Source organism: Pseudomonas sp. UM16 (genome assembly GCF_050312595.1).
In the GTDB taxonomy this organism is placed as follows: domain Bacteria; phylum Pseudomonadota; class Gammaproteobacteria; order Pseudomonadales; family Pseudomonadaceae; genus Aquipseudomonas.
Genome location: NZ_JBNPJT010000008.1, coordinates 56062 through 111431, shown reverse-complemented (window position 1 = coordinate 111431; position 55370 = coordinate 56062). Strand labels below are relative to the sequence as shown.

Genomic DNA, 55370 nt, shown 5'->3' with positions numbered 1-55370 from the left:
CATGTTCGACATGCCCCTGCCACGCTTTATCGCCGTCAGCTTGCTGGCCGGTGCCGGCTGGTCGATCGCTTATCTGCTGCCAGGCTGGGCCACCGGCGCAGCGATGCGCTTACCACTGCCCGAAGGGTTCTGGCTTGATGCTGGAATGATTGCCGCAGGTTTGGCGCTATTGCTCGGTATCAGCATCAACTGCAGCTTGCGTAGCATGCGTGGCGGCACCCGCGTGATTGCCGGTCTCAGTTTGCTGGCCCTGGCCGCGCTGTTTTTGGGCTGGCCGTACTTGCATGAGTTTGACCAGGGCTTGATGACCCTGATCCAGGAGCATCGCAGCAATGTCATCGATGGCAGTGTGGTACTGATCACGCGGATGGGTGATTTTCGCACCCAGTTCTTCCTCGGTGCACTGCTGATCGGCTTGCTATTGCTGGCCCGGCAATGGCGTCCGGCGGTTTTTGCCGGCGCTACCCTGATGGGTACTGCTTTGGCCAATGGCGGCCTGAAGTGGCTGTTCGCCCGCGCCCGCCCGGAAGTGCTGACAGACCCTCTGACCACCTACAGCATGCCCAGCGGCCACAGTTCGGCAGCCTTCGCGTTTTTCCTGACCCTTGCGGTCCTGGCCGGGCGCGGCCAGCCGGTACGCATGCGCCTGACCTGGATTTTGCTCGGTTGCTTGCCCGCGCTGGCGATTGCGCTGTCGAGGGTTTACCTGGGGGTACATTGGCCCACCGACATCCTCGCTGGCGCCATGCTCGCCTGCTGCATCTGCGCCACCAGCCTGACCCTGATCCAGCACCGCCAGCCACTCACTGCCCTGCCCTTGAAAGTCTGGTGGCTGATTCTTCCGGCCTGCGTCGCCCTACTGGCGTTCTTCAGCCTGCACTCACTGCCGCACGCGCTGCTGCGCTACCAGTATTGATAACTCAGGCGAACAGCTCACCTTGCAGCCGCTCAAGCAACGCCTGAATGGCATCCAGGCGTTGCTGCGGGGAATCGATGGCCAGCAGGTCGAGTTTGTCTTCCTCGACAAAGGGCAATAAATACGCCAGTTGGTTGGCCAGCGATTGCTGGCCAAGGACTTCGCCTGGCATGTCCAGCGCGGCCACCATCGGGTGCTCACCCAGGGCCTTGAGCAACGCCAGCAAATCGTCGTCCTGATCACGCAAAGGCGTATCGGGCTGCTCCTGCAGCCACTGCACTTCAGCCAGCAACAGCTGGTCTTTCTGCACGTGGGCCTGGTTCACACGAAAGCGCCGAGTGCCCTCAACACGAATGCCTAACAGGCCGTTGTCCTGCTGCTGGAAATCGCGGATCAGCGCTTCGCAGCCGATCGATGCATAACCCTCGGGGGCCTTGCCGACTTGCTCGCCTTCCAGAATGCAGACCACACCAAAGCCGCCGCCCTGCTTCATGCAGCGGCCGATCATGTCCAGATAGCGCGCCTCGAATATCTGCAAATCAAGGTAGCAGCCTGGAAACAACACGGTATTCAGCGGAAACAGGGGTAACGTCATTACAACTCCTCAAGCAACCAGGCTAACCGCCAACGGCAGGAACACCGCCGTGGCAACCCCCATCAGGCTCATCGCCAGGGCCGCGAAAGCCCCGCACTCATCACTTTCCTGCAGGGCCACCGAAGTACCCACCGCGTGAGCCGTTACACCCAGGGCCATGCCCCGCGCTTCCGGGCTGTGAACGCCAAAGCGTGACAACAAGGCGGGGCCAAAGATCGCGCCAATCACCCCGGTGATCAGTACGAACACAGCCGCCAGCGCCGCCACGCCACCGATCTGCTCAGCCACCAACATGGCAATTGGCGAGGTGACGGACTTAGGCGCCATAGTCATCAGGATCATGTGTTCAGCGCCAAACCACCAGCCCAGCAACAGGCAGGCTCCGGTCGCCACCACCCCTCCGATTACCAGCGTAGTAAAGGTCGGCCAGAACAGCTGGCGAATCCGCCGCAGATTGAGATACAGCGGCACTGCCAAGGCCACGGTTGCCGGCCCCAGCAGGATGCTCATGATCTCGGTACTTTTGCGGTACTCGCTGTAAGTCAGGCCACAAGCGAGCAGTACGCCAATGACCACCAGCATCGACACCAACACCGGTTGGAGGAAAATCCAGCGGGTTTTCTCGTAGGCCGCCAGCACCAGCTGATAGGCACCCAGGGTAATGCCGATACCGAACAACGGATGATGGATAACCGCATCCAGCGCGCCACTCCAATCCAGGCTCATGGCTGCTCCTCGCGCCGGCTCTGGCGGGCAATCAGCTTTTGCATCAGCACCCCGACAAACACCAGCGTGACCAGCGCCGAGATCACCAGGGCGCCGACGATAGCCCAGAAGTCAGCGGCGATATCGGCGGCGTAGACCATCACCCCAACCGCTGGCGGTACCAGCAGCAACGGTAAGTAGCGCAGCAGGCTATTGGCCGCTTCGCTCAAGGGCGCGCCCACTTCACCGCGCACCATGAGAAACACCAGCAGCAGCAAAAGGCCAATGATCGGGCCAGGCAAAACCGGCACAAACAAGTGATTGATCGCCGTCCCAAGCAATTGAAACAGCACCAGCCAGGTCAAACCACGCAACAGCATAACTTTCTCCTTCGGGCCTGGCGGCCATTATAAGCACGCTAACGACCTGCCTATAACCTGATATTCGCCTGCAACATGCCAACTTGACCGCTTTGAGCAGGCGTGGTGATCTTAGGCTTTCGAGCTTGCCGTAGTCATAACAAAACCAAAGACAATCTGGAGAGTCACGATGCCCTTTGTACCTGTTGCAGAGCTTTCGCAGTACGTTGGAAAGGAACTGGGATGTTCCGAATGGCTGACCATCGACCAAGCGCGCATCAACCTGTTTGCCGAAGCCACGGGTGACTTTCAGTTCATCCATGTGGACCCGGTGAAGGCGGCACAAACGCCATTTGGCAGCACTATCGCTCATGGCTTTCTCACCCTGTCGCTGATCCCGAAATTGATGGAAGACATTCTGGTGCTGCCTGAAGGCCTGAAGATGGTGGTCAACTACGGCCTCGACAGCGTGCGCTTCATTCAACCGGTCAAGGTCGACAGCAAGGTCCGCCTCAAGGTTGAGCTGACCGCTGCCACCGAGAAAAAGCCTGGTCAATGGCTGCTGAAGATCACCGCCACCCTGGAAATCGAAGGCCAGGAAAAGCCTGCATACATTGCCGAGCCGCTGACGCTCTGCTTTGTCTGAGCCCAGCCGCGACTGAAACAGCCGCTGTGGCTGTTTCAGTCAGCACATTGTGCGGCATACTCGGGGCATCACCCGTCCGGACCCCGTCATGCGCCTACTTGTTCCTCTTGCTCTGAGCTTGCTGCTCGCCGCCTGTGGCGATGGCGAACCACTGTCCCCACCTGATGCGCGCCTGCCCGATGGCGGCCGCTTCCGGGGCGAGGTGGTCAATGGCCTGCTGCAAGGCGAGGGGCGCATCGACTACCCCAATGGCAGTTGGTACGCCGGCAATTTCCACAATGGCCAGTGGCACGGTCAGGGCGAGTGGCATGGCAGCAATGGCGAAATCTACCGCGGCCAATTCCAGCAGGGCTTGTTTCACGGCCAGGGCACTCTGAAAACCCCGGGCAGCAGCTATACCGGCAGCTTCAAGCTTGGTCGTCGCGAGGGTGAGGGCACCCTCAAAGAAAGCGGCCTGGTGTACCGCGGCCAGTTCAAGGACGACCAATACAATGGCGCCGGACAACTGGAGCTCGACGATGGCAGCCAGTATCAAGGCCTGTTTGCCCGGGGCAAACCCAATGGCGAAGGCATTCGTAGTGACGCCAGCGGCAACCAGTTCAGCGGCCACTTCGTCAACGGCCAGCTCGAAGGCAGCGGCACTTTCAACAGCGCCGAAGGCGACCAGTACATCGGCGCCTTTCACGACAATCGCCTGGAAGGCCGAGGCCGCTACGAAAGCAGCGAAGGTGATGTCTGGATTGGTCAGTTCAAGGACGGCACGCTCAATGGCAAAGGCGAGCTGATTGGCGCCGACGGCAGCCATTACAAGGGCAGCTTCAGCGACTGGCGCTTCTCTGGCACAGGCCGTCTGCAGCTAGCCGATGGCAGCCTCTACGTCGGCGGATTCGACAACGACACCTACCAAGGTCAGGGCCGCCTGACCTTGGCCGATGGCAGCAGCCAGAGTGGCTACTGGGACAAGGGCCAGCGCCTGCGCGACGAAAAAGGCCAACTGCTGCCGGACCCTCTGGAGCAGGCCCTGCTCAATCAAGGGCCGCTGCTCGAGCAGGCCTTAGCCAAGATTCCGGCGTCAACGCCGCCAATAGAGTTGTATAGTCTGGCCTTGGCCGGTGATGGCAATCAAAGCGTGTTCCTGCGTGAAGCCGATTACGTCAGCAGCCTGCTCAAGAGTCGCTTTGGTGCTGTCGGTCAGATCAAGCTGGTCAATCACCGCGACCACCTGCAGGACCGGCCCTTGGCAACCCGCGAGAACCTGACCCGGGCTGCGCGCACCCTGGCCGAACGGAGCGGCCCTGAAGACCTGGTGTTCATCTACCTGACCAGCCACGGCAGCCATGAACACGAACTGGTGCTGGACGTACCGCGCATGCAACTGGCCGATCTACCTGCCGACGCCCTCGCCAGCGCCCTCGCCCCGCTGAAAGAGCGCGACAAGGTTATTGTCATCTCGGCCTGTTATTCAGGCGGTTACATCGATGCGCTGAAAGACAACAAAACCCTGATCATGACCGCCTCACGCGCCGACCGGGTGTCTTTTGGTTGTTCTGAAGAGGCTGATTTCACTTATTTCGGCGATGCTTTGTTCGCCCAGGCGTTGAACCAGACCGATGATCTGCGCCAAGCCTTTGACATCGCCCGCGCCAGAGTAGCCGAGCGCGAAGCGGCGGAAGGTTTCGATGCCTCCGAACCGCAGATCTGGGCGCCAAGCGAAGTGCTGGCGCACTGGCAACGTTTACGTCAACAGCAGGCGCGTAAAGCGCTGCAGAGCAATGTGGGCAACCACGCAGAACATGCAAAAAGTGCCAGCAACCACTAAGCTGACTGTATCAAGGGAGAGACATCATGTACTTGACGCCTCAGCATATCTTGCTTGCCGGAGCCACCGGACTGACCGGTGAACATCTACTTGATCGGTTGCTCAACGAGCCTACCGTGAATCGAGTGCTGGCCCCTACCCGGCGCCCGCTGGCCGAACACCCGCACCTGGAAAACCCGGTGGGTGATCCGGCGGTGTTCCTGCCGCAATTGGCCGGCCGCGTCGATATTGCCTTCTGCTGCCTGGGTACCACCATCAAACAAGCCGGCTCCGAGCCTGCCTTCCGCGCCGTCGACCTGGACATGGTCGTGGCGTTTGGCAAGCGTGCCCGGGAGATGGGTGCGCGCCACCTGCTGGTGGTCAGTGCGTTGGGCGCCGACCGCAGATCGCCGGTTTTCTATAACCGGGTCAAGGGTGAGATGGAAGCAGCACTTAAGGCCCAGGATTGGCCGCAGCTGACCATTGCCCGGCCTTCTTTACTGCTGGGTGACCGGACCGAGCCTCGTCTGGCCGAACGCGTTGCTGGCCCATTGTCGAAGCTGATTCCTGGTAAATACCGCGGAATTGAAGCGTGCCAGCTGGCCCGAGCGCTATGGCGTCTGGCACTGGAGGAGCAAGAAGGGGTTCGCATTGTCGAGTCGGACGAACTACGCAGGTTGGGCAAATAGTCCCACGCTACACGTGATCGGGAATCCGCTCTCACAGTTAAAACCCGCCAGTCGCCTGAAACCCCACCCCCAGTGCGGTCAACACCGACAAGGGCAACAACAAGGTATCAAGCAAGGCGCTACCCGGCAGATCCAGCCCCGGGTAGTTCGGCGCTTCGGCGCCGAAACGGTCCATGGCACAGCAGCCGCCCTGCATCGCGTACAAATCAAGGCGCGTCCCGCTATAGACCAGTGGTGCGCCCGGCTTCGCCGCATCGAGCGTACGCACCGTAGCGCAACCGCTAACCAGCAAACCCAGCAGCGCTACACCCAGCAGTCGCTTCACTCCTCCGCGCCGAAGTGATGCTCACCCCAACGCGGCAGCATGTCCTGGGGAATATCCAACAGGTTGAGAATCCGCGCCACGACAAAGTCGATCAAGTCGTCGATGGTCTGCGGCTGATGGTAGAAGCCAGGTGCCGCCGGCAAGATCACCGCGCCCATGTTCGATAGCTTGAGCATGTTCTCAAGGTGAATAGTCGAAAATGGCGCTTCACGCGGCACCAGGATCAACTGCCGACGCTCTTTGAGGGTGACATCGGCAGCGCGCTCGATCAGGTTGTTGCAGGCACCGGTGGCAATCGCTGACAAGGTGCCCGTGGAGCACGGCACCACCACCATCGCCGCCGGCGCACCAGACCCGGACGCCACTGGCGACATCCAGTCTTCCTTGCCATACACGCGAATCTGCCCGGGGGCAGCGCCGGTGTATTCGGTCAGAAAGGTCTGCATCATCTGCGCTTTGGCCGGAAGCAGCACATCGGTCTCGGTCGACATCACCAATTGCGCCGCCTTGGAGATCAAAAAATGCACCTCGCGGTCTTCGCGCACCAGGCAGTCGAGCAGGCGCAGCCCATACTGCGCCCCCGAAGCCCCGGTCATGGCCAGAGTGATTCGTTCCGGCCCGCTCATTTCAGCGCCTCGGCCAGCTTGCCATGCAGACCGCCAAAACCACCGTTGCTCATGATCACCACCTGAGTGCCGGGCTTGGCCTGGCTCTTGACTCGTTCAATGATAGCTTCAAGGCTGTCGGCGACGATCGACGGCACCTTGCATTCGGCAGCGGTGGCGGCCAGGTCCCAACCCAGGTTCGGCGGTGCGTACCAGATCACCTGATCGGCGTCGTTGACACTCTCTGGCAAACCATCACGGTGAGCGCCCAGCTTCATCGAGTTGGAGCGTGGCTCGATCACGGCGATCAGCGGTGCATCACCGATGCGCTTGCGCAGGCCGTCGAGGGTGGTGGCAATCGCCGTCGGATGGTGAGCAAAGTCGTCATAGATAGTGACGCCCTGTACTTCAGCCACCTTCTCCATGCGCCGCTTGACGCTCTTGAACGCGCTCAATGCAGCAATACCCATGGCCGGTACCACGCCAACATGACGAGCGGCGGCCAGGGTCGCCAGGGCGTTGGCGACGTTGTGCTGACCGGTCAATTCCCAGTCGACCACACCTTGGGTTTCGCCCTCGAAGCTGACTTCGAAGCGCGAGCCGTCGGCACTGAGCAGTTTGACCTGCCACTGCCCGCCTTCGCCGGTGGTTTGCACCGGGGTCCAGCAGCCCATCGAAATCACCCGCTCCAAGGCTTGCTCGGTGGTCGGATGAATCACCAGGCCTTCGCTCGGAATGGTGCGCACCAAATGGTGGAACTGCCGCTCGATTGCCGCTAGATCAGGGAAGATGTCCGCGTGATCAAACTCAAGGTTATTGAGGATCGCGGTGCGTGGGCGGTAGTGAACGAATTTCGAGCGCTTGTCGAAGAAGGCGCTGTCATATTCATCGGCCTCGACCACAAAAAACGGCGTGCCACCCAAACGGGCCGACACCGAGAAGTTCTGCGGTACGCCACCGATCAAGAAGCCCGGGCTCATGCCGGCATGCTCCAAGACCCAGGCCAGCATACTGCTGGTGGTGGTTTTGCCGTGAGTGCCGGCCACTGCCAGCACCCAGCGCCCTTGCAGAACGTGATCCGCCAGCCATTGCGGGCCCGAAACATAAGGCAGGCCCTTGTTGAGCACATACTCAACCGCAGGGTTACCGCGCGACAGCGCGTTGCCGATTACCACCAGGTCCGGCGCCGGGTCCAGTTGGGCGGCATCGTAACCTTGGGTCAGCTCGATACCCTGGGCTTCAAGCTGGGTGCTCATGGGTGGATAGACATTGGCGTCGGAGCCGGTGACCCGATGCCCGAGTTCTTTGGCCAGCACTGCCAGAGAGCCCATGAAAGTGCCGCAAATACCAAGAATATGAATGTGCATTATCGACCTCGCAAAACGTCGAGGCAGGGTAGCCCAGGGCGCAGGAATTCGCATCCTGTGTTTCGCTCAAAGGCTACGAGCAATACCGTGTTTACGAAGTTTTCGATACAAGGTATTGCGACTGACCCCCAACTGCGCGGCGACATGGGTCATATGCCAACGATGTTGCTCCAGACTGCGGAGCAAGGCCGTGCGCTCGGCATCCTCCAACGGCAATTCACTTTTACCCTGTGGTAGCGGAGCAGTGACCACAGCACCATTACGAACGATGGAAGGCAGATCACACGGCTTGATGCAGCCGTCATCACACAGCGCCACCAAGGTGCGCAAGACGTTGCGTAACTGACGCACGTTGCCCGGCCAGGCAAATGCCAGCAGGGCTTCCCGCGCGCCTGGCTCAACACTGATCGCCTGATTTCCTGCTTCCTCAGCGAGGATGAAATCGAGCAACTGGGCTTTATCACTGCGCTCGCGCAGGGCCGGCAATTCGATTTCCAAACCATTGAGGCGGTAATAAAGGTCTTCGCGAAAGCTGCCATCGGCAACCCGCTCGAGCAGATTGCGGTGAGTCGCACTGATGATGCGCACGTTGACCGCCTGCGGCTCGCCGCCGATCGGCACCACCATGCGATCTTCCAGCACCCGCAGCAAGCGGGTTTGCAAGGCCAGGGGCATGTCACCGATCTCGTCCAGCAACAAGGTGCCGCCGTCCGCCTGTTGCAGCTTGCCGCGCATACCCTCCTTGCGTGCTCCGGTGAAGCTGCCACCGCGATAACCGAACAGCTCACTCTCGATCAGGCTTTCCGGAATGGAGGCACAGTTCAACGCAACAAAGGCCCGCTCGCGACGCTCACTGGCCTGATGCACAGCCTTGGCGAAAGCTTCCTTGCCGCTGCCGGTTTCACCATTGATCAACAGCGGTACGTCACGCTCGAACACCCGCACGGCACGCCGAAATTCATGCTGCAACTGGGGATCGAGCAGGCAGATCGCTTCCGCCTTAGCCGCCTTCGTCGCTGGCTGCGAGGCTGCTGGCGAAGGTTGCAGCGCGGCTCGCACCTGGCCACGCACACTGGCGAACAACAAACGTCCATCACGGGTGCGCAGCGGCCAGCTGGTATTGGCCTGAGCCGTGGCACGGCTGAACAGCTCATCCAGAGCGCAATCGAAGAACATCTCCAGCGGCTTGCCCAAGGCGCCGCCACGAATGGTGCCGAGCAAATTCAGCGCACTCTGGTTGACAGCAGAGATCCGCCCTTCGCCATCGAATGCCAACAAGCCTTCACTGAACAGGCCCACCGATTCGGCCTGCAGGTGAAAGCGCAGCAGCCATTGATTCTCGAAATAACGCAGGAAATAACAGCTCTCGATCATCTTCGCCGAGAGGTTGACCAGGGCCATGGTATGGAACTGACTTTGGCGTGAAACATCCGGACGCGCCGAAGAAACATCCAATACCGCCAGCAGTTCGCCATGAGGGTCAAATACCGGGCTCGCCGAGCAGGTCAGGCCGGTGTGCCGGCCGCGGAAATGTTCGTCTTGATGGATGGTCAGCGCCTGGCGCTCGACCAGACAGGTGCCAATACCGTTGGTGCCCTCGCGCGCCTCGCTCCAGTCCGCACCCAGCCACAGCCCGGCGCGTTCGAAGATACGCCGCTCGGTCGGCGCCGTGACGCAATTGAGGATCACCCCGCGGGCATCGGTCAGCAGCACCGCATGCCCGGCGCCGCACAACTGCTGGTGCAGGCTGTTCATTTCGTTGCCGGCAATCTGCAGCACCTGCTGCAGGCGCTCGCGGCTTTCCAACACGCGGCCGTGCTCAAGGACGGTCGGCGCCATGCTCTGCGCCGGGTCCAGATGATAGTCCTCAAGGCAACGCAGCCAGGAGCGAGCAATCGAAGGGTCACTGCCTGGCCCGTGCATCTGTGCCTTGCCCTGAGTGACCGTAAGTACTTGCCGAGCGTGCCGGCTGAAGTGGTTGTTCTGCACTTTTTATTGTTCTCCGCAGACGAGTCAGGCCCAGCATCCTCCACCCGCCCACGCATTGCAATGGCGGCTCGACCACTGAGTCACGGCCTGTGCCATTAACGGTACAAAGTGTCACCCGCGCTGTACCGTCGCTGCCACAGCGCACCTCGTCAAAGGCCTCCAATCCCGTGCAACCCCTTGATTTGCCAAGGCTGGGCAACAGTGGCCCAAGCCTTGCTCTATGCTTTAAATAACCTCCCAACAAACACAATAGCCAGGAGACACACCATGCGTTACGCACATCCCGGTACCGAAGGCGCCAAGGTTTCCTTCAAGAGCCGCTATGGCAACTACATTGGTGGCGAGTTCGTTGCGCCGGTCAAAGGGCAGTACTTCGAAAATACCTCCCCGGTGAACGGCCAACTGATCGCCGAGTTCCCACGTTCCACAGCCGAAGACGTCGAAAAAGCCCTGGACGCGGCCCATGCCGCCGCTGACGCCTGGGGCGCCACCCCGGCGCAGGCCCGCTCGCTGGTCCTGCTGAAGATCGCCGACCGTATCGAACAGAACCTCGAACTGCTGGCCATTACCGAAACCTGGGACAACGGTAAGGCCATCCGTGAAACCCTAAACGCCGACATTCCCCTGGCTGCCGACCACTTCCGCTACTTCGCTGGCTGCCTGCGCGCCCAGGAAGGCGGCGCCGCTGAAATCGACGGCAACACCGTGGCCTACCACCTCCACGAACCGCTGGGCGTGGTCGGGCAGATCATCCCGTGGAACTTCCCGATCCTGATGGCTGCATGGAAGCTCGCACCAGCCCTGGCTGCCGGCAACTGCGTGGTGCTCAAGCCGGCCGAGCAGACCCCGCTGGGCATTAGCGTGCTGCTGGAAATCATTGGCGACCTGCTGCCACCTGGCGTACTCAACGTGGTGCAAGGCTATGGCCGCGAAGCCGGTGAAGCCCTGGCCACCAGCAAGCGCATCGCCAAGATCGCCTTCACCGGTTCCACCCCGGTGGGCTCGCACATCATGAAATGCGCCGCCGAGAACATCATCCCGTCGACCGTGGAACTGGGCGGCAAATCGCCGAACATCTTCTTCGAAGACATCATGCAGGCCGAGCCAGCATTCATCGAGAAAGCCGCTGAAGGTCTGGTGCTGGCGTTCTTCAACCAGGGCGAAGTGTGCACCTGCCCATCACGGGCCCTGGTGCAGGAGTCGATTTACCCGGCGTTCATGCAAGAAGTGATGAAGAAGATCAAGCAGATCAAGCGCGGCGACCCGCTGGATACCGACACCATGGTCGGCGCCCAGGCCTCCGAGCAGCAGTTCGACAAGATCCTCTCCTACCTGGAAATCGCCGAGAAAGAAGGCGCCGAGCTGCTCACTGGCGGCAAGGTGGAAAAACTCGAAGGCAGCCTGTCGACCGGTTACTACATCCAGCCGACCCTGCTCAAGGGCACCAACCAGATGCGTGTGTTCCAGGAAGAGATCTTTGGCCCAGTGGTCAGCGTCACCACCTTCAAGGACGAAGCCGAAGCCCTCGCAATCGCCAACGACACCGAATTCGGCCTCGGTGCTGGCGTCTGGACCCGCGATATCAACCGCGCCTACCGCATGGGTCGCGGCATCAAGGCAGGCCGGGTATGGACCAACTGCTACCACCTGTACCCGGCCCACGCCGCGTTCGGTGGCTACAAAAAGTCCGGCGTCGGCCGTGAAACCCATAAAATGATGCTCGACCACTACCAGCAGACCAAAAACCTGCTGGTCAGCTACGACATCAACCCACTGGGCTTCTTCTAACCCGCAAACAGAGCGGTCCCCGCACGGGACCGCTCTGGCTCGCTTCCTGCAAGACCATCACCACAGGAACCGGCACTCGCCGGTGACGATAAAAAAAACAGGTGAACCCTATGCCAAGCGATCAATCCGGCAGCGTGCCGGCAGGCTCCTCTGTTGACTTCGAAAAAGTCGGCACCGACTACTTCCAACAACGTGAACTGAAAAAAGGTGCCGCAGGCTGGGTCCTGCTGGTAGGCCTGGGCGTTGCCTATGTGATTTCTGGCGACTACGCCGGCTGGAACTTCGGCCTGGCCCAAGGCGGCTGGGGTGGCATGTTCCTCGCCACCTTGCTGATGGCCACCATGTACTTGTGCATGTGCTTCTCCCTGGCAGAACTGTCGTCGATGATTCCCACCGCCGGTGGCGGCTACGGCTTTGCCCGCAGTGCCTTCGGGCCCTGGGGCGGGTTTCTGACCGGCACGGCAATCCTCATCGAATACGCCATCGCCCCGGCCGCGATTGCCGTGTTCATCGGTGCGTATTGTGAGTCGCTGTTTGGCATTGGCGGCTGGATGATCTATCTGGCCTTCTACATCATCTTTATCGGCATCCACATCTTTGGCGTCGGTGAAGCGCTGAAACTGATGTTCATCATCACCGCTGTCGCGGCAATTGCCCTGGGCGTATTCCTGGTGGCGATGGTGCCGCACTTTGATGTGAACAACCTGTTCGACATCGCCCAGACCGATGCCGCAGGCGCCAGCAGCTTCCTGCCGTTCGGCTATGTCGGGGTGTGGGCGGCGATCCCCTATGCCATCTGGTTCTTCCTCGCGGTCGAAGGCGTGCCGCTGGCCGCCGAAGAAACCAAGAACCCCAAGCGTGACCTGCCTCGCGGTCTGATTGGCGCCATGTTGGTGCTGCTGGCCTTCGCCCTGCTGATCCTCGTGGTCGGCCCTGGCGGCGCAGGCGCCGACGCACTGAAAAGCTCGGGTAACCCGCTGGTTGAAGCACTGTCCAAAGCCTATGGTGGTTCGACCTGGATGGGCGGTTTCGTCAACCTGGTGGGCCTGGCCGGCTTGATCGCCAGCTTCTTCTCGATCATCTACGCCTACTCGCGGCAGATCTTTGCCTTGTCCCGCGCAGGCTACTTGCCACGCAAACTCTCCCAGACCAACAAGAGCAAGGCGCCAGTGCTAGCGCTGGTGATCCCCGGGATTATCGGTTTTGGCCTGTCGCTGACCGGCCAGGGTGACCTGCTGATCCTGGTTGCGGTGTTCGGCGCTACGCTGTCTTATGTACTGATGATGGCCGCGCACATCACCCTGCGGATCAAACGCCCCAAAATGGAGCGTCCGTACCGTACGCCGGGCGGGATCTTTACCTCGGGGGTAGCACTGGTGCTGGCGTGTATCGCCGTAATTGCCGGTTTCCTGGTTGATCCACGGGTAGTGATTGGCGCGGCGATCATCTATGGCGTACTGATTGCCTACTTTGCGTTCTACAGCCGGCACCACCTGGTCGCCGGGACACCGGAAGAGGAATTCGCCGCGATCCAAAAGGCCGAACAGGCCCTGCACTGATCAACGCCACCTGCGCCGCAGGCCCTGCCTGCGGCGTTCTGGAGATTCTGTATGGCAAGTTTTGTACACACGGCAGGTCAGCAGACCTACCGCTTCGACAGCCTCAAAGACGTCATGGCCAAAGCCAGCCCAGCGCGCTCGGGTGACTTTCTCGCCGGCGTGGCAGCCAGCAACGATGGCGAACGCGTTGCTGCGCAGATGGCCCTGGCGGATATCCCGCTCAAGCACTTTCTCACCGAAGCCTTGATCCCTTACGAAGATGATGAAGTCACCCGACTGATCATCGACACCCACGATGCCAGCGCCTTCGCTGCGGTCAGCCACCTGACCGTGGGCGGCCTGCGCGACTGGTTACTCAGCGATCAGGCCGACGAAGCCAGCCTGCGTGCCCTGGCGCCTGGGCTGACGCCAGAGATGGCCGCCGCCGTATCGAAGATCATGCGCGTGCAGGACCTGGTGCTGGTCGCGCAAAAGATCCGCGTGGTCACCCGTTTTCGCGGCACCATGGGCCTGCGCGGACGCCTCTCGACCCGCCTGCAACCCAACCATCCGACCGATGACCCGGCCGGGATCGCCGCGAGCATTCTCGACGGCCTGCTGTATGGCAACGGCGACGCCATGATCGGCATCAACCCGGCCACCGACAGCATCGCCTCGATCTGCGCGCTGCTGGAAATGCTCGATGCCATCATTCAACGCTACGACATTCCCACCCAGGCCTGCGTACTCACCCATGTGACCACCTCCATCGAGGCGATCAACCGTGGCCTGCCGCTGGACCTGGTGTTCCAATCGATCGCTGGCACCGAAGCGGCCAACGCCAGTTTCGGCATCAACCTCAACGTCCTGAAGGAAGGCTACGATGCCGGCCTGAGCCTCAATCGCGGCACCCTCGGGCAGAACCTGATGTACTTCGAAACCGGCCAAGGCAGTGCGCTGTCGGCCAACGCCCACCACGGTGTCGACCAGCAAACCTGCGAAACCCGCGCCTATGCCGTGGCCCGGCACTTCAAGCCGTTTCTGGTCAACACCGTGGTCGGTTTCATCGGCCCGGAATACCTGTACAACGGCAAGCAGATCATCCGCGCCGGCCTTGAAGACCACTTCTGCGGCAAACTGCTCGGCGTACCGATGGGCTGCGACATTTGCTACACCAACCATGCCGAAGCCGACCAGGACGACATGGACATGCTCCTGACCCTGCTGGGCGTGGCCGGGATCAACTTCATCATGGGCATCCCCGGCTCTGACGACATCATGCTCAACTACCAGACCACCTCGTTCCACGATGCCCTCTATGCCCGCCAGACCCTGGGCCTGAAGCCGGCACCAGAATTCGAAGCCTGGCTGGCGCGCAATGGCATCTTCACTCAGGCCGATGGCCGCGTGCGCTTCGGTGACAACCTGCCTCCGGCGTTCCGCCAGGCCTTGGCGCAACTGGGATAAGCGAGGTGAGCATGGACAACACCCCACAAGACATTGCCAACCCTTGGCTGCAACTGCGCCGCCTGACCCCGGCACGCATTGCCCTGGGCCGCACCGGCACCAGCTTGCCGACCGGCGCCCAGCTGGATTTTCAGTTCGCCCACGCCCAGGCCCGGGACGCCGTGCACCTGGCCTTCGATCACCAGAGCCTGCGTAGCCAGTTACGTGAACGCCAGCGTGACAGCTTGCTGCTACACAGCGCCGCTGCCGACCGCGACAGCTACCTGCAACGCCCGGACCTGGGCCGGCGTCTGCACCCCGACTCGGCGCAACAACTGCGCGAGCACGCCCAGGCCAATCCTGGCGGCGTCGACCTGGCGATTGTCATCGCTGATGGTCTCTCAGCCCTGGCCGTACACCGCCACACCCTGCCCTTTCTGAGCCGTTTTGAAGAGCAGTCCGCCGCCGACGGCTGGTCGACTGCACCAGTAATATTGGTGGAGCAAGGTCGAGTAGCCGTGGCCGATGAAGTGGGCGAGATACTCGGGGCGAAGATGACCGTGATCCTCATCGGTGAGCGCCCGGGCCTGAGTTCACCGGACAGCCTCGGCCTGTATTTCACTTACAACCCCAAAGTCGGCCTGACCGATGCCTACCGCAATTGCATCTCCAACGTGCGCCTGGAGGGGCTCAGCTATGGCATGGCCGCCCATCGCTTGCTGTACCTGATGCGCGAGGCTTGCCGCCGGCAACTGTCCGGGGTCAACCTCAAGGACGAAGCGCAGGTGCACAGCCTTGAGTCAGACACCGATACCGCGAACAAAGGAAACTTCCTGTTAAGCAAACCTTGAACGGGCATTCAATTCGTAGATTGCACTTTCTAATTGCCTTCAGGCAGCATCTGCCGAGGCTGCCGGCGAAAAGCCGCAAACTCCCATGGACCCTGAGGCCTGCTTATGCGGATCATCAAAGCAACCCTGGAACATCTGGACCTGCTCGCCCCCCTGTTCGTCAAATACCGTGAGTTCTACGGCCAACTGCCCTACCCGGACTCCTCGCGCAAATTCCTGAAAAAGCGCCTGGAGCGCGGCGAATCGGTGATCTACCTGGCCTTGCCAGACGATGACGACAACAAGTTGATGGGTTTCTGCCAGCTTTACCCAAGCTTCTCATCGCTGTCGCTCAAACGCGTGTGGATCCTCAACGACATCTATGTGGCCGAAGATTCCCGACGCATGCTGGTTGCCGACCACCTCATGCGTGAAGCCAAGAACATGGCCAAGGAAACCAACGCCGTGCGCATGCGGGTCTCCACCAGCAGCGACAACGAAGTGGCGATGAAGACCTACGAGTCCATAGGTTTTCGTGAAGACAACGAGTTCAAGAGCTACATCCTGCCGATCAACTCGGATTGAAGCCCGACGCTGAACCTGTGGGAGCTGGCGGCAGCCTGCGATAGGCTGCGCAGCGGCCCCATTGGCCTTGACTGACTGCTGGGCTGATAGCTGAAATCCGCCGCTACAAACTGCGCAGGCACAATCTCGTCGCCGCCGTATAATGCGCCCCCTCAAAATGTGTGAAACTTTACCCACTACTCGGGTAGCGGCTGATCGCATTCGCACTGCCAGTCAATCGCATGCCCTCGACCGGGTTCAAAGAACACAGGTGCTGTACATGGATTTCAACCCGCTGGACCTTATTCTGCATCTCGACACCTACCTCGATTTGCTGGTCAACAACTATGGTCCATGGATCTACGCGATCCTGTTCCTGGTAATTTTCTGCGAGACCGGCCTGGTGGTCATGCCGTTCCTGCCGGGCGATTCGCTGCTGTTCATTGCCGGTGCGGTGGCGGCGGGTGGCGGCATGGACCCCGTGCTGCTCGGCGGTCTGTTGATGGCGGCGGCGATCCTCGGTGACAGCACCAACTACGTGATCGGGCGCACGGCGGGCGAACGCTTGTTCCGCAATCCCAACTCGAAGATTTTCCGTCGCGACTACCTGCAGCAAACCCACGACTTCTACGAGCGCCATGGCGGCAAAACCGTGACCCTGGCGCGCTTCCTGCCGATCCTGCGCACCTTTGCCCCGTTTGTCGCCGGTATTGCGAAAATGCATTACCCACGCTTTCTCGGTTTCAGCGTCGCCGGCACCGTGCTTTGGGTCGGCGGCCTGGTGACCCTTGGCTACTTCTTCGGCAACGTACCGTTCATCAAACAGAACCTGTCGCTGATGATCGTCGTGATCATCCTCCTGTCGCTGGTGCCGATGATCGTTGGCATCGTGCGCAGCCGCCTGCACCGCACCGCCAAGGTCCATTAAGCCCTGGCCATGTGGTCACTGAGCGCCTGGCGTCGGCGCCGCACCCTCGCCCGTCATCCCGTCGACCCGCAGCGCTGGCAGCGGGTCCGCGAGCGGCTGCCGATCCTCGACGGCCTGAGTGCTGACGAACACCAGCGACTCCTGGAAGCGTGCGTGCTGTTTCTCGATGAAAAGCACCTGAGCCCCTTGCCCGGGGTCGAGCTGGACGGTGAGCAACGCCTGTTCCTCGCCGCTCAGGCGCAATTGCCGTTGCTGCACCTGGGCGAGCTGAACTGGTACCAGGGTTTTCACGAGATCGTGCTCTACCCCGACGACTTCCTCAGCCCCCAGCGCCATCGCGACGCCAGCGGCGTGGAACATGAATGGAATGGTGAGCACAGTGGCGAAGCCTGGCAACAAGGCCCGGTGATCCTCGCTTGGCCGGGGGTGTTGGCCAGCGGTGGCTGGGAAGGCTACAACCTGGTGATCCACGAACTGGCGCACAAGCTCGACATGCTCAACGGTGACGCCAATGGCCTGCCGCCGCTGCACAACGACATGCGCGTCAGCGACTGGGCCCAGGCCATGCAAGAGGCCTATGACGACCTCAATCGCCAGTTGGATCGCAACCCGGACGCCGAAACCGCCATCGACCCTTATGCAGCGGAAAACCCCGCGGAGTTTTTCGCCGTCACCAGCGAATACTTCTTCAGCGCCCCGGACCTGCTCAACGAGGCTTATCCGGCGGTGTACCAGCAACTGTGCGGTTTCTACCGCCAAGACCCACTGACGCGCCTGCAGCAATTGCAGCACAACCATCCCGGCTACCAGCAGTCGCCCGAGTAACACTGCCGGACATCAGGGCGGGCGTGGCAAGCACGCTGGAATGTGCCTATAATCGCGACCAATTTTTGGCCAAACATGGGGGCACTGCCCAATGAGCTACAGCAAGATTCCGGCTGGCAAAGACCTGCCGAACGACATCTACGTCGCCATCGAGATTCCAGCCAACCACGCCCCGATCAAATACGAGATCGACAAGGACAGCGATTGCCTGTTCGTTGACCGTTTCATGGCCACCCCGATGTTCTACCCGGCCAACTACGGTTACATCCCGAACACCCTGGCTGACGACGGTGATCCGCTGGACGTGCTGGTTGTTACCCCGTACCCAGTTGCCCCAGGTTCGGTTATCCGCGCCCGTCCGGTTGGCATCCTGAACATGACCGACGACGGCGGCGGCGACGCCAAAGTCATCGCCGTACCGCACGACAAACTGTCGCAGCTGTACGTCGATGTCAAAGAGTACACCGACCTGCCAGCGCTGCTGATCCAGCAGATCGAGCACTTCTTCGCCAACTACAAGGATCTGGAGAAGGGCAAGTGGGTCAAGATCGAAGGCTGGGATGGCGCTGATGCCGCTCGCGCTGCGATCACCAAGTCGGTTGCTGCCTACAAAGGCTAAGCAAACCGCTGTCAAAAAGCCCCGCTCGTGCGGGGTTTTTTGTTTATCGGCGAAAACGACTGACTGTGGACATCAAGTCGTCTTCAATCCCAAGTTCACATCATCAACGATCGCCTTGGCGAACTCGCTCAGATAAAAAGCGGCCCAGATCATGTCGCCGTCTTCATCCACCAGCCCTGCCTGAATCAGCTTGTGTACACACCCAAGCACAGTTGAAGCCTGCTCCAGGGCATAGTCACACGGCACACCCGACGCAATACGAAACAGCCCCATGGGTGATTGCTCGCTGCGGATGAAATTCACAGCACCTACCGTCTCGCCGGTCTCCTTGTTCATGGCTTAACTCCCGTGTCCATGGCATGCAGCTTGGTCAGCGCATGTTCAACCAACGCTCTAGCCATCTCCGCCGAATGCAGCACATTCACCAGCATGCCTTGGCCGGGTTCGTTGGCATGGGCGCGGCAGAATTCGTCGGTGGTTTCCTGGATGCCGCGTAGTAGTTCGCTGGCGAAGGCTAGGGAGTCAGGGGGGATGAGGTCGCTGTGGATGGAGAAGTAGGGGGTAGTAATGAGGGAATGTGGTGGATCGGGGACAATTTTTTTCATGGCGTAACTCCTAGGATCAAACAGGAGCTACCTCCCAGTCCCTCTCACAGGATTAGGGTGGCAGCCGCACGCGGGGTGAGAGACCGGAGACCTAGGAACCCGGCCAGACTAAAGTCTGCCCGCGCACGGCTGCCATAACATCGCTGCCAATAGGTCAAAGACGGGCTCTCACACCCGGTCGCCAAAACGACGACCCGAGGAAGTTAGCCCTGATGCATCTTCCCAACAACCGGGAAAAGGCGGCAGCGTGCGTAGGATAGTTCCGAAACTCACCAAACCTGAAATTTTTCGCCTGATTGCTGTTCGGCCAGCAAATGAAAAATCCTACTTCGCTTAGGAAAATTTCTGTAAACCCAGGCCATTTTGAGCCTTGAAAATGAACACCCCGTTTATGGCCACGACCGCTCAAGCCCGCTAGACTCGGGCCTTATGAATACGTCCGGTGATCGTCTCAAAACCCTTCTGCTCGAGTGCAACTTGTCGCCTTCGGATTTTGCCGCCCAGCGTCAAGTTACCCCGCAGCACGTCAATAACTGGTTCAAGCGCGGCGTGCCCTTGGCCCGTCTCGATGAAATTGCCGAGCTGCTGTGCGTGTGCAGCAAATGGCTGCGTACAGGCGAAGGCCCCAAACACCCCACCCCCTTACCGCGCTTGAACGCGGCACCACGCATACCGGGTACAGAACCGGCGGACCCAAGCTTGCTGGCTGCCCACACCCACGAAGATATCCAGTTGCCGTTCTACAGCATGCAATCGCGGCAACTAAAACCCATCGACAACCGCTACCTGCGCCTGCCTGCATACGCCCTTGACGCCCTCGGCGTAGACCCAGGCCTAGCCCTGTGCCTGAGCATGCCCGCAAGCAACATGAGCCCCTTGCTGCCGCGCGGCACCACCTTGGCCATCGACACCGGCCTTACGCGCATTGTCGAAGGTGAACTCTATGCTTTGCTGCACAACGGCCGCTTGCGCATCCACAGCCTCAGCCAGCGTGCCAATGGCACCTTGCGCTTGCACAGCCATGACAGCGACCAGCACCCGACTGAAACCTACAGCCCGGCGCAGCTTAAAAACCAGAAGCTGAGCGTGTTGGGTTGGGTGTTCTGGTGGGGACATTTGCGGAACAGCCGCCCGTATTGAGCGGTTGTGGGTGAATTTTTGCTGGGCATCTGCTGTGAGAGCCAGTATGCTACGCCGCACATTTCGCCCCGGCTGCTTAGCACGCCAGCGGGCCTGGCGCGGCAACACATTGCCTGTCTGCCACCTCCCGGCCCCAGCGCCGGAGCAACGATTTTAAGGCGGTTGCGGCTTACCATAAATTAGCCAAGACCGTCCCCTAGGAGCCGGCCACAAGCCGGCTTTTTAATGCCTGCCCCCCCCTGGTCTTTAGCGCTCCTCGCTCCCGCCCGCATCCCCACTACCAGCCTTCTGATCCCCTCAAATACCTTCCGCCTGGCCGCCTGGGTAATGCCTGTGACATCCAGGCAGTACAAGGGGTTAAACCAGGCTATTCTCCTACTTGCGGCCACAAGTGATGGCACAATAGAATCATTTCGATAGCCCTCGAACCGTACTGATGTATGAGCTCTTCTCTAAGGTCGTTGTTAGCACGGAAGAATTGGAAGGCTGAAGACTGATCCTCTAATGCATAGGTCAAGGAGACCGGCATGACAGACATCAAGGATAAAAAACTTCTCTACCATCTGACCTCTCTCGAAAATTTGAGCAGTATTCTCAGGGACGGCCTCAAGCCACGCTCCCAACTCGAGGGGTTCGCAGACGTTGCCGACGCCGAGATCCTGCGCAAGCGACAAGCTCTAGGACTTGAGCATTACGTGCCCTTCCATTGGTTCGCAGCTAATCCGTTTGACGGACGAGTCCAACTCCACAGACCCGATGCCACATTCGTCCTGATCTCGGTCTATCGAACGTTTGCGAGTCAAAACGGATGGAAAGTTATTCCCCACCATCCCTTGGCGAACGATGCAATCCAACTGCTGGATTACAACGAAGGTTTCGAAGCCATCGAATGGGATGTCATGAGCGAGCGCAATTATCAGGATCCCCACTGCAAAAGCGTATGCATGGCAAAATGCCTCTCTCCTAAGGTCGTACTTCCAAACAGTTTTTCAAGGATTTATGTCGCTAACGATGCGGTCGAGCAGGTTTGTGCGGCTAAAATTCGCGAGGCTGGTGTTAATGTGCTCACCGGCGTGAATCCTGGAATGTTTCTATAAATGATCTACACCAGACTGAATCCAGAGAAGGCTCTGATTTGGCGTATCGTCCACCGCGATAACCTGCCTTGGACTCTGGACAACGGTCTGCATTGCGCAAGTTCCGACGTGCAGGCGCCGCAGTACGTGAACATTGGCAACGCTGACTTGATCGACAAGCGCCGATCTCGGCATGTGCCAATCGCCCCCGGGGGGGTACTGGCCGACTACGTACCCTTCTATTTCACCCCCTTCTCTGTGATGATGAAGAACATTCATTCTGGTTGGAGTGTTCAGCAACGTAGCAATGACGAGATCGTGATTCTGGTCTCCAGCCTGCACCGCGTTGAACAGCTGGGCCTGCCGTTTGTCTACACAAACGCACATGCCTACCCAGATTGGACAGACTACTACAGCGACCTGGCGAATCTCGACCAGATCGACTGGTCTATCATTCAACGACGCGATTTCAAGCGCGAACCTGACGACCCTCGGAAGATGGAGCGTTATCAGGCCGAAGCGCTGATTCACCATCACCTACCGATTACAGGACTCCTGGGCATCATGTGCTACACCGATGCAATGAAAGAACGCATAGAACGAGACGTGGCCACTAGAGGCTTGACGTTGCCGGTTCATGCGCGCCCAGGATGGTATTTCCAATGATCAGATTTACTCAAGGCAACCTTCTGGAAGCCAAGACCGAAGCCCTCGTCAACACGGTGAATACCGTTGGCGTGATGGGTAAAGGCATCGCGCTGATGTTCAAAGAGCGCTTCGCGGAGAATTACCGTCTGTACTCGGCTGCCTGCAAGGCTGGCGAAGTGGAGACAGGCAAAGTCCACATAACTGCAGTCAACGAACTGGAAGGCCCCCGCTGGATCGTAAACTTTCCGACCAAACGTCACTGGCGATCCTCTTCGCAGATGGAATGGGTAACGGAAGGTTTGCATGATCTGCGCCGTTTTTTGATTGAAAATCAGGTCAGATCTGTGGCTGTCCCGCCGCTGGGCGCAGGTAACGGTGGCTTGAAATGGCCAGAAGTCCGTGAACAGATTGTTGCTGTGTTGAGTGATCTGAATGATGTGGATGTCTTGGTGTTCGAGCCTTCCAACCAGTATCTGAATGTCGCTAAACGTAGCGGAGTGGAAAAGCTCACACCTGCTCGCGCACTCATTGCTGAACTGGTTCGACGCTATTGGGTTTTAGGCATGGAATGCAGCCTGCTGGAGATTCAGAAGCTGGCCTGGTTCCTTGAGCGTGCCATAGAAAAGCTACCAGGCATCAAGAACCCTCTGAACCTTAAGTTTGTAGCGCATAAATACGGGCCGTACGCCAACCGTTTGGAACATCTGCTCAACAACTTGGATGGTAGCTATTTGCATTGCGACAAACGCATCAGTGATGCGGGTATAAGTGATGTGATCTGGTTTGACGAAGACCGCAAAGCCTATCTACAAACCTATCTCAAGACAGAGGCCAAGGCGTATTCCCAAGCTCTGGAGTGCACCGCCGAGTTGATCGATGGCTTTGAGTCCCCCTTTGGCATGGAATTGTTGGCAACAGTTGATTGGTTGCTGAGTCAGGAAGGGGTTCCCCCGACCGTTCCCGCCCTGCGCGAAGCGTTGAGGCATTGGGACGGTGGTGCCGGCGCTGCCGCTCGCAAAAGCAAGCTGTTCGACAATCAGGCGCTTGGCATTGCGCTCAAACGCCTCACGTCCAGTAGTTTCAGCCCGGAGATGTCCACCTCCTAGGAGAGGCCAGTTTTTTGTGCAGACTGGAAACAGCCTGCACAAAAAGCAGCAAAAGAGTGCGCTCACAACTCGCGCCCGTCAGCACTGCCCAATGGAACTAAGGCAATTGGTCAGTAACCTGCTGACCAAATTAGCAATTCGGACAGAACCCAGAACTGCCTCTCAGTACCCACCCTCCTGAAAATCCTTACAGTGAAACCCATCCATATCCCGCTTGATCCCATACGGCGAGCCAGGATGCTTATGACCACAAGGCCCCTTCGTGTCGTGTTTCACGTACCACTCCCGCGTCACTGGATGCGGAGTGCGTTGACCACGCCAGTGGGTGCAGCTGGCACAGCGATGTTGCGTCGTCAGGGGCCCCACTTTGCGATGTTTGAGCGTGAAGGTGCCCAGATCCACGGGCTTCGATCTGCTGGGGCGTTCTGCACTGCTAGTAGACGTATCACGGTAGTCAGATGCCGGGCTGTAGTCCGATCCAGAGCTACCGCCATAGGAACCGCTTGAGGACCTTCCGCTAGACGCAGGCGCATTGATAAACGCCCACCAGAGCGCATAAAGCCCACCCAGTGCCAGCAGACCAACTACGATCTTGCCCAGCAGCGCCTTGAAGAAGTGCGACCAGGATTCGGCTTCTTCCTTCGCCAGGCGAGCCTGTTCAGCCTCTTCAGCCTTGATTTGCTGCGCAGCAATCACTTGCCAACCTTGGCCAGCAATCGCTTGGAAGGTATCGGGCAGGTAAACAGCGTTCGAGCGATCAAGATTGAAGCGGGAGATGTCCTGAAGGCATCGACTGGCCTGATTGTCGAAGTTCGCCTTGGTAAGGCTCAGGATGCCAGGCCCATTAACGATCTTTTCCAGGCAAGTGGTGAACTGCTGCGTCTCCTTCTGCTGCACCTGCGCCAAGGTTAGCCCCTGGGCAGTGCGGTAAGGCGCTTTCTTCGCGGGGTACCAGCTGAAGGGCGCAGCCTGTAGTTCGCTGAAGCGCGCATCCAGTGCCCTGGCCAGCTTGTCGAAGGAATAGGCGGTGGTCACGTTTGCCGCGGCAAATTGTTCCGCTAGCCCTTGCGACAGGATCTGCACTCGGACCGCTTTGTCGAAACCAATCCAGCGCTTGCGCGCCTGCTCATAGAGGCGGTTCTGTTCGCCTGTGAAGGTCACGCCGGCATAGTCGCCCTTGCGTAGCGACTGCACCGCTGGGAACTGCGTTCGGCATTCGTCGATGGTACGGCTGTGCCATCGATCGGCGTTATAGGCGTCCTGCACACACTGCATGTAGCCACGCACATCGCTTTCAGCCTGTTCGATCGGCGGGGTGCTGGCATGGGCTGACGAAAGGACCATCCACAAGCCTATGGAGGTGAGTAATCGCCCGGGATTCAGTCGAGGAAGATGCATGTTAACGCTCCGGTAAAACAGGCTATAGGTAGCTTCACTGCTGGCAAATGCGCTCAAGTAAGGTTATCGCCTTGGATCCATTATTCCTTAGGCCCCCATTGCACTTTGCCAGTGCCCCTGACTGGATGTCTTTTTGCTTCAGCTCAAACCTGGCTGGCCTGCACGTTGTTCAGCGCTTCTTCGAGCTGCTCACAACGCTTTTGCTCGGCGCGCAAACTACGCTTCAACTCCTGATTTTCACTTTCCCAAATCCGCGCCCAACGCAGCGCCTCACGGCAACGGCTGAGCCCCTGCCAGATTTCCCGCAGGCGCATGTACTGCAACAGCAACACCAGCAGAATGACTCCGATCAGCCCCAGCGCACCGACTGCAATCCATTCGTTCATGCTCATTTCCTGTTGCTCCTCGCAGGGTCAATCTTGCCCTGATGTCAGCAACACGATATGTAGCGTTTGCTTACAGGTCTAGATTGTAGACTTATACAGGTAAAGTTATGGCTCACATGGAGGGGTCATGAAACGCACACAATCCATCACCCAGGTTCGCTGGGACCTGGCACTTCGCTATCGTTTGATTGAAACCGTAGCCTGGTGGGAGGGCCGCTTGACCACGGGGCACCTGATGCAGAGCTTCGGCATCAGTCGGCAGCAGGCGTCAAAAGACATCAACACCTACATTACCGAGCATGCGCCCCGAAACTTGACATATGACAAGCAGCTCAAGGGCTATGTACCGGCGAAAGCCTTCAAGCCACGCTTTATCGACGATAGCGCCAGCGCTTATCTGCAACTGCTGTTCCAGAACAATGAACGTGCCGAGCATATCGAGGGGCTAAAGCTGGCGTACGCCCACACGCAGGTACTAGAGGTGCCGGACCGCTCGATTCGCCCGGAGGTGCTGCGCCCTTTGCTCAAGGCGTGCCGTGTAGGGCTGAGGCTGGAAATCGAGTATGTTTCGCTAAGCAATCCTGAGCCAGAGATTCGCCTGATTGCCCCTCATACGCTGGTCAATACTGGCATGCGCTGGCATGTGCGTGCCTACTGCGAGAAGAACCGCGGGTATCGCGACTTCGTCCTCAGCCGCTTTCGCGGGGAGCCGGATCTGCTCGACAAGACCGAGCACGGCATTAGCCTGGATGAGGTGTGGAATACTGAAGTGGCAGTGATTATCCAGCCCGACCCTCGTCTGGATGCAGCACAGAAGGCAATCATTCAGACCGACTTCGGCATGCTCGAAGGCCAACTGGAGATTCCCAGCCGTCGGGCGCTGGTCAAATACGTGCTGCAGCGCTACCAGATTGACCACAAGAACATGGACCCCAAACCTGAGGCCCAGCAGATCGTGGTGAAGAACCTGGCAGAGCTTAAACCCTGGTTGTATGACTGAAACGTGTAGTGCCCCTGGCCCGGCTTTGCCGGGCATCGCCAGCAAGGCTGTCCTACAGCGGTGGCGTCAGTCGCCCTCAAACACTACCGGCTTCATCGCCGCCGTATTGACCTTCAGCGTGAACACGTCCGGCCGCGAATAGTGCCCGCACACATCAAAGTCCAGGTTGCTGGCCTGCCCTTCAGTCAGGTCGATTTCAGCATAAAGAATCGTCTCCTGATCAAACACCGGCCCTGCCAGCACTTGCCCGGTCGCACTGACGATCATGCTGCCACCGTGCATGATGTAGTCGCCCTCACCCGCCGCCAGACCGAAGTCCTCTCGATAGGACGCCGGATACTCACCCAGGGTGATCGCCTGACACGCAGAAAGCACCGGCACACGCCCTTCCAGGGCGATGTGCACCATCGATGCAGCCCAGGTCGGGCGGTCGTCGGCGGTAGGCGCGCAGTAGATTTCAGTGCCCTGGGCGTACATCGCCTGACGCAGCGCCGGCATGTAGTTTTCCCAGCAGATGACTGTACCCAGTTTGCCAAAGGGCGTGTCCACCGGAGCAATGCTTGAGCCATCACCAAAGCCCCAGATGATGCGCTCCTGCCCCGTTGGCATGAGTTTGCGGTGATAACCGGCCACGCCCCTGCCCGGCGCCAGGGTCACGGCGGTGCAGTACAGGGTCCGGCCCAGGCGTTCGATGATGCCCATGACCACATGGACCCCGGTTTCGTTGACCACCTCGCAAAGCCCCGCCAGTTCGGGGCCGTCCAGGCTGACCGCGCCCTGCACATAGCGCAGGTACTGGGCCCGGCCGAGGTCACTGCGGCTACCGACGACGGTGCCGAACGCGGCACCTTTGGGGTAACCGCCGAGAAACGCCTCGGGGAACACCGCCAGATCGGTGTCTTGACCGGCAGCGTCGCGAATCAGGCCGGCCGCTTTCTCAGCACTCAGTTGAGGCTCGAACGGAATGGATGAAGCTTGAACAACTGCAACCTTGATCATAAGTCTTCCCTTAATGAATGGTGAGAGTCAGCGTTAGCCACGGGTGATGTCGCGGTCCTTGGTTTCCGGGAGCAGGAACCACAGGACGATGAAGCAGATTGCTGACACCACCGCCAGGTAGGCCGCCGGGATGTTCGGGTTGTGCGTGGCCTGGATCAGGGCTACGGCAATGAACGGTCCAGGGCCCGCCAGCAGCGCCAGGGCGACGTTGTGGCCAACGGCAGCACCGGTGGAGCGAATCGAGGCCGGGAATACTTCAACCAGCAGCACGACATCCATCACCGCGGTAATTGCGACCAGCACGGCCATGATCACCAGCCCCAGCAGAATCGCGGCGAAGCTGCCGATGTTCATCAGCAGAAACACCGGGTAGGCCAACAGCGTCAGGCCCGCAGCCGAAGCCAATACCAGCGGACGACGACCGAAGCGATCGCTCAGACGGCCGACCAGCGGGTTGAACAGGGTGTAGAGCACCAGGGCAATACTGCACAGCCACAAGGCGGTAGATTTGCTCAGGCCAACCGTCTGGGTCAGGTGGGTGTTGGCGTAGGTGATGAAGTAGTACAGCGAGACGCCGAACAAGGCGGAGAAAGCGAACGAGATGACAAAGGCGCGCTGCTTGGCCGGGCGCGATACCTGCTCCAGAGAATTGGTCGCACGCTTATGCTCCAGCGCTTCATAGACTGGCGTATCACCGAGTTTGCGGCGGATGTACATGGCCACACCGGCCATGATGATTGAAGCGACAAAAGGTACGCGCCAGCCCCACTGCATCAGGTCGGCTTCTGACAGCGTCGCGTTGATGATGGCAGCGATCGCCGTGCCGCACAGAAATGCCGCGCCCGCAGTGCCGGTGATTACACTGGCAGCAGTCGCCCGGCGGTTGGCCGGTGCACTTTCGACGATGTAGATACCGGCGCTGGACCACTCGCCACCCACCATCATCCCTTGCAGAAAGCGCAGCGTGATCAACAGGATCGGAGCGGCAATGCCTATGGTGGCGTAGTCGGGCAACAGACCGATCAAGGTCGTCGCCAGGCCCATGCCGAACACGGTAATGATCAGCACCGCACGGCGCCCCAGCTTGTCACCGATTGGCCCCAGCACCACGGCGCCCAAGGGGCGAGAAAGAAAGCCCACGGCAAATACCGCCAATGACGACAACAGCGACACACCGGGCGCAGTGGAAGGAAAAAACAATTGCCCGATCACCGCGGCGAAGTAGCCGTAGATGGCAAAGTCAAACCACTCCATGAAGTTGCCAATGCCGACGGCGATGGCCCGTTTGCGCAGCTCTGCCGCGTCGCTTGATGAGGCTACACGCTCACCCTGTTGCGCTTGCACTATCGATTCTTGCATCCCGAGCCACCTGTTTATTGTTGTGTTTAAGCCTTTCGAGATTAAGAATGTTGATGCAAATTAATCAAACGAATACTAGAGATGACCATGATTAGTGTTGCTAATATCAGCAGGGTCGACCTCAACCTGCTCATCGTTTTCCAGTGCTTGATGAATGAGCGCAGCGTGACCCGTGCAGCAGCCGTGCTGCATGTCACCCAAGGGGCGGTAAGCTCCTCGCTAAAGCGGCTGCGTGAACAATTTCACGACGAGTTGTTCATTCGTACCGGCACCGGCATGGTGCCGACGCGGCGGGCGCTGGAGATCGCGCCCAAAGTCACCGAGGCGTTGACCGCGATCACCGCCATTGTCGACAAACGGCCACAGTTTTCCGCAGAATCCTCCACTCGGGTGTTCAACATCGCGCTGTCGGACGACATCGAAAGCTATCTCTCGCCACGCCTGGTGAACGAGGCGAAGGCCCGCGGCCTTTCAGTGAAGTTTGCCTTTCACCAGAGCAATAGTTCGCTGTGGAAAACCTCGCTGACGGATACGGACATCGACCTGGTGCTGTGTTCAGAGCCCAAGGAGCTCACTTCGCACTACAGCTCACAAGTACTGTTCTCTTCGTCTTACTCATGCTTGTACGACGGACCGCGGCTCAATCTGAAAAGCCCACTGACCCGTGATGAATACCTCAGGCATGAGCATGTGCGGATCTCCTACGATGGTCGTCGGGGGTTTGTTGATGACCTGCTCGAAAGCGAAGGCGTCGCCCGCCGGGTTTCGGCCTCGTTCACCCACTTCAGTGGCGCTTTGGCGACTCTGGTACACAGTGACGTGATCGCCACCTTGCCGACGTTTGCCGCCCTTTCTTATGCGCGCATCGCACGCTTGACCGTAAGCCCGGTGCCCATTTTCGTCCCGGCCTTTCGCGTGTTCATGGTCTGGGATGTGGAACACAACGACGACCCGCACAACCGCTGGTTACGCAGTTTTATCATCGACACGACGCAAGAGCTGCAGCGCGGATCACTCACCCCCACCTGAGCCTCGACCAGACCAATGCCACCACATTGACATCAACTCCGATAGCCTCGAGACTCCGCGACTCTCCAAGATCCTCATTGAAATGGAACGCTACATGAGAAATCTACTTGCAGTCGCTTTGGCCGCCGTCGTCCTTACCGGCTGCAGTGCCGAAATCGACAATGCGGAAGTTGTGACGAGAAACGGCTTGATCTACAAATTCGGGGACACTAACCCCTTTAGCGGCAAAGTTGTGAACATGCCTATCGGGCTGCCGGGCCTTACCGCCCTGTGCAACTCTGAAGTTGAGAAGGGACGCTACAGCGGTAAAAGTGAATGTTTCTACAACACCAAAAAAGTTTACGAGGTTGAGTACCTGGCCGGCAAAAAGAACGGCACCGAGACCGTGTTCGATGCCAAATCAGGCGTTAGCGTTTCCGTCAAGAACTGGAGGGATGGCCGCCAGGATGGGCTCGCAGAAACGTTTGAGAACGGAGTCCTGGTTCATCAGCAAAGCTTCAAAGATGGCCAGCCCGATGCACAGGAAACCCGCTGGACCACCGACGGCAGTAAGGTGATCACTGAACTCACCTGGAGCAACGGCAAGAAACTCAGCGGCTTTGAGACCGACTCAAACGAGACGTCGAACTATGCCAACGGCCTGCTTCACGGTGCACAGACCAAGTACGACTACTTGATCGGCAGCCTGAAGCAATACGTGGCGGCAGAACTGAACTACAAAGACGGCAAGCTCGATGGCGTTCAGAAGCAGTACAAAAACATTCTGCACACTGACATTGTTCTGCAGGAGTCCGAAATCAACTACGAGCACGGCACGGCAGTTTCCGGATGGTTCCGGCAGTTCAGCACACCGGATGGCAAGGTGCTGCAGGAAATAAAACTTGTACGTACCGAGGAAGCTGAAGATGAGGATTTCTACAGCGGCTATCCGGGCAACCTCGTACCCGACGGCGTCATTCAGTCGTACAACCCGCAAACCGGCCAGCTTGAAGGCGAAGAACGCTGGGTTAATGGCGTGAGGGAAACGCAATCATCCTTGTATTCCACGGTTGCCGCCGGCTCTGCCGAGACCTGCCAGGATGCCTGGATGACCGCGTACCGCGCAGAGGTCGGCGAAGAAGCGATGATCACCCATGATCAAATCGGTGAGTGGGAACAGTGGTGCGCCGAAGGCAAGATGCCTTAACTGGCACTGCTAAGCGGGTATTCAATAAGGGCGGCGCCAGGGCCGCCCTTATTGTTTAATGGCTTCTCCCCCGCACGTTCAGCCCTTGACGCACACTACCTGGCGCAAGGTATGCACAACTTCCACCAGCTCACGCTGCGCCTGCATCACCGCATCAATGTCCTTGTAGGCCATGGGAATCTCATCGATCACGTCCTTATCCTTGCGACACTCCACATGCGCGGTGGCGCGTCTCTGGTCTTCGAGGGTGAACTGCTTTTTCGCTCGGGTACGGCTCATGGTCCGCCCTGCGCCGTGGCTGCAGGAGCAGAATGAATCTTCGTTACCCAGGCCGCGAACGATAAAGCTCTTCGCGCCCATGGAGCCGGGGATGATGCCCAGCTGGCCTTTCTGCGCCGAGACCGCACCTTTGCGCGTAACCAGAATCTCCTGGCCGAAATGGCGCTCCCGCTGCACGTAGTTGTGGTGGCAGTTGACCGCCTCAAGGTTGGCATCAAACGGCCGCCCTAATACCTGGCGCGCAGCGGCGATCACTGCTTGCATCATCAACGTTCGGTTCTGCCGGGCAAAGTCCTGGGCCCACTCGACTGCTTCGACATAGTCGGCAAAATGCCGGCTGCCTTCTTCGAAATACGCCAGGTCTTTGTCCGGCAGGTTGGCGATGTGCTGACGCATGTCGGCCTGAGCCAGTTCGATGAACAGGTTGCCAATGGCATTACCGACACCACGTGAGCCACTGTGCAGCATGAACCAGACGCGGTCGGCTTCATCCAGGCAGACTTCAATGAAATGGTTGCCACCACCCAGCGTGCCCAGGTGCTGGCGATTGTTGGTTTTTTCCAGTTGCGGGTACTTGCGGGTAATCGAAGTGAAGCGCGCTGCCAGGTCGGTCCAGGCATGGTCGGCCTGCGCCGGGACCTTGTCCCAGGCACCCTGGTCGTGACGGCCGAAAGTCTTGCCGTGCGGCACGGCTTTCTCGATGGCACTGCGCAGGCGGTGCAGATTGTCGGGCAGGTCGCGGGCAAGTAGGGAAGTGCGTGCAGCGATCATGCCGCAGCCAATGTCGACGCCGACCGCCGCCGGAATAATAGCCCCAAGGGTAGGAATCACGCTGCCGATTGTCGAACCTTTGCCCAGGTGCACATCCGGCATCACCGCCAGGTGTTTGAAGATGAAGGGCAGCTTCGCCGTGTTCATCAGTTGCTGACGGGCTTCGTCTTCCACCGGCACGCCCTGGGTCCAGAGCTTGATCGGTTTACCTCCGGCCACTTCGAGCAGGTTCATCGCACACCTCTGCTTTGACACACGCGGATATACAACCCGAAACACACAATCCGTTCGAGAAAATTTACAGTACACCAGACACCAACTAAGGTGTATTCAGAGGACCGAATCGCGGCCGGCAGTATGCCAGCCGACACATGCTGGGCAGGTGCCCTCGGGCATCTGGATTGGCCTCTTTTCGAGGGTGGGATGACGACTCCATGGGGCCCCGCAAGCCAACCCGGAGTCGTCCCCACCTCTCCTTTTCCCGCCCTTACTGCACTTTCAACTGCTTACGCAGATAGTCATTCAGCCCGGCCGCGCTTTTGCGATAGCCGTCCGCTGTCAGGTGCACCAGATCGCCCCGAGCCAAGCCTTGCGCCTGCCAGCCAGCAATCGAACACTGCCCGCCCATATAGGCCTGCCAATCCCAGAACAGCGCATTGGCCTGTTTGGCTGCCTCACGCTGAATGCGGATGACGGCCGCCAGCTGCCGAGGCTGACGTGCTGCGCAACTGCGTGCCTTGCGCTGCTTGATCGAGTCGGGTGGCCCGACGACCAACACCACCGCCCGTGGCATGTCGCGGCGCAAGCGCTCAAGGGTGTTCTTGAGTTGGGTCTGATACAGGCTCAGATCCAGGGTGTCGTCGAACGCTTCATTGGTACCGTAGGCGAGGATCACCAGATCCGGACGCAGCAACTTGAGCGTGTCCTGCCAGCCCGGCTGCCATTTGTCCTGGACCTCAAGCCGCGCGCCATTGATGCCCAGGGCCGAGTAGATCACCCCGGCATTTTTCTGCCCCTGCAGATACCAACCGCCCAACACCGTACCGGGGCGGCTGTCGAGGGTCAGGTCCAGCGGCAGGCTGACATTGTTCACCACCGGGCCGAAGCGCCATTGCCCGCCGGTTGCTGCCAGCAGCCGCCGGTTCTGGCCACGCGGGTCGCGCATGAGCAGACTGGTGCTTTCCCGTGCTTGGTATAAAGCCGACACCCGATAGCGCTGATTACTCGGCTGGCGAGCTTCGATGCGCACTGTGGGTTTGGCCGCCAGGGGCACCGAAAGATAACCGCCGAGGGGGAACTGCGCACTCTGCTGGTTGCGCGCCGACACCAGTTCCCACTCGCGCTTGGCCGCTTTGAGAATGACCTGCTCATAGCGCGTGCCGGGCACTGGCGTGGCGGTAACCAGACCAATGCCACCATCGCCATAGCGCCCCTGCAGCAGGCGGCGCATCTCACCACTGAACAGGTCGGCCGCGGTATGCGAGTCACCGAACTGGACGATCGTCACCGGCGCGCGGCTGGCGCCCTTGAACTTACTGGCCAGTAGCGCCAGGTTGCCATTGCCCTGGTTTGCCGCAGGCTTGGCCGCAGCGTTTACCGGCCTGGCCGTGGTATTGACCGCCGCCACCGGGCTACAGCCCGGCAGCGCGCAGATCAACACAACCAGTCCAAGAATATTGTGCAGTCGACGCATCAGTGTCCCGTTACAGTGAGGCCCGGGAAGGCGATCAGCGAGAGTATCTGTTCGGCGATCAGCTTCTGCCCGGTAATGGTGAAATGAATGCCGTCATCGACCCGGATCTTGACCCGTTTGCCCTGGCTGTTCTGCAAGGTATAGGAGAACGCGTCGTCCTGGTAACCCAGCACCGGGTTGGCCGAGAGGTAATGTTGCTGGTAGAGCCCGACCTGCTCCTGGTACAAGCCGCTGAGGTAGGCCATGGCGCTGGACAGTCGCGGCTTCTGCATATTCGGCGGACCGACCCAGATCACCTGTACCTGGTGCTTACGGGCCTGGTCCAAAATGGCATCGATGCGCTGACGATAGGCGGTTTCCCATTCCGGCGACTTGAAGCGCAGGAACGGTTTGCCCTTGCCTTGGGGCATGTCCCAAGGATCGTTAGGGCCGAGGAAGATCACCATCAGGCGAACATTGGGCGAGCTGTCGAGGGTGCTGGCCACGGTTTTCGGCCAGTTGAAGAAACCCGGATACGCCAGCCCAGTGCTCTGCCGACTGAGGTTGACGCTCTTGATCTGGTAGCGTTTGCGCAGGCTGTTGGCCAGGTGTGGTGCGACCCCTTGCATTAACGAGTCACCAACCAAAAACACTTCATCGCCGGCGGCAAGAGAAACCACCGTCGCAGTTGCCAGCGGGTTGGGGGCAACGGCTGCGGCAGGTTTGCTTGGCGTCACGGCCACTGTCGGGGCAGCCACCTTGGCCGTTACCGGCTTGGGCGTGATTACCGGAGTCGCCGCTTGAGGCGACTCCAGGTTAACTGGAACCACTGGCATAGACGCTGGCAGCTCAACGCTGTCAGCTTGTGCCACGGCTGTACGGCTTTGCTCCAGACTACCGACAAAGCTGTCACGGGCAGCGCCCAAGGCCTGGGTCAAGTTGCCGCCCAAGCGCCAGGCCGGGCTTTGCCCAAGCACAGGCAGCTCGCAGCTCTGGTGGTACTTTTGCTGGCAATAGAGGCTGATCGAGTCCTGATTCAGCCAGAACAGCAGCACCGTGGTCAGGACAATGCCGTAGAAGGCTTTGGCCGCATCCAGTTGCACGCGCAACAGCTGGCCGGAATTAGAAGCTGGCATAGATGAACCCCGGCACGCCCGACTGCGAAGCGAAGATAACCAACGACACGAACACCCCGAGCGGAATTGGATAGAACTGCCAGGGCAAACGGGTGGTGGCGGCAGACAACTGACGCAGCAGGGCCAGCAACTGCGGGTAGGCCGCGACATACAACACACTGACCAACAGCAGCAGACCGGTCGCCGAGAACAGCCCCTCAATGCTCAAGCCGCCGATACCCGCGAGCATGTCCATGGCGTCACCGAGGGTAGTCGCGCGGAAAAAGATCCAGGCAAACGCCACGTAATGGAAGGTCAGCAAGCGCGCCACCAGCCCCGCCCCCGGCCAGCGCATAGGCTGCGGCAGGACATACGTGGAAGCCTTGTAAAGCGCCAGTCCGATGCCGTGCAGCGCGCCCCAGATAATGAAGTTGATGCTCGCGCCATGCCACAAGCCGGAAATCAGCATGGCCAGCAACATGTTCAGGTTGCCGCGCCAGACACCCCGGCGGTTACCGCCCAACGGGATGTAAACATAGTCACGAATGAACAGCGACAGGCTGATGTGCCAGCGCCCCCAGAATTCCTTGAGGTTGTGCGCCGCATAAGGGGCATTGAAGTTGTCCGGCAGGCGAAAGCCCAGGAACAAGGCGATCCCCGTTACCAGGTTGGTGTAGCCACTGAAGTTGAAATAAATCAGAAAGCTGTAGCCGTAAACGCTCAGCAGGATCTGCTCCGGCGAGTAACCACCCGGGGTTTCGAACACCGGATCAACCCATTCGCTGGCCAGCCAGGCGCTGCAGAAAAACAGTTTGACCACCGCCAAAGCGATCAGTCCCAGCGCCCGTTGCGGCTCCAGTACCTGGCGGATCGCCTGTGGACGAATCTGCGCCAGCATATGTGCAGCACGATTGACCGGGCCGGCGACCAGGCTGGGGAAAAAGGCCAGGTACAGGGCCAGGTCCGGCAGGCTCGCCGAAGGCATTTCGCGCCGGTTGATCGACACCAGGTAGCTGACCGAATGAAAGGTGTAGAACGACAAGCCAATCGGCACCAGCACTTGCAACACTGGCAGCGACACATCTATCCCGGCACTGGCCAGTGCGCCCTGCATGCCTGCGACAAAAAACTCCTGGTACTTGAACAGGTAGAAGCAAGCCAAGACCAGCAGCAATACCAACAAGTAACTGAAGCGTCGCCCGGGATAACGTTCACTGAGTCGACCAAGCAGGTACACCAGCACCGTGTAGCCGAGCAGAACATACAGGGAATTGAGGCTGAAGCTGGCCACCAGGCCATAGCTGGCCGCAAGCAGTAGCGCGTTCTGAAGGCGAACGCTCCAGCACAAACTCCAGTAAAGGACGAAAAACAGGGTGAAGCTGAGGCCAAACTCGATCGAAAGGAAGCTCACAACGTAGTCCATTACGTGACATCAAATAAGGGAGGCTCCACCTGCAGGAATCCCGCGAGCCAAAGCGGCGGCGATTATGGCAGAGAGCCACAACCCCCCACAATGCAAGCCTTGCAGGAAAATCAAGTGTGAGCCGCTGGCCTTTATGCAACAGAATGCGACGAAAGATCCCCCCTCCCGATTTGCTCCCCCCGCCCCGCTCTGCTAGTGTCGCGCCGTTTATACCGCCACCGAGACAGCCGCCATGGCCCGAAAAAAAGCCTCTATTGATTTCGAGCAATCCCTCGCCGACTTGCAAGTCCTGGTCGAGCGCCTGGAGAACGGTGAGCTGTCGCTGGAGGACTCGCTGACTGCATTCGAGCAAGGCATCAGCCTGACGCGTGATTGTCAGAGCGCCTTGGTCCAGGCCGAGCAAAAGGTTCAAGTACTGCTTGAGCGCGACGGCGAACTCAAGGCCGAGCCTTTCGATGCGGAACAGGCAGAATGATTACCGACTATCAGGCCAACTGTCAGGCCCGGGTCGACGCGGCCCTTGAACAACTGTTTGTTGCGCCTTCTCCTGAGCTGACTCGCCTCTACGCCGCCATGCGCTACAGCGTGATGAACGGCGGCAAGCGTGTACGCCCACTGCTCGCCTACGCCGCCTGCGAAGCCCTTGGCGTTGCGCCGGAGCAGGCCAATGGCGCGGCCTGCGCAGTCGAGCTGATCCATGCCTACTCGCTGGTCCACGATGATCTGCCGGCGATGGACGATGACGACCTGCGCCGTGGCCAGCCGACCACCCACAAAGCCTTTGACGAAGCGTGCGCAATCCTCGCCGGCGACGGTTTGCAGAGCCTGGCGTTCAGCGCTCTGCTCGATCCGCAACTGAGCCCACAGGCTGACAGTATCCGCCTGACCATGGTCCAGACTCTGGCCCTGGCTGCAGGCCCGGCGGGTATGGTCGGTGGCCAGGCCATCGACCTGGGCTCGGTGGGAATCAAGCTCGATCAGCAAGCCCTTGAATTCATGCACCGGCACAAAACCGGCGCCTTGATCGAAGCCAGTGTCAGGCTCGGCGCCCTGGCCAGCGCTCGCGCTGACCACGCGCAACTGCAAGCCCTGCAGACCTACGCTCAGGCCATCGGCCTGGCCTTCCAGGTGCAGGACGATATTCTCGATGTCGAGAGTGACACCGCAACCCTGGGCAAACGCCAGGGTGCCGACATCGCCCGAGACAAACCGACCTACCCGGCGCTACTCGGGCTCGAGTCGGCCAAAGCCTATGCCCTGGAATTGCGCGATCAGGCCTTGAGCGCACTGCGTCCGTTTGACGCAGCAGCCGAGCCATTACGCGAGCTGGCCCGCTACATCGTCGAGCGACGCAACTAAGTCGCTTGATCCGGCGATAGGGGCCAAAGCCCCCCACTCAATGGGCAGCCATTACCGCAATAAGGTAAACTGCCGCCACTTCATATCTATAACGATTCGCCTGATGCCCACGACGTTTCAAGAGATCCCCCGCGAACGCCCGGTCACGCCGCTGCTCGACCGTGCCGATACGCCTGCCGGCCTGCGTCGGTTGGCTGAAGCCGACCTGGAGAACCTGGCTGACGAACTGCGCCAGGAGCTGCTCTATACCGTTGGTCAGACCGGCGGGCATTTCGGTGCCGGCCTGGGCGTCATCGAGCTGACGATTGCCCTGCACTACGTTTTCGACACCCCGGACGACCGGTTGGTGTGGGACGTCGGTCATCAGGCCTATCCGCACAAGATCCTCACCGGTCGCCGTCAGCGCATGAACACCCTGCGCCAGAAGGACGGCCTGGCCGCCTTCCCGCGCCGCGCCGAGAGCGAATACGACACCTTTGGCGTCGGTCACTCCAGCACCTCGATCAGTGCCGCCCTGGGCATGGCCATCGCCGCCCGGCTGCAGAACGATCCACGCAAGTCGATTGCCGTGATCGGTGACGGCGCGCTGACTGCCGGTATGGCCTTCGAGGCGTTGAACCACGCCCAGGAAGTCGATGCCGACATGCTGGTGATCCTCAACGACAACGACATGTCGATCTCGCGCAATGTCGGTGGTTTGTCCAATTACCTGGCCAAGATTCTCTCCAGCCGTACCTATTCGAGCATGCGCGAAGGCAGCAAAAAGGTGCTCTCGCGCCTGCCGGGTGCCTGGGAAATCGCCCGTCGTACCGAAGAGTACGCCAAGGGCATGCTGGTACCTGGCACGCTGTTCGAAGAGCTTGGCTGGAACTACATCGGCCCGATCGATGGCCACGACCTGCCAACCCTGATCACCACCCTGCGAAACATGCGCGACCTCAAGGGGCCGCAGTTCCTGCACGTAGTGACCAAAAAGGGCAAAGGTTTCGCCCCGGCCGAAGTCGACCCGATTGGCTACCACGCCATCACCAAGCTTGAGCCTGTCGATGCACCGGCTGCAGCGCCGAAAAAAGCCGGCGGCCCTAAGTACTCGGCGGTGTTCGGCCAATGGCTGTGCGACATGGCTGCGGCTGACCAGCGCCTGGTCGGCATTACCCCGGCGATGAAGGAAGGCTCCGACCTGGTGGCCTTCAGTGAACATTATCCAGATCGTTACTTCGACGTAGCGATCGCTGAGCAGCACGCGGTGACCCTGGCTGCCGGTATGGCCTGCGAAGGCGCCAAGCCGGTGGTGGCCATTTACTCGACGTTCCTGCAGCGCGCCTACGATCAGTTGATCCATGACGTTGCCGTACAGAACCTAGATGTACTATTCGCCATCGACCGTGCAGGCCTGGTCGGCGAAGACGGCCCGACGCACGCCGGTAGTTTCGACCTGTCGTTCTTGCGTTGCATCCCCGGCATGCTGGTGATGACCCCGAGCGATGAAAACGAGCTGCGTAAAATGCTCAGCACCGGCCATCTGTACAACGGCCCGGCGGCGGTGCGTTACCCACGCGGCAGCGGCCCGAACGCGACCATCGACAGCAGCCTCGAAGCGCTGGAAATCGGTAAGGGTGTGATTCGCCGCCAAGGTAGCAAGGTTGCCCTGCTGGTATTCGGCGTGCAGCTTGCTGAGGCGCTCAAGGTGGCTGAAAACCTCGACGCTACGGTTGTCGACATGCGCTTCGTCAAACCGCTGGATGAAGCGATGGTCCGTGAAATGGCCACCAATCATGAGCTGCTGGTGACCATCGAAGAGAACGCCATCATGGGTGGTGCTGGTGCTGCGGTCAGCGAGTTCCTTGCTCGCGAAGCCGTGCTCAAGCCAGTACTGCACCTGGGCCTGCCAGACGTCTATGTTGAGCATGCCAAACCTGCGCAGATGCTGGCGGAGTGCGGCCTGGACGTTGCCGGGATCGAAGCGTCGGTGCGCGAGCGCATGCAACTGCTTGGTCTTTGAGATCTGATCGCGGGGCAAGCCTGCTCCTACAGCAAAATGTAGAAGCAGGCTTGCCCCGCGATAGTTTTGGAACTGCCATGAAGCTCCTGCGCCTGACCCTCCTGCTGTGCCTGCCCACGCCTCTTTTGGCCGAGCCCGTCGACCGCGACAACGCCCTGAAGCTGGCCAATACGCTGATCAGCGCCAACCGTCAGGTCGAAGACCGCACACAAACCAGTGCCGCCAACACCGTGTTCACCCGCGATGACATCGACCGCCTGCAGCCCTCCAGCGTCACCGACCTGCTGACCCGGGTACCCGGCGTTCAGGTTGCGCCCACGGGCGGTCGCGGCAGCGTGCCGGGCATCTATATCCGCGGCAGCAAGACCGCGCAAAGCCTGGTGCTGGTGGACGGTGTACGCATTGCTAACGCCACGTCAGGTGACAGTGGCCTGCAGTTTCTCAACGTCGACCAGATCGAGCGTGTCGAAGTGCTGCGCGGCTCTCGCTCGGCGGTCTACGGCAGCGATGCGATTGGCGGCGTGATCCAGATCTTCACCCGCCGCAACGCCCAGCAAGGACTCCGGCCACGCCTGCGCCTGGCTGCCGGTAGCAACCAGAGCTGGGCACGTAGCCTGGGGCTCTCCGGTGGCAACCAGAACACTCGTTTCAACCTCGGTGCCAGCCTTGATGAAAGCGCTGGCATCGACTGGAGCCACACGTCCTACCCCAGTGACGGCGATCATGACGCCTACCGCAATAAGACGCTGAACCTGAGCCTTAGCCACAGCTTCAACGATGACATCGAGGCAGGACTCAACCTGCTCGACAGCCGTGGCCGTAGCGAATACGACAACCCATATGGCCGCTTCGACATGGACACCTTCCAGAGTTTCGGCCAGGCGCCCTATACCGATTACACCGTCAGCAGCCTGGGCACCTACCTGGGGGCACAGCTCAATGAAGCCTGGTACTCACGCGTGGAACTGGGCCACAGCGAGAACCGCGACAAAAAACGCGACAAACTTAGCAATGACAGCAGCGAGTTCAATACCTATCGCGACTCGATCAGCTGGCAGAACGACCTGGCGTTCGATGAACAGAACAACTTGATGGTTGGCGCTGACTGGTACCAGGACCGTGTACATGGCAGTACCGAGTTCGACGAGGACAGCCGCTGGAACCGCGCAGCTTTCGTCCAGCACCGCTTCAAGGGTGAGTGGTTCTCCACGGAACTGGGCTTGCGCCGCGATCAGAACCAGCAGTTCGGCGGGCAGAACACCTGGAGTGCCAGCCTGACCCTACCGGTCAACCCGGACAACGACCTGCTGGCCTCATATAGCGAAGGCTTCCGCGCCCCAACGTTCAACGACCTGTACTACCCGCAATACAGCAACCCAGACCTCAAGCCTGAGCGCTCGAAAAGCTACGAGTTACAGTGGCGCAGCCAGTTGAGTGCCGAAAGCCGCCTGGAAACCTCCATTTACCGCACCGACCTGCGCGATGCGATCATCTTCGGCGCCGACTCGATTCCACGCAATGTGGCTTCGGCGCGGGTCAATGGCTTTGAAGCCGCTCTGCAGCAAACGTGGTTCGGCTGGCGAAGCAACCTGGGCTTGGCGCTGATTGATCCCCGCGACCGTGACAATGGCCATACCCTTGCCCGTCGCGCTCGTCGCACCCTCAGCCTGGATCTCGACCGGCAGTTTGCGCAACTTGGCCTCGGCGCCAGCTGGCAAACGGTAAGCAGTAGTTACGACGACGAAGCCAACCGCAACAAACTGGCAGGCTACGGCCTGCTCGGCCTGCGCAGTAGCTGGACACTGAATCCGGAAGTAAAGTTTGAGCTCAAGGTCGACAACCTGCTGGACAAGGACTACTCCCGAGCCCTGTACACCTACGAAGGTACCTCGTACGGGTATCGCGAAGAAGGCCGAACCTGGCTACTTGGCATCACCTGGACGCCGGCGCTGTAGCCTCAAGTACACGACACAGCTGCGCCGTCGCCTCGATCATCTGTCCGCTGGGCCGCTCCAGACCTTTGTCCGGTAGCTGCAATAAGCGCCCATGGCGTACGGCATCGACTTGTGGCCAGGACTTCCAGGCGTCGAGCTGGGCCTGGTCCGCGGCCACAATCACCTGCGGATCACGCAGCAGCACTGATTCCAGACTAACCTGCGGCGCGGGCACCTTGAGCTCGGCGAACACATTGCGCGCGCCGCACACCGCCAGGGCATCACTGACGATCTGTCCGCCGCCAACGGTGTACAAAGGCTTGTCCCAGACTTGATAGAACACTCGCAACGGCTGCTGACGGTGGTAGCGCTCACGTAGTGCCTGCAACTGCAGCCGCAATTGCTGGGCACGTGCTCTCCCTTGCTCAGCGCGCCCCAGCTGCATACCAATAGCTTCGATCTGTTCGATCAATTCATCGATACCATGGGGTTCGGCACTGTAGGTAGGGATCCCCAGGCGCTTGAGCTGATCACGCTGGGCCGCTGGCACACTGCCCGGCCACAGCAGCAACAGGTCAGGCTTGAGGCTGAGCAATCGCTCCATGTCGATCTGCCCGTAGCGCCCGACCGAAGGCACCTGGGCCAAGGCTGGCGGACGCTCGCCGCCATCGAGCACCCCCACCAACAGATCAGCGGCGTGTAACTCGACGACAATTTCCGACAGTGAAGGCGCCAGGCTGACCACCCGCGTGGCAGCTGCCAGCGGCGCGGCCAGCAACAGCAATAGCAGCAGGCAAATGCCGCGCATCAGCCCAGCTGACGCGGAATACGGTAGAGGTAGAGCAGCACCAGGCTCGAAATCGCCAGGAGGATTTGCGGAACCGCCTCCAGGCCGACAAATACCGACAAGGCCGATACCCAGGCGGGCAGGCAGGCAAATAGCATCCCAATGCGCCGGACACGCGCCAGCTCAATCCAGGCAGCGGGCTCGGCATCAGTGTTCAGGGATTTCTGGGTAGCGATCAGTGCACGCTTGTAGCCACCGAAGCGCGGCAGGCTGAGAAACATCGAGGCCACGCCAGCGATGAACATCGGCATGGCCAGGATCGGGATCAGCGCCTGCAGGCCGCCGAAGGCCCAGGCAAACACCAGCAACGGTGCCAGTGCCACGGCCAGGTACTGCCACCAGGAAATTGCCAGACGGCGCTTGACCTGAGCCCGGGTCACGCCCGACCGGCCTCGCCCTGGTGCTCGTTACCCATCATATGGCCGAGCTTGCCGGCCTTGGTGGCCAGGTAGTGCTTGTTGTGCGGGTTATGACCGGTGTGCAGCGGTACACGCTCGGCGACCGGGATGCCCATGCCGGTCAATGCTTTGACCTTGCGCGGGTTGTTGGTCATCAGTCGCAGTGACGTGACTCCCAGGTGTTCGAGCATTGGCTGGCACATGCCATAGTCACGCTGGTCGGCAGCAAAGCCCAGGCGCTCGTTGGCCTCGACAGTATCAGCACCACCATCCTGCAGCTCGTAGGCGCGGATTTTGTTCAGCAGGCCAATACCACGGCCTTCCTGACGCAGATACAGCAGCACACCACGCCCTTCGCGGGCGATAGCTTGCAGCGCAGCCTCAAGTTGCGAACCGCAGTCACAGCGCTGGCTGAACAAGGCATCGCCGGTCAGGCATTCGGAGTGCAGGCGTCCCAGTACCGGTTGCCCATCGGCTACATCACCCAGGCTGAGCACAACATGCTCACGGCCGGTGGCTTCGTCGAGAAAACCATGCATGGTGAAAGTCGCAAACGGGGTAGGCAGCTTGGAAGCGGCAACAAAGACGACGGGCACTTTGTGCTCCTGATTTGAAAGCTTGAAGAATAAAGTGAGGCGATTGTATCAGTATGTGGACGGAGTGCTCAGGTCGAATATTCGCTCAAACCCATCGATAGGTACGATTTGACCTACTTCAGGCTTGTGTCCTGATCAAACGGATACGGTTGCGCCCAATGGCTGAAGATCTCACGTAACTCGCCACTGGCAACCAGTTTTGCCATGCGCTGGTCAAATAATGCCATGAGCGCACGGCCTTTTTCGGTTTTGCCAAAAGCCAGGTACATCGGCAGCTCGGCAATGTGCGTGCTGCGAAACTTGCTGCGCTCATCGTCGCGCGCCTGATCCATGACGTATTCGACTTCGGTCTGCGCATCAATGTAGACATCCACGCGCTTGCGCTCGAGCATCAGCAAGATCCCTTCTCGGCGCTGCACTTCACGGTATTCGCCGACCTTGGGCAGGTAGCGCTGGTAGTCGTAACCACGCACCCAGGAAAGCTTGAACTGGCCCAGGTTGTCAGTGTTCGGCAATGGTGTGCTGGCCAGGCTCAGGGCGTAGATATGGTCGACGTCGAAATGCCAGCGTGGATAGAGGTTGTCAGCGCGCTCTTCGAAGTAGGAGCCTACCCAGGCATCGGCTTCACCACGTTTAACCAGGCCGATGGCGCGACTATAAGGCACGCTGATCACGGCGACCCTGACCCCTGCGGGTTCGAACACTTTGCGCAGGATATCCCAGGCGATGCCGGTACCGTCGGCATTGGTGTAATCCTCCCAGCGCTCGCTGGCCAGTCGCACCTCTTTCGGCAGGTCGATGACCTCGCTGGCGTGAACACTGTTGGCGACCAGCGCCACTATCATCAGGACCACTCGCCATCCACGCATCCTACGACTCCCTTATGTGACACTCCATACCAGCACTTGCATGCCCAACCAAGCAAAGACACCCGCCAGCACATCGTCAAGCATGATCCCGACACCACCGTGCACATGGCGGTCAATCCAGCGAATCGGCCAGGGCTTGAGGATGTCGAAAAAGCGGAACATCAAGAAACCCGCCAACAGCCATTGCCAACCTTCGGGGACCAACCACAGGGTGATCCACATGCCGACCATTTCGTCCCAGACAATGCCTTCATGGTCGTGCACACGCAAGTCATCGGCGACCTTGCCGCACAGCCAGAAGCCGAACAGCATGGTCAGGCCAAGCATCAGCCAATAGCCCCAATCGGGCAGCATCTGCCACAACGGAATAAACGGTAGAGCCACCAGCGAGCCCCAGGTTCCCGGGGCCTTGGGCAATGTCCCAGAGCCGAAGCCGAATGCGAGAAAGTGCCACGGATTGCGCCAGACCGACGGCGGAACGTTTTCCGCAGGCACCTGATTGGGGTGATCGGTCACGGTTTCTCCCTAAAATGTTGATAGCCCCGAGTTGCCGGGGTGATGTCTTGACCCTGACCATCGACCAGGCTGACGCCAGCGCCTGCACCGGCACGCCCGACCACATGGATCGGCCAGCCAGCCGCCAGCAACGGTGCCAGCTCGGTTTCAGGCAGGGTGAAGGCCAGGACATAATCGTCGCCACCGGCCAATGCGGCGTGCTGAGCACCCTCATGGCCGAGGAACGTTTGCAGCGCAGCAGACAGTGGCAGCCGCTCCAACTCGACCCGCAAGGACAGCTGCGAAGCCTTGGCGATATGCCCACAGTCGGCCAACAGACCATCGGAGATATCCAGCGCTGAGGTGGCCTTGCCACGCAGGGCCTGACCCAGGGCGAATTGCGGCTTCGGTGACCAGTAATGGGTAAGCAGCGCTTGGGCCACAGAGGCTTCAGCCTGACGCTCAGCGAGCACCAATGGCAGGGCCCCGGCGGCATTCCCGAGGTTACCGCCGACACACAGCAAGTCGCCGGCGCGGGCACCGCTGCGGGTCAAGGCCTGGCCTGCTGGCACACGACCAAACACGGTCATGGTCAGGCTCAATGGGCCACGCGTGGTATCGCCGCCGATCAGGCTCAGCCGGCAGGCCTGGGCCATCTGGTTCAGGCCTCGGGCATAGGCTTGCAGCCAGTCGGCGCGCACCTCTGGCAGGGTCAGGGCAAGGGTAAAGCCGATGGGTGTGGCACCCATGGCAGCCAGGTCACTGGCAGCGACGGCCAGCGAACGCTGACCGAGCAGAAAAGGATCGCAGACGGCCGGGAAATGTACCCCGGCCACCAGCGTGTCGGTGGAGATCGCCAGCTGTTCGCCTGGCGGCAAACTGAGCAACGCGCAATCGTCGCCGATGCCCAGCGCCACTGCCTCGCCACCTTGCGCACAGGGCGCGGCGGCAAAGTAATGGCGAATAAGCTCGAACTCACCCATTGGCAAAAAGCGCCGGAATCAGCGCTTGAACGCCTTTACTTCGGCTTCACGCAGCCGTGGTGCCAGCTTGTCGAGCACACCGTTGACGAACTTGTGTCCGTCAGTGGCACCGAAAACCTTGGCCAGCTCGACGCCCTCGTTGATCACAACGCGATACGGTACGTCCGCACGCATCATGAACTCCCAGGTGGACAGGCGCAGTACCGCCAGCTCAACCGGGTCGAGTTCTTCCAGGGCCAGGTCCAGGCATGGCTTCAGTGCTTCGTCGATTTCCGCCTTTTTCACCGGAACCCCGTGGAGGATTTCGCGGAAATAGGCACCGTCGACATCGGTGAAATCGTTATCGACCCGGAACTGCGCTTCGATCTCGTTCAGCGATTGCTTGGCCATATGCCATTGGTACAGGGCCTGAGTCGCGAGCTGACGGGCTTCGCGACGCTTGGCGCTTTTCGATGGCTTGCCAGCATCCGCAGGTTTTGGATCGCGCGGGTTGAAACGATCGCTTTCGTCGCTAATCACTTGGCCTCCAACTGCGCCAGCAGGCTGACCATTTCCAGAGCGGACAGGGCAGCTTCGGCGCCTTTGTTGCCGGCTTTGGTACCGGAGCGCTCAATGGCCTGTTCGATCGAGTCGACTGTCAGGACACCGAAGGCAACCGGTACGCCGAACTCCATGGACACCTGGGCCAGGCCCTTGGTGCATTCGCCCGCCACGTATTCGAAGTGCGGGGTACCGCCACGGATCACGGCGCCCAGGGCGATGATCGCAGCGTATTCGCTTTGCTGAGCGACTTTCTGTGCTACCAGCGGGATTTCGAAGGCACCCGGGGCACGGATGATGGTGATGTCGCTTTCGCTCACGCCATGGCGAACCAGGGCATCAACAGCACCGCTTACCAGGCTTTCGACGACGAAGCTGTTGAAGCGGCCAACCACCAAAGCATAGCGACCTTTGGGGGCAATGAAGGTACCTTCGATGGTCTTCAGGGTCATTGCGGAGTTCTCATCTTAAAGAGCCAGGCCGCAAAAGGGCGGCCTGTGAGGGTTTGGGACACGAATGGCAGCGCGACAAACCGCCTGCTTTATTCGGAGGGCACGTATTCTACAACTTCCAGATCGAATCCGGATATCGCATTGAACTTCATTGGCGAACTCATCAGGCGCATTTTGCGCACGCCCAGGTCGCGCAGGATCTGCGAACCGGCACCGACGGTGCTGTAGGTCGTTGGGGTTTTCGCCTGGGAAGCCTCAGCGCTTTCGCGGATATGCGCCAGCAGCACATCACCATCGAGCGGGTGACCAAGCAGCAATACGACACCGCTGCCGGCCTCGGCAACCGCGCTCATCGCGGCGCGCAGGCTCCAGCGGCCGGGCTGCTTGACCATCAGCAGGTCACGCAGCGGGTCCATGTTGTGGACCCGAACCAGGGTCGGCTCTTCAGCGCAGATGTTGCCCAGGGTCAGGGCCATGTGCACGTCGCCTTCGACCGAATCGCGGTAGGTCACCAGATTGAAACTGCCCAGTTCGCTGTCCAGCGGCTGCTCGGAAATCCGCTGAATGGTACGTTCGTGGATCATCCGGTAGTGGATCAGGTCGGCAATAGTGCCGATCTTGATGCCATGCTCGGCGGCAAAGGCTTCCAGTTCCGGGCGACGCGACATGGTGCCGTCGTCGTTCATCACTTCGCAGATCACCCCGCTTGGCTCGAAACCGGCCATGCGCGCCAGGTCGCAGGCCGCTTCGGTGTGACCAGCACGGGCCAGGGTACCGCCAGGCTGAGCCATCAGCGGAAAGATGTGGCCTGGGCTGACGATATCTTCGGCCTTGGCATCACGGGCAGCGGCAGCTTGCACAGTGCGCGCACGGTCAGCGGCGGAGATACCGGTGGTGACGCCTTCGGCGGCTTCGATCGAGACGGTGAACTTGGTGCCGAAACCCGAACCGTTGCGCGGTGCCATCAGCGGCAGCTTGAGCGTTTCGCAGCGCTCGCGCGACATCGGCATGCAGATCAGGCCACGGGCGTGCTTGGCCATGAAGTTGATGTGTTCGGCCTTGCAGCACTCGGCGGCCATGATCAGGTCGCCTTCGTTCTCGCGGTCTTCGTCATCCATGAGGATGACCATTTTGCCCTGGCGGATGTCTTCGACCAGTTCTTCGATGCTGTTGAGCGCCACGCGGCACCCCCTTTCAAATCAGGATTTCAGGTAGCCGTTGGCGGCCAGGAAACTTTCGGTAATGCCACTGCCGTTGCTCGACTCGGCGGCTTTGTCACCCAGCAGCAGACGCTCCAGGTAACGGGCCAGCAGGTCGACCTCAAGATTGACCCGACGACCCGGACGGTAGTCGGCCATGATGGTTTCGGCCAGGGTATGCGGGACGATGGTCAATTCGAACTCGGCGCCATCGACGACGTTCACGGTCAGGCTGGTGCCGTCGACGGTGATCGAGCCCTTGTGGGCAATGTACTTGGCCAGCGCTTTGGGTGCGCGAATGCGAAACTGGATGGCACGGGCGTTATCGCTGCGCGAAACCACTTCGCCGACACCGTCGACGTGACCGCTGACCAGATGACCGCCAAGGCGGGTGGTCGGCGTCAGGGCCTTTTCCAGGTTGACCCGGCTGCCGCTCTTGAGATCGTCAAAGGCGGTGCAGTCCAGGGTTTCGCGACTGACATCGGCCCAGAAGCCATCACCAGGCAGTTCTACCGCCGTCAGGCACACACCATTGACGGCGATGCTGTCGCCCAGTTTGACGTCGCCCAGATCGAGCTTGCCGGTTTCGACATACACCCGCACATCGCCACCTTTGGGGGTCAGAGAACGGATGCTGCCAATCGATTCGATAATGCCGGTGAACATGAAGTCCTCCTCGAGAACAGGGCTGCGCAAGGCGCTAGCCGCAAATTATACGCCTGACGCGGGTTTCGGCACTGCAGTGACTCGCCAGTCATCGCCTACCGCGCGCATTTCAATAATTTTCAGGTGTGGCGCCTGGCTCATCGTTTCCAGCGGCCACTCCAGCAGCGGCCGTGCATTGGAACCGAGAATCCGTCCGGCGACAAAAATCTGGTACTCGTCGATCAAGCCTTTCTGCGCGAAGGCGCCCACCAGCCTGGCCCCCGCTTCAAGCAGCACCTCGTTGACGCCACGGGCAGCCAGTGCCACCAGCAACGCGTTCAAGTCAATGCGGCCCTCTGCACCCGGCACGCGCAGCAATTCATGGCCAGCCTCGGCGTAGCGCGGGTCGAACTCAGCAGCGGTGACCACCAGAGCAGGCCCAGCCTGATAGAACGGTGCATCAAGGGGCAGGCGCAGGCGACCGTCGATCAGCACGCGCAAGGGTGGACGAGCCAGGACCAAGGCCGTGGTTTCCGGGTCAAGGCCCAGCTCTTCGCCACGCACCGTCATCCGCGCCTTATCGGTCAGCACACTCTCGGCGCTGGTCAACACCACACTGGAACGTGCCCGCAAACGCTGCACCGCTGAACGCGCAGCGGGGCCGGTGATCCACTGGCTCTCGCCGCTGGCCATAGCCGTACGCCCGTCCAGGCTCATCGCCAGCTTGGCCCGCACAAACGGCAACCCTTGCTCCATGCGCTTGAGGAACCCCGGGTTCAACGCCCGCGCTTGCGTCTCGAGCACACCGCTGGCGACTTCAATGCCGACCTCAGCCAAACGCTTGAGCCCCTGCCCCGCCACTTGCGGGTTGGGGTCCTGCATGGCGGCGACTACACGTGCCACGCCGGCCTTGACCAGCGCCTCGGCACAGGGCGGCGTACGCCCGTGGTGACTGCACGGTTCAAGGGTTACATAGGCACAGGCACCGCGGGCCAACTCACCGGCCTGGCGCAGCGCATGCACTTCGGCATGCGGCTCGCCGGCACGTACATGCCAGCCTTCACCGACAATCTCACCGTCGCGCACAATCACACAACCTACGCGCGGGTTCGGATGGGTCGAATACACACCCTTGCGGGCCAGTTCCAAGGCTCGGGCCATGTAGTAGGCGTCGAGTACCGCGCGTTCGTTGGACATGCTCACTCTTTAGCCGGCACACGCGCCAGGCGGTCGATTTCTTCACGGAACTCGTTGAGGTCCTGAAAACGGCGATAGACGGACGCAAAGCGGATATAGGCGACTTCATCGAGCTTCTGTAGCTCGGCCATGACCAGCTCACCGACAACCAGCGACTTGATCTCGCGTTCGCCAGTGGCCCGCAGCTTATGCTTGATGTGCGCCAGCGCCGCTTCCAGACGCTCGACACTGACCGGACGTTTTTCCAGGGCGCGCTGCATACCGGCGCGCAGTTTTTCTTCGTCGAACGGTTGGCGACTGCCGTCCTGTTTGATCAGGCGCGGCAGCACCAGCTCGGCAGTTTCGAAGGTGGTGAACCGTTCGCCGCAGGCAACGCATTCGCGCCGACGGCGCACTTGCTCGCCCTCGGCAACCAGTCGCGAGTCGATGACCTTGGTGTCGTTGGCACCGCAGAAGGGACAGTGCATGGTGGCAGGCAACAAAAAAAGGGAGGGCCATGGTAGCGCATCCCACTGGCAAGACAAGCCAAAGGGGTTACCATCCACTGAGGAAATATGCCGCGAAGGAATTCCCCATGCCATTTCGAGCGCTCGTTGTGCTCAGTTTTGCCGCCGTGCTGGCAGCCTGCAGCAGCGACCAACCGCAGACCGCACCAGAGCCCAAGGCCCCGGTTGCCAGTAAAACGCCCAAGCCGCTCGGCCCGCTGCCTGCCTATCAACGCGAGTTGAGCGGGACCTTGCTTAATATTCCGGCCGGTGCCGAAGTTGAATTGGCCCTGCTGGTGATCGATGCACGTGGTCGCCCACAAAATCTGCTGGCCAGCAGCACGCTCACCGGCAATGGCCTGGACATGCCGTTCCAGTTGCGCTTCAACCCCGACGCCTTTCCCGCCGGGGCACGGGTGGAGTTGCGTGGCCGCGCGAGCAAATCCGGACAATTGATACTGCACCTGCCGCCGCTGCGCATCGCCCAGGCACAAAGCCAGGCCACCGGCCCCCTGCGTTTTGAAAAAGCGCCATGATCGCACCGGCGCCCTTGCAACAGGCATTAGGCGAGCTGCTTGGCGATGCCCGGCTAGTAATCAGTGACTTGCCCGAGTGTGCGCTCAAGCTGTGGTTGATTGATGCGCAGAATATGGACCGCGAATTCAGCAGCGAAGAAACCCGGCGCATCCTCCATGAACCGCCGTACTGGAGCTTCTGCTGGGCCAGCGGCCTGGCCATGGCCCGCTACCTGGACCAGCACCGTCATTGGGTGGAAGGCAAGCGTGTGCTCGACTTTGGCGCAGGTTCCGGGATTGCCGCCATCGCCGCAGCCCGTGCTGGCGCCCTGGAAGTCGTGGCCTGTGACCTTGATCCGCTTGCCCTGCAAGCCTGCCGGGCCAATGCTGAGCTCAATGGTGTGGAGCTGAGTTATTCTGCGGACTTTTTTCTGGAAGCCGACCGCTTCGACCTGATCCTGGTGGCTGACGTGCTTTATGACCGCGCCAACCTGCCCCTGCTCGATGAATTTCTCAGCCGCGGCCAGCAGGCGCTGGTAGCCGACTCGCGTGTGCGTGACTTCAGCCATCCGTTGTACCAACCTTTGGGCGTGCTTGAGGCACTGACCCTGCCGGACCTGGCCGAGCCACACGAATTCCGCCGGGTCAGCCTGTACCACGCCAGCCGCCAGCCTTTATAGTGATGCCATTCACGGATTTTCGAGAGTCGCGATGAGCCAAGACACACCCTATGTTTTCGATACCAGCGCTGCCGATTTCGATCAGCTGGTAATCGCCAACTCCCACCACAAACCGGTGCTGGTGGATTTCTGGGCCGAATGGTGCGCGCCGTGCAAGGCGATGATGCCGTTGCTCGCGCAAATCACCGAGAGCTACCAGGGCGAGCTGTTGCTGGCCAAGGTCAACTGCGACATCGAGCAGGACATCGTCGCCCGCTTCGGCATTCGCAGCCTGCCTACCGTGGTGCTGTTCAAAGATGGCCAACCAGTAGACGGATTTGCCGGTGCCCAGCCGGAATCGGCGATCCGTGCATTGCTTGAACCACACGTACAAACGCCACCGCCGGCAGCCGCAGACCCGTTGGAACTGGCTCAGGCACTGTTTACCGAAGGTCGCTTCAGCGAAGCCGAAGCCACCCTCAAGGCCCTGTTGACGGAAGATAACAGCAATGCCGCGGCGTTGATCCTGTATGCCCGTTGCCTGGCTGAGCGCGGTGAATTGACTGAAGCCCAGAGCGTGCTTGATGCGGTCAAGAGCGATGAGCACAAAGCCGCCCTGGCCGGTGCCAAGGCTCAGCTGACCTTCCTGCGTCAGGCCGCCAGCCTGCCGGAAGTGGCTGACCTCAAGGCGCGCTTGGCGCAGAACAACGAGGACGATGAAGCAGCCTACCAGTTGTGCATTCAGCAGCTGTCGCGCCAGCAGTACGAAGCGGCGCTGGATGGGATGCTCAAGCTGTTCATGCGCAATCGTGGCTATGAAGGCGGTCTGCCGCACAAGACCTTGCTGCAGGTGTTCGATTTGCTCGGCAACGACCATCCACTGGTGGGTACCTACCGCCGCAAGTTGTTTGCTGCCCTGTACTGACGGCCTGTGGGAATTCACCGGGACGCAGGACCGGTGAATCCACCCCCAACTCCATCACCCCACCCAGTGATAGATCGGTGCATCCGCACCGCTTTCCACCTTCACGTCGGCACTGTGGCGCAAGCGCACCAACAGGCGCTTGCCCGCGGCGGTACTCCCCGCCAATCCTTCCAGTTGCTCAAGCAATTGCGGCCCATTGAGCTGTCCAGCCTTGTGCAGCACTTCGCGTGCCGCCTGCCAGAGCGCATCGTCTGGCCTGGCATTGGCCACCGACGCCACTGCAGCCGTGGTCGCAAGCGGCGCCACCGCGCTCAGTTGTCCGCCCAACTGCGCCCATTCCCCAGGCTCAAGTTCCAGGGTCAAATCCACCGGCCAGTCGCCGATATGTCCACGAATTCGCACGGTCATTTCCTCACTCAGTGACGAGCACCATGCTCCCACGCGGACGATCTGTCGCCAAGCACGCTGGCATCGATGGAACAAGTTGTTATAACATAACCAAACATTTTCTGTGCTCTCGTGGAGTCTGCCCATGCGTCGCTTGTTCCTTGCCTTGCCGTTCGCCTTGCTGCCCCTGGCCGTTGCTTATGCCCATGAGGACCACGACCACGATCATGACCACGCTCACGGCAGCCTCGCCGCCCATGACCATGGTGTTGCCCGCCTCAACGTCGCACTGGATGGCAAGACCCTGGAGTTGGAGTTGGAAAGCCCCGCGATGAACCTCGTCGGGTTTGAGCATGCTGCCACCAGCGACGCCGACAAAGCCAAAGTCGCCGCCGTACGCGCGCAGTTGGAAAAACCGCTGGTGCTGTTCAACCTGGCGAATGTTGCCCAGTGCAGCGAAAGCGATCAGGTACTGGAAAGCCCGCTCTTCGACGACAAACATGAGGTCAAGCATGAGCATGAGCACAGCGAAATACACGCCCACTACACGTTCGAGTGCGAAAAGCCCGAACAGCTCAGCAAGCTTGACCTCAGCTCGCTGTTCAAGGCCTTCCCCGCCACCCAGAAAATTCAGCTACAACTGATCGGATCAAACGGTCAACAGGGTCTCGAAGCCACTGCCGCCAACGCCTCTATCCCTTTCTAAAAGCCCTTTTGCTATGAGCCAGGCACTGATTGAACTGACCGACCTGGGCTTTGCCTGGCCGGGTCAGGCCCCCCTCTTGGAGATTCCCGCCTTGCGTCTTGAGGCGGGAGAATCTTTATTTCTCAAAGGTCCCAGCGGTAGCGGTAAAACCACCCTGCTCGGCCTGCTCGGCGGCGTGCAGAAACCTGACCGCGGCAGTATCCGCCTGCTCGGCCAGGACTTGAGTGAACTTAAGCAGGGCGCTCGCGACCGCTTTCGGGTCGACCATACCGGCTACATTTTCCAGCAGTTCAACCTGCTGCCATTTCTCTCGGTGCGCGAAAACGTCGAACTGCCCTGCCGCTTCTCACGCAGTCGTGCGCAACGTGCGACGCAGCGCCACGGCAGCATCAACCAAGCCGCCGCCAGCCTGCTGGCCCATCTGGGTTTGAAAGATCCGAATCTGCTCGCTCGGCGCGCCGACAGCCTGTCTATCGGCCAGCAACAACGCGTGGCCGCCGCCCGCGCACTGATCGGCCAGCCCGAACTGGTGATCGCCGACGAACCCACCTCAGCCCTCGACGCCGACACCCGCGAAGCCTTCATTCAGCTGCTGTTTGCCGAATGCCGTGCCGCCGGTTCCAGTCTGTTGTTCGTCAGCCATGATCAGAGCCTGGCGCCGCTGTTCGACCGCCAACTGTCACTGGCCGAACTCAACCGCGCCGCGCTGCCAGCCAACGACCTGGAGGCCTGATGTACCTGCTCCGTCTTGCCCTGGCGAGCCTCGCCAATCGCCGTTTTACCGCCTTTCTGACGGCCTTTGCCATTGCCCTGTCGGTGTGCCTGCTGCTGGCCGTCGAACGGGTGCGCACAGAAGCCCGCGCCAGTTTTGCCAGCACCATCAGTGGCACTGACCTGATCGTCGGTGCCCGTTCCGGCTCGGTCAACCTGTTGCTGTATTCGGTGTTCCGCATCGGCAATGCCACCAACAACATCCGCTGGGACAGCTACGAGCGCTATGCCAACGACAAGCGAGTGAAGTGGGCAATTCCCATTTCACTCGGTGACTCTCACCGCGGTTACCGGGTAATGGGCACTACCAGCAGTTATTTCGAACATTATCAGTACGGCCGCAAACAGCATGTGCAAATAGCCCAGGGCCGGGCCTTCGCCAGCGATCCGTTTGAAGTGGTGCTCGGCGCTGAAGTTGCCCAAGCCTTACATTACAAGCTAGGCGACAAGTTGGTGCTGGCCCACGGTGTGGCCGCCATCAGCCTGGTCAAGCACGACGACAAACCCTTCACCGTCGTCGGTGTGCTGCAACGCACCGGCACCCCAGTGGACCGCACCCTGCATATCAGCCTGGGCGGCATGCAAGCGATGCACATTGACTGGCACAACGGCGTTCCGGCTCGTGGTGCCGGGCGTATCAGCGCCGAGCAGGCACGAGGCATGGATCTCCAGCCCGCTGCCATTACAGCGTTCATGCTGGGCCTGAATAACAAGATTGCTACGTTCAGCCTGCAGCGCGAGATCAACGAATACCGCAGCGAGCCACTACTGGCGATCCTCCCGGGCGTGGCCCTGCAAGAGCTCTGGAGCCTGATGGGTACTGCCGAGCAAGCTTTGTTCGTGGTGTCGTTGTTCGTGGTGCTGACCGGGCTGATCGGCATGCTCACAGCGATCCTCACCAGTCTCAACGAACGCCGTCGGGAGATGGCCATTCTGCGTTCAGTCGGTGCCCGGCCGTGGCACATTGCTGGGCTGTTGGTCCTCGAAGCCCTGGCCCTGGCGGTAAGCGGTATCGTCGCGGGCCTGGGCTTGTTGTACCTGGGCATTGCCCTGGCCCAAGGTTATGTCCAAGCCAATTACGGGCTGTTCCTGCCGCTGGCCTGGCCAAGCCCGCACGAGTGGAGCCTGCTGGCGATTATTCTCGGCGCGGCACTACTGATGGGCAGCGTTCCAGCTTGGCGCGCCTACCGGCAATCCTTGGCCGATGGCCTGTCCATTCACCTGTGAGAACTCAGATGTCACGCGTTTTGCTATTGATGCTGCTGGTAGCCACGCCGTTGTGGGCGCAGGAACCACGCACCCTGGAGTGGCCACAACTGATTCCTCCAGACGCACCTGTGATTCGCCCGCAATTGGTGCCGATGCATGATCTCTCGCAGTTGAGCGACGCCCTGGCCGCCGAGTCGGCCCCCGCTGCCCACCAGCAAGTGCCGAACGCCCCGGTGGTCAAGGCCCTGAATGGCCAGCAGGTCAAGTTGCCGGGCTACATCGTGCCACTGGAAGTCAGTGAAGAAGGTCGCACCACGGAGTTCCTCCTGGTGCCCTACTACGGTGCCTGCATCCATGTGCCACCGCCACCGTCGAACCAGATTGTGCATATCGTCAGTGAGATGGGTGTCAGGGTTGAGGACCTCTATCAACCCTACTGGATCGAAGGTCGGATGCAGGTAAAGAACATCAGC

60 protein-coding genes (2 of these 60 only partly in view) are annotated in these 55370 nt (G+C 60.2%); 30 read left to right on the top strand and 30 right to left on the bottom strand.

The features are described from left to right. Nucleotides 1-916, top strand: the 3' portion of a protein-coding gene (locus ACQRAX_RS11435; protein ID WP_412040215.1) for a bifunctional DedA family/phosphatase PAP2 family protein. Its footprint begins 401 nt before the window's first position; only the last 916 of its 1317 coding nucleotides appear in the window; the start codon falls outside the window, past its left edge; the stop codon is at nt 914-916. A gap of 4 nt (nt 917-920) precedes the next feature. Here the strand turns inward: ACQRAX_RS11435 and ACQRAX_RS11430 are convergent, their stop codons facing one another. The 3 genes from ACQRAX_RS11430 to ACQRAX_RS11420 are packed head-to-tail and all read right to left on the bottom strand — an operon-like array spanning nt 921 to nt 2596. After that, nucleotides 921-1511 (bottom strand): LON peptidase substrate-binding domain-containing protein, encoded by a 591-nt coding sequence (locus ACQRAX_RS11430; protein ID WP_412040214.1) that lies wholly within the window; start codon nt 1509-1511, stop codon nt 921-923. Nucleotides 1512-1520: 9 nt separating this feature from the next. After that, the gene (locus ACQRAX_RS11425) at nt 1521-2231 is read right to left on the bottom strand and encodes an LrgB family protein (protein ID WP_412040326.1); all 711 of its coding nucleotides are present in this window, start codon (nt 2229-2231) and stop codon (nt 1521-1523) included. 2 nt (nt 2232-2233) lie between these two features. Next, nucleotides 2234-2596 carry a CidA/LrgA family protein gene (locus ACQRAX_RS11420; RefSeq protein WP_412040213.1) on the bottom strand — a complete coding sequence of 121 codons (363 nt, stop codon included), beginning with the start codon at nt 2594-2596 and terminating at the stop codon, nt 2234-2236. Between the two features lie 169 nt (nt 2597-2765). Between ACQRAX_RS11420 and ACQRAX_RS11415 the strand changes: the two genes are divergently transcribed. From ACQRAX_RS11415 to ACQRAX_RS11405, 3 genes are all read left to right on the top strand, one after another. Continuing rightward, a complete protein-coding gene (locus ACQRAX_RS11415; RefSeq protein ID WP_412040212.1) occupies nt 2766-3221 on the top strand; it encodes a MaoC family dehydratase in 456 nt (151 codons plus the stop codon). Between the two features lie 88 nt (nt 3222-3309). Then, a complete protein-coding gene (locus tag ACQRAX_RS11410; RefSeq protein WP_412040211.1) occupies nt 3310-5040 on the top strand; it encodes a C13 family peptidase in 1731 nt (576 codons plus the stop codon). 26 nt (nt 5041-5066) lie between these two features. Continuing rightward, nucleotides 5067-5708: an oxidoreductase gene (locus tag ACQRAX_RS11405; protein ID WP_412040210.1), complete on the top strand. Its 642-nt coding sequence runs from the start codon at nt 5067-5069 to the stop codon at nt 5706-5708. A gap of 37 nt (nt 5709-5745) precedes the next feature. Here the strand turns inward: ACQRAX_RS11405 and ACQRAX_RS11400 are convergent, their stop codons facing one another. The 4 genes from ACQRAX_RS11400 to ACQRAX_RS11385 form a co-directional block, all read right to left on the bottom strand. Continuing rightward, the gene (locus ACQRAX_RS11400; RefSeq protein ID WP_412040209.1) at nt 5746-6033 is read right to left on the bottom strand and encodes a YceK/YidQ family lipoprotein; all 288 of its coding nucleotides are present in this window, start codon (nt 6031-6033) and stop codon (nt 5746-5748) included. Further along, the gene (gene ubiX / locus ACQRAX_RS11395) at nt 6030-6659 is read right to left on the bottom strand and encodes a flavin prenyltransferase UbiX (RefSeq protein WP_412040208.1); all 630 of its coding nucleotides are present in this window, start codon (nt 6657-6659) and stop codon (nt 6030-6032) included. Before ubiX ends, ACQRAX_RS11400 begins: the two co-directional genes overlap by 4 nt. Next, the gene (gene mpl / locus ACQRAX_RS11390; protein WP_412040207.1) at nt 6656-8005 is read right to left on the bottom strand and encodes a UDP-N-acetylmuramate:L-alanyl-gamma-D-glutamyl-meso-diaminopimelate ligase; all 1350 of its coding nucleotides are present in this window, start codon (nt 8003-8005) and stop codon (nt 6656-6658) included. The genes ubiX and mpl overlap by 4 nt, the downstream gene beginning before the upstream one ends. A 66-nt stretch (nt 8006-8071) precedes the next feature. Next, entirely contained in the window at nt 8072-9994 is a 1923-nt protein-coding gene (locus ACQRAX_RS11385; protein WP_412040206.1) for a sigma-54-dependent Fis family transcriptional regulator, read from the bottom strand. 267 nt (nt 9995-10261) lie between these two features. On the opposite strand from ACQRAX_RS11385, the gene exaC reads away from it, so the two are divergent. The 8 genes from exaC (at nt 10262) to ppa (ending at nt 18532) form a co-directional block, all read left to right on the top strand. Further along, nucleotides 10262-11782, top strand: coding sequence for an acetaldehyde dehydrogenase ExaC (gene exaC, locus ACQRAX_RS11380; RefSeq protein ID WP_412040205.1), 1521 nt, complete (start codon nt 10262-10264; stop codon nt 11780-11782). Between the two features lie 110 nt (nt 11783-11892). After that, entirely contained in the window at nt 11893-13341 is a 1449-nt protein-coding gene (eat, locus tag ACQRAX_RS11375) for an ethanolamine permease (protein ID WP_412040204.1), read from the top strand. 51 nt (nt 13342-13392) lie between these two features. Beyond that, nucleotides 13393-14787, top strand: a complete 1395-nt coding sequence (locus tag ACQRAX_RS11370) for an ethanolamine ammonia-lyase subunit EutB (RefSeq protein WP_412040203.1) — start codon at nt 13393-13395, stop codon at nt 14785-14787. 11 nt (nt 14788-14798) lie between these two features. Continuing rightward, the gene (eutC, locus tag ACQRAX_RS11365) at nt 14799-15617 is read left to right on the top strand and encodes an ethanolamine ammonia-lyase subunit EutC (RefSeq protein WP_412040202.1); all 819 of its coding nucleotides are present in this window, start codon (nt 14799-14801) and stop codon (nt 15615-15617) included. Nucleotides 15618-15722: 105 nt separating this feature from the next. Further along, nucleotides 15723-16181: a GNAT family N-acetyltransferase gene (locus tag ACQRAX_RS11360; RefSeq protein WP_412040201.1), complete on the top strand. Its 459-nt coding sequence runs from the start codon at nt 15723-15725 to the stop codon at nt 16179-16181. Nucleotides 16182-16440: 259 nt separating this feature from the next. Then, nucleotides 16441-17088 (top strand): DedA family protein, encoded by a 648-nt coding sequence (locus tag ACQRAX_RS11355; protein ID WP_412040200.1) that lies wholly within the window; start codon nt 16441-16443, stop codon nt 17086-17088. Nucleotides 17089-17097: 9 nt separating this feature from the next. Then, nucleotides 17098-17913, top strand: a complete 816-nt coding sequence (locus ACQRAX_RS11350) for a zinc-dependent peptidase (RefSeq protein ID WP_412040199.1) — start codon at nt 17098-17100, stop codon at nt 17911-17913. 91 nt (nt 17914-18004) lie between these two features. Further along, complete coding sequence (ppa, locus tag ACQRAX_RS11345; RefSeq protein WP_007933577.1) at nt 18005-18532, top strand: inorganic diphosphatase; 528 nt, start codon at nt 18005-18007, stop codon at nt 18530-18532. A gap of 72 nt (nt 18533-18604) precedes the next feature. On the opposite strand, the gene ACQRAX_RS11340 is transcribed toward ppa, so the two are convergent. Continuing rightward, nucleotides 18605-18868 (bottom strand): DUF3077 domain-containing protein, encoded by a 264-nt coding sequence (locus tag ACQRAX_RS11340; protein ID WP_412040198.1) that lies wholly within the window; start codon nt 18866-18868, stop codon nt 18605-18607. After that, nucleotides 18865-19137, bottom strand: coding sequence for a hypothetical protein (locus ACQRAX_RS11335; protein WP_412040197.1), 273 nt, complete (start codon nt 19135-19137; stop codon nt 18865-18867). The genes ACQRAX_RS11340 and ACQRAX_RS11335 overlap by 4 nt, the downstream gene beginning before the upstream one ends. A 429-nt stretch (nt 19138-19566) precedes the next feature. Here ACQRAX_RS11335 and ACQRAX_RS11330 point away from each other — a divergent pair, with 429 nt between their 5' ends. The 4 genes from ACQRAX_RS11330 (at nt 19567) to darG (ending at nt 23107) form a co-directional block, all read left to right on the top strand. Beyond that, nucleotides 19567-20277 (top strand): LexA family transcriptional regulator, encoded by a 711-nt coding sequence (locus ACQRAX_RS11330; protein ID WP_412040196.1) that lies wholly within the window; start codon nt 19567-19569, stop codon nt 20275-20277. Between the two features lie 527 nt (nt 20278-20804). Next, a complete protein-coding gene (locus ACQRAX_RS11325; protein ID WP_412040195.1) occupies nt 20805-21374 on the top strand; it encodes a DarT ssDNA thymidine ADP-ribosyltransferase family protein in 570 nt (189 codons plus the stop codon). After that, nucleotides 21375-22019: a type II toxin-antitoxin system toxin DNA ADP-ribosyl transferase DarT gene (darT, locus tag ACQRAX_RS11320; RefSeq protein ID WP_412040194.1), complete on the top strand. Its 645-nt coding sequence runs from the start codon at nt 21375-21377 to the stop codon at nt 22017-22019. Continuing rightward, nucleotides 22016-23107: a type II toxin-antitoxin system antitoxin DNA ADP-ribosyl glycohydrolase DarG gene (gene darG, locus ACQRAX_RS11315; RefSeq protein WP_412040193.1), complete on the top strand. Its 1092-nt coding sequence runs from the start codon at nt 22016-22018 to the stop codon at nt 23105-23107. The genes darT and darG overlap by 4 nt, the downstream gene beginning before the upstream one ends. Nucleotides 23108-23269: 162 nt before the next feature. Here darG and ACQRAX_RS11310 read toward each other — a convergent pair whose 3' ends face one another. Continuing rightward, nucleotides 23270-24562 (bottom strand): hypothetical protein, encoded by a 1293-nt coding sequence (locus ACQRAX_RS11310; RefSeq protein WP_412040192.1) that lies wholly within the window; start codon nt 24560-24562, stop codon nt 23270-23272. Between the two features lie 86 nt (nt 24563-24648). Then, complete coding sequence (locus ACQRAX_RS11305; RefSeq protein ID WP_412040191.1) at nt 24649-24891, bottom strand: hypothetical protein; 243 nt, start codon at nt 24889-24891, stop codon at nt 24649-24651. A 127-nt stretch (nt 24892-25018) separates the two neighbouring features. On the opposite strand from ACQRAX_RS11305, the gene ACQRAX_RS11300 reads away from it, so the two are divergent. Beyond that, the gene (locus tag ACQRAX_RS11300) at nt 25019-25891 is read left to right on the top strand and encodes a helix-turn-helix transcriptional regulator (protein WP_412040190.1); all 873 of its coding nucleotides are present in this window, start codon (nt 25019-25021) and stop codon (nt 25889-25891) included. A gap of 66 nt (nt 25892-25957) precedes the next feature. Here the strand turns inward: ACQRAX_RS11300 and ACQRAX_RS11295 are convergent, their stop codons facing one another. Both ACQRAX_RS11295 and ACQRAX_RS11290 read right to left on the bottom strand, forming a co-directional pair. Beyond that, complete coding sequence (locus ACQRAX_RS11295) at nt 25958-26890, bottom strand: carbon-nitrogen hydrolase family protein (RefSeq protein ID WP_412040189.1); 933 nt, start codon at nt 26888-26890, stop codon at nt 25958-25960. 33 nt (nt 26891-26923) lie between these two features. After that, nucleotides 26924-28249, bottom strand: coding sequence for an MFS transporter (locus tag ACQRAX_RS11290; RefSeq protein ID WP_412040188.1), 1326 nt, complete (start codon nt 28247-28249; stop codon nt 26924-26926). 87 nt (nt 28250-28336) lie between these two features. Between ACQRAX_RS11290 and ACQRAX_RS11285 the strand changes: the two genes are divergently transcribed. Both ACQRAX_RS11285 and ACQRAX_RS11280 read left to right on the top strand, forming a co-directional pair. Continuing rightward, nucleotides 28337-29278, top strand: coding sequence for a LysR family transcriptional regulator (locus tag ACQRAX_RS11285; protein ID WP_412040187.1), 942 nt, complete (start codon nt 28337-28339; stop codon nt 29276-29278). A gap of 94 nt (nt 29279-29372) precedes the next feature. After that, the gene (locus tag ACQRAX_RS11280; protein ID WP_412040186.1) at nt 29373-30464 is read left to right on the top strand and encodes a toxin-antitoxin system YwqK family antitoxin; all 1092 of its coding nucleotides are present in this window, start codon (nt 29373-29375) and stop codon (nt 30462-30464) included. Nucleotides 30465-30542: 78 nt separating this feature from the next. Here the strand turns inward: ACQRAX_RS11280 and ACQRAX_RS11275 are convergent, their stop codons facing one another. From ACQRAX_RS11275 to ACQRAX_RS11260, 4 genes are all read right to left on the bottom strand, one after another. Continuing rightward, nucleotides 30543-31748, bottom strand: a complete 1206-nt coding sequence (locus tag ACQRAX_RS11275) for an RtcB family protein (RefSeq protein ID WP_412040185.1) — start codon at nt 31746-31748, stop codon at nt 30543-30545. Between the two features lie 253 nt (nt 31749-32001). Further along, nucleotides 32002-33207 carry an SGNH/GDSL hydrolase family protein gene (locus tag ACQRAX_RS11270; RefSeq protein ID WP_412040184.1) on the bottom strand — a complete coding sequence of 402 codons (1206 nt, stop codon included), beginning with the start codon at nt 33205-33207 and terminating at the stop codon, nt 32002-32004. After that, nucleotides 33207-34322, bottom strand: a complete 1116-nt coding sequence (locus tag ACQRAX_RS11265; RefSeq protein WP_412040183.1) for a DUF459 domain-containing protein — start codon at nt 34320-34322, stop codon at nt 33207-33209. The genes ACQRAX_RS11270 and ACQRAX_RS11265 overlap by 1 nt, the downstream gene beginning before the upstream one ends. Beyond that, nucleotides 34309-35712, bottom strand: a complete 1404-nt coding sequence (locus tag ACQRAX_RS11260) for an MBOAT family O-acyltransferase (protein WP_412040182.1) — start codon at nt 35710-35712, stop codon at nt 34309-34311. The genes ACQRAX_RS11265 and ACQRAX_RS11260 overlap by 14 nt, the downstream gene beginning before the upstream one ends. Before the next feature lie 244 nt (nt 35713-35956). On the opposite strand from ACQRAX_RS11260, the gene ACQRAX_RS11255 reads away from it, so the two are divergent. The 4 genes from ACQRAX_RS11255 (at nt 35957) to ACQRAX_RS11240 (ending at nt 41040) form a co-directional block, all read left to right on the top strand. Further along, complete coding sequence (locus tag ACQRAX_RS11255; protein WP_412040181.1) at nt 35957-36199, top strand: exodeoxyribonuclease VII small subunit; 243 nt, start codon at nt 35957-35959, stop codon at nt 36197-36199. Continuing rightward, nucleotides 36196-37083 (top strand): (2E,6E)-farnesyl diphosphate synthase, encoded by an 888-nt coding sequence (ispA, locus tag ACQRAX_RS11250; RefSeq protein WP_412040180.1) that lies wholly within the window; start codon nt 36196-36198, stop codon nt 37081-37083. Before ACQRAX_RS11255 ends, ispA begins: the two co-directional genes overlap by 4 nt. Nucleotides 37084-37186: 103 nt before the next feature. After that, a complete protein-coding gene (gene dxs, locus ACQRAX_RS11245; protein WP_412040179.1) occupies nt 37187-39085 on the top strand; it encodes a 1-deoxy-D-xylulose-5-phosphate synthase in 1899 nt (632 codons plus the stop codon). Between the two features lie 77 nt (nt 39086-39162). Then, nucleotides 39163-41040: a TonB-dependent receptor domain-containing protein gene (locus ACQRAX_RS11240; protein WP_412040178.1), complete on the top strand. Its 1878-nt coding sequence runs from the start codon at nt 39163-39165 to the stop codon at nt 41038-41040. Here the strand turns inward: ACQRAX_RS11240 and ACQRAX_RS11235 are convergent. The 12 genes from ACQRAX_RS11235 to nrdR all read right to left on the bottom strand — a co-directional run bounded on the left by ACQRAX_RS11235 (nt 41018) and on the right by nrdR (nt 49707). Then, entirely contained in the window at nt 41018-41827 is an 810-nt protein-coding gene (locus ACQRAX_RS11235; RefSeq protein WP_412040177.1) for a cobalamin-binding protein, read from the bottom strand. The genes ACQRAX_RS11240 and ACQRAX_RS11235 overlap by 23 nt on opposite strands. Further along, the gene (locus ACQRAX_RS11230; RefSeq protein ID WP_412040176.1) at nt 41827-42246 is read right to left on the bottom strand and encodes an MFS transporter; all 420 of its coding nucleotides are present in this window, start codon (nt 42244-42246) and stop codon (nt 41827-41829) included. The genes ACQRAX_RS11235 and ACQRAX_RS11230 overlap by 1 nt, the downstream gene beginning before the upstream one ends. Continuing rightward, nucleotides 42243-42860, bottom strand: coding sequence for a GTP cyclohydrolase II (gene ribA, locus ACQRAX_RS11225; protein ID WP_045182558.1), 618 nt, complete (start codon nt 42858-42860; stop codon nt 42243-42245). The genes ACQRAX_RS11230 and ribA overlap by 4 nt, the downstream gene beginning before the upstream one ends. 113 nt (nt 42861-42973) lie before the next feature. Then, the gene (locus ACQRAX_RS11220; RefSeq protein WP_412040175.1) at nt 42974-43729 is read right to left on the bottom strand and encodes a substrate-binding periplasmic protein; all 756 of its coding nucleotides are present in this window, start codon (nt 43727-43729) and stop codon (nt 42974-42976) included. A 12-nt stretch (nt 43730-43741) separates the two neighbouring features. After that, nucleotides 43742-44245, bottom strand: a complete 504-nt coding sequence (locus ACQRAX_RS11215; RefSeq protein ID WP_045182556.1) for a phosphatidylglycerophosphatase A family protein — start codon at nt 44243-44245, stop codon at nt 43742-43744. After that, the gene (gene thiL, locus ACQRAX_RS11210; RefSeq protein ID WP_412040174.1) at nt 44242-45207 is read right to left on the bottom strand and encodes a thiamine-phosphate kinase; all 966 of its coding nucleotides are present in this window, start codon (nt 45205-45207) and stop codon (nt 44242-44244) included. Before thiL ends, ACQRAX_RS11215 begins: the two co-directional genes overlap by 4 nt. 18 nt (nt 45208-45225) lie before the next feature. Further along, on the bottom strand, nt 45226-45726 hold the full coding sequence (nusB, locus tag ACQRAX_RS11205) for a transcription antitermination factor NusB (protein ID WP_028944445.1): 501 nt from the start codon (nt 45724-45726) through the stop codon (nt 45226-45228). Further along, the gene (gene ribH / locus ACQRAX_RS11200; RefSeq protein WP_028944446.1) at nt 45723-46199 is read right to left on the bottom strand and encodes a 6,7-dimethyl-8-ribityllumazine synthase; all 477 of its coding nucleotides are present in this window, start codon (nt 46197-46199) and stop codon (nt 45723-45725) included. The genes nusB and ribH overlap by 4 nt, the downstream gene beginning before the upstream one ends. Nucleotides 46200-46288: 89 nt before the next feature. Then, on the bottom strand, nt 46289-47380 hold the full coding sequence (ribBA, locus tag ACQRAX_RS11195) for a bifunctional 3,4-dihydroxy-2-butanone-4-phosphate synthase/GTP cyclohydrolase II (protein WP_045182552.1): 1092 nt from the start codon (nt 47378-47380) through the stop codon (nt 46289-46291). A gap of 18 nt (nt 47381-47398) precedes the next feature. After that, nucleotides 47399-48064: a riboflavin synthase gene (locus ACQRAX_RS11190; protein ID WP_412040173.1), complete on the bottom strand. Its 666-nt coding sequence runs from the start codon at nt 48062-48064 to the stop codon at nt 47399-47401. A 45-nt stretch (nt 48065-48109) separates the two neighbouring features. Beyond that, nucleotides 48110-49240 (bottom strand): bifunctional diaminohydroxyphosphoribosylaminopyrimidine deaminase/5-amino-6-(5-phosphoribosylamino)uracil reductase RibD, encoded by a 1131-nt coding sequence (gene ribD / locus ACQRAX_RS11185; RefSeq protein ID WP_412040172.1) that lies wholly within the window; start codon nt 49238-49240, stop codon nt 48110-48112. A 2-nt stretch (nt 49241-49242) separates the two neighbouring features. Next, entirely contained in the window at nt 49243-49707 is a 465-nt protein-coding gene (gene nrdR / locus ACQRAX_RS11180) for a transcriptional regulator NrdR (RefSeq protein WP_010222838.1), read from the bottom strand. A 107-nt stretch (nt 49708-49814) separates the two neighbouring features. Between nrdR and ACQRAX_RS11175 the strand changes: the two genes are divergently transcribed. Genes ACQRAX_RS11175 through trxA form a run of 3 tightly spaced genes read left to right on the top strand, consistent with a single transcriptional unit; the run spans nt 49815 to nt 51824 of the window. Then, a complete protein-coding gene (locus ACQRAX_RS11175; RefSeq protein ID WP_412040171.1) occupies nt 49815-50261 on the top strand; it encodes a YbaY family lipoprotein in 447 nt (148 codons plus the stop codon). Beyond that, the gene (locus tag ACQRAX_RS11170; protein ID WP_412040170.1) at nt 50258-50920 is read left to right on the top strand and encodes a class I SAM-dependent methyltransferase; all 663 of its coding nucleotides are present in this window, start codon (nt 50258-50260) and stop codon (nt 50918-50920) included. The genes ACQRAX_RS11175 and ACQRAX_RS11170 overlap by 4 nt, the downstream gene beginning before the upstream one ends. A 31-nt stretch (nt 50921-50951) precedes the next feature. Continuing rightward, nucleotides 50952-51824 (top strand): thioredoxin, encoded by an 873-nt coding sequence (gene trxA / locus ACQRAX_RS11165; RefSeq protein ID WP_412040169.1) that lies wholly within the window; start codon nt 50952-50954, stop codon nt 51822-51824. A gap of 54 nt (nt 51825-51878) precedes the next feature. Here the strand turns inward: trxA and ACQRAX_RS11160 are convergent, their stop codons facing one another. Then, nucleotides 51879-52226, bottom strand: a complete 348-nt coding sequence (locus tag ACQRAX_RS11160; RefSeq protein WP_412040325.1) for a hypothetical protein — start codon at nt 52224-52226, stop codon at nt 51879-51881. A 130-nt stretch (nt 52227-52356) separates the two neighbouring features. On the opposite strand from ACQRAX_RS11160, the gene ACQRAX_RS11155 reads away from it, so the two are divergent. The 4 genes in view from ACQRAX_RS11155 to ACQRAX_RS11140 are tightly spaced (at most 13 nt apart) and all read left to right on the top strand, a layout consistent with a single transcriptional unit that may run on beyond the window. Continuing rightward, nucleotides 52357-52917 carry a DUF2796 domain-containing protein gene (locus tag ACQRAX_RS11155; RefSeq protein ID WP_412040168.1) on the top strand — a complete coding sequence of 187 codons (561 nt, stop codon included), beginning with the start codon at nt 52357-52359 and terminating at the stop codon, nt 52915-52917. A gap of 13 nt (nt 52918-52930) precedes the next feature. Beyond that, entirely contained in the window at nt 52931-53650 is a 720-nt protein-coding gene (locus ACQRAX_RS11150; protein ID WP_412040167.1) for an ABC transporter ATP-binding protein, read from the top strand. After that, a complete protein-coding gene (locus ACQRAX_RS11145; RefSeq protein WP_412040166.1) occupies nt 53650-54915 on the top strand; it encodes an ABC transporter permease in 1266 nt (421 codons plus the stop codon). The genes ACQRAX_RS11150 and ACQRAX_RS11145 overlap by 1 nt, the downstream gene beginning before the upstream one ends. 8 nt (nt 54916-54923) lie before the next feature. After that, nucleotides 54924-55370, top strand: partial view of a DUF3299 domain-containing protein gene (locus ACQRAX_RS11140; protein WP_412040165.1) — the 5' portion only. Its footprint extends 66 nt past the window's final position; 447 of the gene's 513 nt are visible here — the first part of the coding sequence; it begins with the start codon at nt 54924-54926; its stop codon lies off the right edge, out of view.

Bases quoted from the DNA above. Each gene is read 5' to 3' on its own strand.
- ACQRAX_RS11430 (WP_412040214.1), bottom strand. From the start codon at position 1,511: ATGACGTTACCCCTGTTTCCGCTGAATACCGTGTTGTTTCCAGGCTGC.
- ACQRAX_RS11420 (WP_412040213.1), bottom strand. From the start codon at position 2,596: ATGCTGTTGCGTGGTTTGACCTGGCTGGTGCTGTTTCAATTGCTTGGG.
- ACQRAX_RS11415 (WP_412040212.1), top strand. From the start codon at position 2,766: ATGCCCTTTGTACCTGTTGCAGAGCTTTCGCAGTACGTTGGAAAGGAA.
- ACQRAX_RS11410 (WP_412040211.1), top strand. From the start codon at position 3,310: ATGCGCCTACTTGTTCCTCTTGCTCTGAGCTTGCTGCTCGCCGCCTGT.
- ACQRAX_RS11405 (WP_412040210.1), top strand. From the start codon at position 5,067: ATGTACTTGACGCCTCAGCATATCTTGCTTGCCGGAGCCACCGGACTG.
- ubiX (WP_412040208.1), bottom strand. From the start codon at position 6,659: ATGAGCGGGCCGGAACGAATCACTCTGGCCATGACCGGGGCTTCGGGG.
- mpl (WP_412040207.1), bottom strand. From the start codon at position 8,005: ATGCACATTCATATTCTTGGTATTTGCGGCACTTTCATGGGCTCTCTG.
- exaC (WP_412040205.1), top strand. From the start codon at position 10,262: ATGCGTTACGCACATCCCGGTACCGAAGGCGCCAAGGTTTCCTTCAAG.
- eat (WP_412040204.1), top strand. From the start codon at position 11,893: ATGCCAAGCGATCAATCCGGCAGCGTGCCGGCAGGCTCCTCTGTTGAC.
- ACQRAX_RS11370 (WP_412040203.1), top strand. From the start codon at position 13,393: ATGGCAAGTTTTGTACACACGGCAGGTCAGCAGACCTACCGCTTCGAC.
- eutC (WP_412040202.1), top strand. From the start codon at position 14,799: ATGGACAACACCCCACAAGACATTGCCAACCCTTGGCTGCAACTGCGC.
- ACQRAX_RS11360 (WP_412040201.1), top strand. From the start codon at position 15,723: ATGCGGATCATCAAAGCAACCCTGGAACATCTGGACCTGCTCGCCCCC.
- ACQRAX_RS11355 (WP_412040200.1), top strand. From the start codon at position 16,441: ATGGATTTCAACCCGCTGGACCTTATTCTGCATCTCGACACCTACCTC.
- ACQRAX_RS11350 (WP_412040199.1), top strand. From the start codon at position 17,098: ATGTGGTCACTGAGCGCCTGGCGTCGGCGCCGCACCCTCGCCCGTCAT.
- ppa (WP_007933577.1), top strand. From the start codon at position 18,005: ATGAGCTACAGCAAGATTCCGGCTGGCAAAGACCTGCCGAACGACATC.
- ACQRAX_RS11340 (WP_412040198.1), bottom strand. From the start codon at position 18,868: ATGAACAAGGAGACCGGCGAGACGGTAGGTGCTGTGAATTTCATCCGC.
- ACQRAX_RS11335 (WP_412040197.1), bottom strand. From the start codon at position 19,137: ATGAAAAAAATTGTCCCCGATCCACCACATTCCCTCATTACTACCCCC.
- ACQRAX_RS11330 (WP_412040196.1), top strand. From the start codon at position 19,567: ATGAATACGTCCGGTGATCGTCTCAAAACCCTTCTGCTCGAGTGCAAC.
- ACQRAX_RS11325 (WP_412040195.1), top strand. From the start codon at position 20,805: ATGACAGACATCAAGGATAAAAAACTTCTCTACCATCTGACCTCTCTC.
- darT (WP_412040194.1), top strand. From the start codon at position 21,375: ATGATCTACACCAGACTGAATCCAGAGAAGGCTCTGATTTGGCGTATC.
- darG (WP_412040193.1), top strand. From the start codon at position 22,016: ATGATCAGATTTACTCAAGGCAACCTTCTGGAAGCCAAGACCGAAGCC.
- ACQRAX_RS11305 (WP_412040191.1), bottom strand. From the start codon at position 24,891: ATGAACGAATGGATTGCAGTCGGTGCGCTGGGGCTGATCGGAGTCATT.
- ACQRAX_RS11300 (WP_412040190.1), top strand. From the start codon at position 25,019: ATGAAACGCACACAATCCATCACCCAGGTTCGCTGGGACCTGGCACTT.
- ACQRAX_RS11295 (WP_412040189.1), bottom strand. From the start codon at position 26,890: ATGATCAAGGTTGCAGTTGTTCAAGCTTCATCCATTCCGTTCGAGCCT.
- ACQRAX_RS11290 (WP_412040188.1), bottom strand. From the start codon at position 28,249: ATGCAAGAATCGATAGTGCAAGCGCAACAGGGTGAGCGTGTAGCCTCA.
- ACQRAX_RS11285 (WP_412040187.1), top strand. From the start codon at position 28,337: ATGATTAGTGTTGCTAATATCAGCAGGGTCGACCTCAACCTGCTCATC.
- ACQRAX_RS11280 (WP_412040186.1), top strand. From the start codon at position 29,373: ATGAGAAATCTACTTGCAGTCGCTTTGGCCGCCGTCGTCCTTACCGGC.
- ACQRAX_RS11275 (WP_412040185.1), bottom strand. From the start codon at position 31,748: ATGAACCTGCTCGAAGTGGCCGGAGGTAAACCGATCAAGCTCTGGACC.
- ACQRAX_RS11270 (WP_412040184.1), bottom strand. From the start codon at position 33,207: ATGCGTCGACTGCACAATATTCTTGGACTGGTTGTGTTGATCTGCGCG.
- ACQRAX_RS11265 (WP_412040183.1), bottom strand. From the start codon at position 34,322: ATGCCAGCTTCTAATTCCGGCCAGCTGTTGCGCGTGCAACTGGATGCG.
- ACQRAX_RS11255 (WP_412040181.1), top strand. From the start codon at position 35,957: ATGGCCCGAAAAAAAGCCTCTATTGATTTCGAGCAATCCCTCGCCGAC.
- ispA (WP_412040180.1), top strand. From the start codon at position 36,196: ATGATTACCGACTATCAGGCCAACTGTCAGGCCCGGGTCGACGCGGCC.
- dxs (WP_412040179.1), top strand. From the start codon at position 37,187: ATGCCCACGACGTTTCAAGAGATCCCCCGCGAACGCCCGGTCACGCCG.
- ACQRAX_RS11240 (WP_412040178.1), top strand. From the start codon at position 39,163: ATGAAGCTCCTGCGCCTGACCCTCCTGCTGTGCCTGCCCACGCCTCTT.
- ACQRAX_RS11235 (WP_412040177.1), bottom strand. From the start codon at position 41,827: ATGCGCGGCATTTGCCTGCTGCTATTGCTGTTGCTGGCCGCGCCGCTG.
- ACQRAX_RS11220 (WP_412040175.1), bottom strand. From the start codon at position 43,729: ATGCGTGGATGGCGAGTGGTCCTGATGATAGTGGCGCTGGTCGCCAAC.
- thiL (WP_412040174.1), bottom strand. From the start codon at position 45,207: ATGGGTGAGTTCGAGCTTATTCGCCATTACTTTGCCGCCGCGCCCTGT.
- ribH (WP_028944446.1), bottom strand. From the start codon at position 46,199: ATGACCCTGAAGACCATCGAAGGTACCTTCATTGCCCCCAAAGGTCGC.
- ACQRAX_RS11190 (WP_412040173.1), bottom strand. From the start codon at position 48,064: ATGTTCACCGGCATTATCGAATCGATTGGCAGCATCCGTTCTCTGACC.
- ribD (WP_412040172.1), bottom strand. From the start codon at position 49,240: ATGTCCAACGAACGCGCGGTACTCGACGCCTACTACATGGCCCGAGCC.
- nrdR (WP_010222838.1), bottom strand. From the start codon at position 49,707: ATGCACTGTCCCTTCTGCGGTGCCAACGACACCAAGGTCATCGACTCG.
- ACQRAX_RS11175 (WP_412040171.1), top strand. From the start codon at position 49,815: ATGCCATTTCGAGCGCTCGTTGTGCTCAGTTTTGCCGCCGTGCTGGCA.
- ACQRAX_RS11170 (WP_412040170.1), top strand. From the start codon at position 50,258: ATGATCGCACCGGCGCCCTTGCAACAGGCATTAGGCGAGCTGCTTGGC.
- trxA (WP_412040169.1), top strand. From the start codon at position 50,952: ATGAGCCAAGACACACCCTATGTTTTCGATACCAGCGCTGCCGATTTC.
- ACQRAX_RS11155 (WP_412040168.1), top strand. From the start codon at position 52,357: ATGCGTCGCTTGTTCCTTGCCTTGCCGTTCGCCTTGCTGCCCCTGGCC.
- ACQRAX_RS11150 (WP_412040167.1), top strand. From the start codon at position 52,931: ATGAGCCAGGCACTGATTGAACTGACCGACCTGGGCTTTGCCTGGCCG.
- ACQRAX_RS11145 (WP_412040166.1), top strand. From the start codon at position 53,650: ATGTACCTGCTCCGTCTTGCCCTGGCGAGCCTCGCCAATCGCCGTTTT.